The organism is Janthinobacterium algoris (assembly GCF_051380935.1).
Classification (GTDB): Bacteria; Pseudomonadota; Gammaproteobacteria; order Burkholderiales; family Burkholderiaceae_D; genus Janthinobacterium.
The window spans coordinates 222953-279988 of record NZ_JBNYXZ010000005.1 but is presented as its reverse complement, the minus strand read 5'-3'; the positions used below and the strand labels follow the sequence as shown (position 1 = coordinate 279988).

At 62.8% G+C, this 57036-nt stretch carries 52 protein-coding genes, 1 pseudogene and 1 riboswitch (2 of these 54 only partly in view); of the genes and pseudogenes, 34 read left to right on the top strand and 19 right to left on the bottom strand.

The window, feature by feature from the left end:
* Position 1, bottom strand: a 1-nt sliver of a protein-coding gene (locus tag ACQ4W7_RS10025) for an EamA family transporter (protein WP_436530159.1). 896 nt of this gene lie to the left of the window's left edge; a 1-nt sliver of its 897-nt coding sequence is all that appears in the window; its start codon straddles the left edge of the window (only 1 of its three bases is visible, at position 1); its stop codon lies off the left edge, out of view.
* A gap of 76 nt (positions 2-77) precedes the next feature.
* Between ACQ4W7_RS10025 and ACQ4W7_RS10020 the strand changes: the two genes are divergently transcribed.
* Entirely contained in the window at positions 78-566 is a 489-nt protein-coding gene (locus ACQ4W7_RS10020; protein WP_436530157.1) for an Lrp/AsnC family transcriptional regulator, read from the top strand.
* A 16-nt stretch (positions 567-582) separates the two neighbouring features.
* On the top strand, positions 583-1404 hold the full coding sequence (locus ACQ4W7_RS10015) for an APH(3')-I family aminoglycoside O-phosphotransferase (protein WP_436530155.1): 822 nt from the start codon (positions 583-585) through the stop codon (positions 1402-1404).
* A gap of 29 nt (positions 1405-1433) precedes the next feature.
* Here ACQ4W7_RS10015 and ACQ4W7_RS10010 read toward each other — a convergent pair whose 3' ends face one another.
* Positions 1434-1961 carry a hypothetical protein gene (locus tag ACQ4W7_RS10010; RefSeq protein ID WP_436530153.1) on the bottom strand — a complete coding sequence of 176 codons (528 nt, stop codon included), beginning with the start codon at positions 1959-1961 and terminating at the stop codon, positions 1434-1436.
* 127 nt (positions 1962-2088) lie between these two features.
* On the opposite strand from ACQ4W7_RS10010, the gene ACQ4W7_RS10005 reads away from it, so the two are divergent.
* Positions 2089-2472 (top strand): glutaredoxin domain-containing protein, encoded by a 384-nt coding sequence (locus tag ACQ4W7_RS10005; RefSeq protein ID WP_426070575.1) that lies wholly within the window; start codon positions 2089-2091, stop codon positions 2470-2472.
* A gap of 8 nt (positions 2473-2480) precedes the next feature.
* Here the strand turns inward: ACQ4W7_RS10005 and ACQ4W7_RS10000 are convergent, their stop codons facing one another.
* Positions 2481-2717, bottom strand: a complete 237-nt coding sequence (locus tag ACQ4W7_RS10000) for a DUF3820 family protein (protein WP_034749909.1) — start codon at positions 2715-2717, stop codon at positions 2481-2483.
* 144 nt (positions 2718-2861) lie between these two features.
* Here ACQ4W7_RS10000 and ACQ4W7_RS09995 point away from each other — a divergent pair.
* From ACQ4W7_RS09995 to tnpB, 14 genes and pseudogenes are all read left to right on the top strand, one after another.
* Positions 2862-3110, top strand: a pseudogene (locus ACQ4W7_RS09995) (MFS transporter); the annotation flags it as partial.
* A gap of 94 nt (positions 3111-3204) precedes the next feature.
* Complete coding sequence (locus ACQ4W7_RS09990) at positions 3205-4422, top strand: YeeE/YedE family protein (RefSeq protein WP_426070574.1); 1218 nt, start codon at positions 3205-3207, stop codon at positions 4420-4422.
* 81 nt (positions 4423-4503) lie between these two features.
* Complete coding sequence (locus ACQ4W7_RS09985) at positions 4504-5982, top strand: sodium:solute symporter (protein ID WP_436530151.1); 1479 nt, start codon at positions 4504-4506, stop codon at positions 5980-5982.
* Positions 5983-6057: 75 nt separating this feature from the next.
* Entirely contained in the window at positions 6058-7932 is a 1875-nt protein-coding gene (gene sppA / locus ACQ4W7_RS09980) for a signal peptide peptidase SppA (protein WP_436530149.1), read from the top strand.
* A 96-nt stretch (positions 7933-8028) separates the two neighbouring features.
* A complete protein-coding gene (locus tag ACQ4W7_RS09975; RefSeq protein WP_436530147.1) occupies positions 8029-8568 on the top strand; it encodes a GNAT family N-acetyltransferase in 540 nt (179 codons plus the stop codon).
* A gap of 438 nt (positions 8569-9006) precedes the next feature.
* Positions 9007-10377, top strand: a complete 1371-nt coding sequence (locus tag ACQ4W7_RS09970) for an efflux RND transporter periplasmic adaptor subunit (protein WP_436530145.1) — start codon at positions 9007-9009, stop codon at positions 10375-10377.
* Positions 10374-13493 (top strand): efflux RND transporter permease subunit, encoded by a 3120-nt coding sequence (locus tag ACQ4W7_RS09965; RefSeq protein ID WP_436530143.1) that lies wholly within the window; start codon positions 10374-10376, stop codon positions 13491-13493. The genes ACQ4W7_RS09970 and ACQ4W7_RS09965 overlap by 4 nt, the downstream gene beginning before the upstream one ends.
* On the top strand, positions 13490-16726 hold the full coding sequence (locus tag ACQ4W7_RS09960) for an efflux RND transporter permease subunit (RefSeq protein WP_436530141.1): 3237 nt from the start codon (positions 13490-13492) through the stop codon (positions 16724-16726). Before ACQ4W7_RS09965 ends, ACQ4W7_RS09960 begins: the two co-directional genes overlap by 4 nt.
* Positions 16723-18147: an efflux transporter outer membrane subunit gene (locus tag ACQ4W7_RS09955; protein WP_436530139.1), complete on the top strand. Its 1425-nt coding sequence runs from the start codon at positions 16723-16725 to the stop codon at positions 18145-18147. Before ACQ4W7_RS09960 ends, ACQ4W7_RS09955 begins: the two co-directional genes overlap by 4 nt.
* 100 nt (positions 18148-18247) lie before the next feature.
* Positions 18248-18673, top strand: a complete 426-nt coding sequence (locus tag ACQ4W7_RS09950) for a protein-glutamate O-methyltransferase CheR (RefSeq protein WP_436530137.1) — start codon at positions 18248-18250, stop codon at positions 18671-18673.
* The gene (locus ACQ4W7_RS09945; protein WP_436530135.1) at positions 18670-20796 is read left to right on the top strand and encodes a PAS domain-containing sensor histidine kinase; all 2127 of its coding nucleotides are present in this window, start codon (positions 18670-18672) and stop codon (positions 20794-20796) included. Before ACQ4W7_RS09950 ends, ACQ4W7_RS09945 begins: the two co-directional genes overlap by 4 nt.
* Positions 20797-20884: 88 nt before the next feature.
* Complete coding sequence (locus ACQ4W7_RS09940) at positions 20885-23041, top strand: S46 family peptidase (RefSeq protein ID WP_436530133.1); 2157 nt, start codon at positions 20885-20887, stop codon at positions 23039-23041.
* Positions 23042-23199: 158 nt separating this feature from the next.
* Positions 23200-23379: a hypothetical protein gene (locus ACQ4W7_RS09935; RefSeq protein WP_436530131.1), complete on the top strand. Its 180-nt coding sequence runs from the start codon at positions 23200-23202 to the stop codon at positions 23377-23379.
* Entirely contained in the window at positions 23376-23585 is a 210-nt protein-coding gene (tnpB, locus tag ACQ4W7_RS09930; RefSeq protein WP_426070562.1) for an IS66 family insertion sequence element accessory protein TnpB, read from the top strand. Before ACQ4W7_RS09935 ends, tnpB begins: the two co-directional genes overlap by 4 nt.
* Before the next feature lie 64 nt (positions 23586-23649).
* Here the strand turns inward: tnpB and ACQ4W7_RS09925 are convergent, their stop codons facing one another.
* Complete coding sequence (locus ACQ4W7_RS09925) at positions 23650-25089, bottom strand: MFS transporter (RefSeq protein WP_436530129.1); 1440 nt, start codon at positions 25087-25089, stop codon at positions 23650-23652.
* Between the two features lie 127 nt (positions 25090-25216).
* Between ACQ4W7_RS09925 and ACQ4W7_RS09920 the strand changes: the two genes are divergently transcribed.
* Positions 25217-26038: an AraC family transcriptional regulator gene (locus ACQ4W7_RS09920; RefSeq protein WP_426070871.1), complete on the top strand. Its 822-nt coding sequence runs from the start codon at positions 25217-25219 to the stop codon at positions 26036-26038.
* A gap of 363 nt (positions 26039-26401) precedes the next feature.
* Here the strand turns inward: ACQ4W7_RS09920 and ACQ4W7_RS09915 are convergent, their stop codons facing one another.
* Positions 26402-27037: a TetR/AcrR family transcriptional regulator gene (locus ACQ4W7_RS09915; RefSeq protein ID WP_436530127.1), complete on the bottom strand. Its 636-nt coding sequence runs from the start codon at positions 27035-27037 to the stop codon at positions 26402-26404.
* A 67-nt stretch (positions 27038-27104) separates the two neighbouring features.
* Between ACQ4W7_RS09915 and ACQ4W7_RS09910 the strand changes: the two genes are divergently transcribed.
* From ACQ4W7_RS09910 to ACQ4W7_RS09900, 3 genes are all read left to right on the top strand, one after another.
* Positions 27105-27623 (top strand): DUF2867 domain-containing protein, encoded by a 519-nt coding sequence (locus ACQ4W7_RS09910; RefSeq protein ID WP_436530125.1) that lies wholly within the window; start codon positions 27105-27107, stop codon positions 27621-27623.
* 95 nt (positions 27624-27718) lie between these two features.
* Positions 27719-28330 (top strand): nicotinamide riboside transporter PnuC, encoded by a 612-nt coding sequence (gene pnuC, locus ACQ4W7_RS09905; protein WP_426070558.1) that lies wholly within the window; start codon positions 27719-27721, stop codon positions 28328-28330.
* A complete protein-coding gene (locus ACQ4W7_RS09900; protein WP_436530123.1) occupies positions 28327-28878 on the top strand; it encodes an AAA family ATPase in 552 nt (183 codons plus the stop codon). Before pnuC ends, ACQ4W7_RS09900 begins: the two co-directional genes overlap by 4 nt.
* Here the strand turns inward: ACQ4W7_RS09900 and ACQ4W7_RS09895 are convergent.
* Complete coding sequence (locus ACQ4W7_RS09895; protein WP_426070557.1) at positions 28875-31019, bottom strand: TonB-dependent siderophore receptor; 2145 nt, start codon at positions 31017-31019, stop codon at positions 28875-28877. The genes ACQ4W7_RS09900 and ACQ4W7_RS09895 overlap by 4 nt on opposite strands.
* An 87-nt stretch (positions 31020-31106) precedes the next feature.
* Positions 31107-31204, bottom strand: a riboswitch (TPP riboswitch).
* A gap of 77 nt (positions 31205-31281) precedes the next feature.
* Positions 31282-32439 (bottom strand): iron-containing alcohol dehydrogenase, encoded by a 1158-nt coding sequence (locus ACQ4W7_RS09890; protein ID WP_426070556.1) that lies wholly within the window; start codon positions 32437-32439, stop codon positions 31282-31284.
* A 142-nt stretch (positions 32440-32581) separates the two neighbouring features.
* Here ACQ4W7_RS09890 and ACQ4W7_RS09885 point away from each other — a divergent pair, with 142 nt between their 5' ends.
* Both ACQ4W7_RS09885 and ACQ4W7_RS09880 read left to right on the top strand, forming a co-directional pair.
* Positions 32582-32887 (top strand): ferritin family protein, encoded by a 306-nt coding sequence (locus tag ACQ4W7_RS09885; RefSeq protein ID WP_332859178.1) that lies wholly within the window; start codon positions 32582-32584, stop codon positions 32885-32887.
* A 93-nt stretch (positions 32888-32980) separates the two neighbouring features.
* The gene (locus ACQ4W7_RS09880; RefSeq protein WP_426070555.1) at positions 32981-33460 is read left to right on the top strand and encodes an Imm26 family immunity protein; all 480 of its coding nucleotides are present in this window, start codon (positions 32981-32983) and stop codon (positions 33458-33460) included.
* A gap of 37 nt (positions 33461-33497) precedes the next feature.
* Here ACQ4W7_RS09880 and ACQ4W7_RS09875 read toward each other — a convergent pair whose 3' ends face one another.
* Together ACQ4W7_RS09875 and ompR are read right to left on the bottom strand one after the other, a co-directional pair.
* Positions 33498-34856, bottom strand: a complete 1359-nt coding sequence (locus ACQ4W7_RS09875) for a sensor histidine kinase family protein (protein WP_426070554.1) — start codon at positions 34854-34856, stop codon at positions 33498-33500.
* 13 nt (positions 34857-34869) lie between these two features.
* Positions 34870-35571 carry an osmolarity response regulator transcription factor OmpR gene (gene ompR, locus ACQ4W7_RS09870; RefSeq protein WP_223278807.1) on the bottom strand — a complete coding sequence of 234 codons (702 nt, stop codon included), beginning with the start codon at positions 35569-35571 and terminating at the stop codon, positions 34870-34872.
* Positions 35572-35892: 321 nt separating this feature from the next.
* Between ompR and ACQ4W7_RS09865 the strand changes: the two genes are divergently transcribed.
* Both ACQ4W7_RS09865 and ACQ4W7_RS09860 read left to right on the top strand, forming a co-directional pair.
* Positions 35893-36255 (top strand): hypothetical protein, encoded by a 363-nt coding sequence (locus ACQ4W7_RS09865; RefSeq protein ID WP_436530119.1) that lies wholly within the window; start codon positions 35893-35895, stop codon positions 36253-36255.
* A gap of 170 nt (positions 36256-36425) precedes the next feature.
* Positions 36426-38285, top strand: coding sequence for a flagellar assembly protein A (locus ACQ4W7_RS09860; RefSeq protein ID WP_436530117.1), 1860 nt, complete (start codon positions 36426-36428; stop codon positions 38283-38285).
* Here ACQ4W7_RS09860 and arfB read toward each other — a convergent pair whose 3' ends face one another.
* Positions 38286-38684 (bottom strand): alternative ribosome rescue aminoacyl-tRNA hydrolase ArfB, encoded by a 399-nt coding sequence (arfB, locus tag ACQ4W7_RS09855; protein WP_034749850.1) that lies wholly within the window; start codon positions 38682-38684, stop codon positions 38286-38288.
* Between the two features lie 195 nt (positions 38685-38879).
* Between arfB and ACQ4W7_RS09850 the strand changes: the two genes are divergently transcribed.
* Entirely contained in the window at positions 38880-39374 is a 495-nt protein-coding gene (locus ACQ4W7_RS09850) for a chemotaxis protein CheW (RefSeq protein ID WP_426070551.1), read from the top strand.
* A 37-nt stretch (positions 39375-39411) separates the two neighbouring features.
* Here ACQ4W7_RS09850 and ACQ4W7_RS09845 read toward each other — a convergent pair whose 3' ends face one another.
* The 7 genes from ACQ4W7_RS09845 to dapC form a co-directional block, all read right to left on the bottom strand.
* A complete protein-coding gene (locus ACQ4W7_RS09845; RefSeq protein ID WP_436530115.1) occupies positions 39412-41412 on the bottom strand; it encodes an ATP-binding cassette domain-containing protein in 2001 nt (666 codons plus the stop codon).
* A gap of 49 nt (positions 41413-41461) precedes the next feature.
* Complete coding sequence (gene prmB / locus ACQ4W7_RS09840) at positions 41462-42352, bottom strand: 50S ribosomal protein L3 N(5)-glutamine methyltransferase (protein ID WP_426070549.1); 891 nt, start codon at positions 42350-42352, stop codon at positions 41462-41464.
* A 56-nt stretch (positions 42353-42408) separates the two neighbouring features.
* On the bottom strand, positions 42409-43545 hold the full coding sequence (dapE, locus tag ACQ4W7_RS09835; RefSeq protein ID WP_426070548.1) for a succinyl-diaminopimelate desuccinylase: 1137 nt from the start codon (positions 43543-43545) through the stop codon (positions 42409-42411).
* A 46-nt stretch (positions 43546-43591) separates the two neighbouring features.
* Entirely contained in the window at positions 43592-43948 is a 357-nt protein-coding gene (locus ACQ4W7_RS09830; protein WP_436530112.1) for an ArsC family reductase, read from the bottom strand.
* Positions 43949-44080: 132 nt separating this feature from the next.
* A complete protein-coding gene (locus tag ACQ4W7_RS09825) occupies positions 44081-45628 on the bottom strand; it encodes an FAD-dependent oxidoreductase (RefSeq protein WP_436530110.1) in 1548 nt (515 codons plus the stop codon).
* A gap of 121 nt (positions 45629-45749) precedes the next feature.
* Complete coding sequence (gene dapD / locus ACQ4W7_RS09820) at positions 45750-46577, bottom strand: 2,3,4,5-tetrahydropyridine-2,6-dicarboxylate N-succinyltransferase (protein ID WP_426070545.1); 828 nt, start codon at positions 46575-46577, stop codon at positions 45750-45752.
* A gap of 46 nt (positions 46578-46623) precedes the next feature.
* Positions 46624-47853, bottom strand: coding sequence for a succinyldiaminopimelate transaminase (dapC, locus tag ACQ4W7_RS09815; RefSeq protein ID WP_436530108.1), 1230 nt, complete (start codon positions 47851-47853; stop codon positions 46624-46626).
* 233 nt (positions 47854-48086) lie between these two features.
* Between dapC and tsaB the strand changes: the two genes are divergently transcribed.
* From tsaB to ACQ4W7_RS09795, 4 genes are read left to right on the top strand one after another with little or no spacing between them, the layout of a single operon-like run.
* Complete coding sequence (gene tsaB / locus ACQ4W7_RS09810; RefSeq protein WP_436530106.1) at positions 48087-48812, top strand: tRNA (adenosine(37)-N6)-threonylcarbamoyltransferase complex dimerization subunit type 1 TsaB; 726 nt, start codon at positions 48087-48089, stop codon at positions 48810-48812.
* Complete coding sequence (gene rimI / locus ACQ4W7_RS09805; protein WP_426070542.1) at positions 48812-49318, top strand: ribosomal protein S18-alanine N-acetyltransferase; 507 nt, start codon at positions 48812-48814, stop codon at positions 49316-49318. Before tsaB ends, rimI begins: the two co-directional genes overlap by 1 nt.
* A complete protein-coding gene (locus ACQ4W7_RS09800; protein WP_436530103.1) occupies positions 49315-50199 on the top strand; it encodes a uracil-DNA glycosylase in 885 nt (294 codons plus the stop codon). Before rimI ends, ACQ4W7_RS09800 begins: the two co-directional genes overlap by 4 nt.
* Positions 50192-51127, top strand: a complete 936-nt coding sequence (locus tag ACQ4W7_RS09795) for a DUF1853 family protein (RefSeq protein WP_436530101.1) — start codon at positions 50192-50194, stop codon at positions 51125-51127. Before ACQ4W7_RS09800 ends, ACQ4W7_RS09795 begins: the two co-directional genes overlap by 8 nt.
* 13 nt (positions 51128-51140) lie before the next feature.
* Here ACQ4W7_RS09795 and lplT read toward each other — a convergent pair whose 3' ends face one another.
* Positions 51141-52403: a lysophospholipid transporter LplT gene (gene lplT / locus ACQ4W7_RS09790; protein ID WP_426070539.1), complete on the bottom strand. Its 1263-nt coding sequence runs from the start codon at positions 52401-52403 to the stop codon at positions 51141-51143.
* A gap of 279 nt (positions 52404-52682) precedes the next feature.
* Between lplT and alr the strand changes: the two genes are divergently transcribed.
* The 3 genes from alr (at position 52683) to ACQ4W7_RS09775 (ending at position 55689) form a co-directional block, all read left to right on the top strand.
* Complete coding sequence (alr, locus tag ACQ4W7_RS09785; protein ID WP_436530099.1) at positions 52683-53780, top strand: alanine racemase; 1098 nt, start codon at positions 52683-52685, stop codon at positions 53778-53780.
* Between the two features lie 80 nt (positions 53781-53860).
* Entirely contained in the window at positions 53861-55237 is a 1377-nt protein-coding gene (gene radA, locus ACQ4W7_RS09780; protein WP_101482026.1) for a DNA repair protein RadA, read from the top strand.
* Positions 55238-55368: 131 nt separating this feature from the next.
* Positions 55369-55689 carry a PilZ domain-containing protein gene (locus ACQ4W7_RS09775; protein WP_322428311.1) on the top strand — a complete coding sequence of 107 codons (321 nt, stop codon included), beginning with the start codon at positions 55369-55371 and terminating at the stop codon, positions 55687-55689.
* A 24-nt stretch (positions 55690-55713) separates the two neighbouring features.
* Here ACQ4W7_RS09775 and ACQ4W7_RS09770 read toward each other — a convergent pair whose 3' ends face one another.
* Positions 55714-55911, bottom strand: coding sequence for a hypothetical protein (locus ACQ4W7_RS09770; RefSeq protein WP_426070536.1), 198 nt, complete (start codon positions 55909-55911; stop codon positions 55714-55716).
* Between ACQ4W7_RS09770 and fliD the strand changes: the two genes are divergently transcribed.
* Positions 55910-57036 carry the 5' portion of a flagellar filament capping protein FliD gene (fliD, locus tag ACQ4W7_RS09765; protein ID WP_436530096.1) on the top strand. The gene runs 259 nt beyond the window's last position, so the window shows 1127 of its 1386 coding nt (coding positions 1-1127); it begins with the start codon at positions 55910-55912; its stop codon lies beyond the right edge, outside the window. The two genes, ACQ4W7_RS09770 and fliD, sit on opposite strands and share 2 nt — an antisense overlap.

Sequence of the window (57036 nt, the reverse complement as noted above, 5' to 3'; positions counted from 1 at the left end):
TGGCGAGTATGGCTTGATATCGTAAGCATGAAAGTTTATTGTGTCTGCTCTGATATTTGCACTGCATTTTGACCCCCATGACGCAACTTTCGCTCACGCCTTCCTTTACCCTCGATGCCTTCGACCTGGCGATCCTGGACATCTTGCAACGCGATAATACGACCTCGCAGCGCGAAATCGCCCAGGCCGTGCATTTGTCCGCACCCGCCGTGCAGCGACGCATCCGCCGCCTGCGCGAAAGCGGGGTGATCCGTCATGAAGTGGCCGTGCTCGACGCGAGCCGCCTGGGCCGCCCTTTGATCTTGACGGTGGAAGTACATTTGCACGATGAGCACCCGCTACGCACAGCCGGCATGCGCGCACGCATCATGGCCGAACCGGCCGTCCAGCAGTGCTACGGGATCACGGGCGAGGCCGACTATCTGCTGGTCATTACTGCCAGCAGCATGGCCGAATACGAGGCGTTGACGGAACGCCTGTTCGGCGGCGACGACAATATCCGGCGCTACCGCACCTCGGTGGCATTGACCTGCCTCAAGATGGGCTTGCACGTGCCCCTGGGATAGAGAAAAGGCCAGCCAGATGAGCATATCCAAAAGCAGGCAAGTCGCCATGATGGCAGTCATGCCCGCCAGCCTGCGCGCCGCCGTGGCTGCTTATCAATGGGCGCGCGACAGCATCGGTGAGTCGGGCGCTGCCGTCTACCGGCTGCATGGCAGGGACGGTGCGCCGGGCCTGTACCTGAAGCACGGCAGGGCTGTTGCCGCCGCCGATATCGCCGATGAAATGGCGCGGCTGCGCTGGCTGGCGCAGTACCTGCCCGTGCCGGCGGTGGTGCAGTTTGCCCGCATGGCTGACCCGGACCAGGCATGGCTGCTGATGACTGCGCTGCCTGGCACGACGGCGTCCGAGGTGCTGGCAGCGAACCCCGCGCTGGGTCCCGCCGTGGTCGATGCGCTGGCGGCCTTCCTGCGCCGCCTGCACGCGCTTCCCGTGAGCGCTTGCCCGTTCAACGCCGGCCATGCTGTTCGGCTGGCCCAGGCGCGCCAGCGCATCGATGCGGGCCTGGTTGATGCAGAGGATTTCGATGCCGGGCGGGAAGGCTGGACGGCAGGGCAGGTGTGGGCGGCGCTGCAGGATAGCCTGCCTCTGGTGCCCGACCTCCCGGTCACGCATGGCGATTTTTCGCTGGAGAATATCCTGATGCAGGAAGGCGCCGTCGTCGGCTGCATCGACGTGGGACGTGCCGGCGTTGCCGACCGCTACCAGGACCTGGCTATTGTCTGGCGTGCTCTCGGTGAGTTGGATGCCTCGCTACAGCAAAGGTTTGCGCAGCAATATGGGCTCCTTGATATCGATCAAGGCAAGCTGCAATTTCACTTGCTGCTGGACGAGCTGTTCTGAATGTCACCAGTCATCACGGCGCTGGCAGCCTACTGCTCCTCGCGCTCGGCATCGCGTTCCCTGCAGCTCAATGACGCGTAATGCCCCTTGGCCACCCTGGTCTTGATGGCCACGTCGCTCAGTGCATGCCGGATATCGACCGGGTCGGTCAAGGTGCAGCGCTGGGCGCGGGCGAAGGCTTGCAGTTTCTGCGTGTTGCCGCGCACCTTTACCGTTACGCCAACGCCGGAGCTGACGCAGCAGCCGATGTATTGCGTGATGTATTCTTCCTCGATGAGCACTAATTCATGTCCCATGAAGCTTGCGGGCTTTTTCAGCAGGTAGTAATCGGTGTAGTCGAAGCGCTGGTCGGGCTGCTTGCCGATAAAACCTTCGCGCATGTAGGCCTGGATCGCCTTGCCCGAGGTGCCCACTCTGTCCGTCGTGCCCTTTTTTAGGTGCAGCGCATGGAGCAAGCCCATTTCAAGCCCAGGATAGGCAACGGTGTAGGCGCTGGCGCAACTGGCGGCCAGCAGAAGAGCGCCGATCAGGCGGCGGGTGCGGCTCCAGTCAGACATGGGATTGATTCCTTGCATACATTTCATACTTGAAGAGGCGAAGAAGAGAAACGGCGCAGTGTAGCCCACGCCAGCCTGTGTGCGTGGCACAATGCGTGACCCGCATGCCACTCACCCGAGGACTTTCATGACCCGCGCCATCCTAGACGAAGCCCAAATACATCCCGCCGCCCGACCTTTGATCGGCAGCAAGCATACGGACATCGTGCGCGAGGTGCAGGCTGCCATCGCCGCGCACCAGGTGGTGGTGGTCGGCATGGCGCTCAATCCGTTTCCCCGCAAGGCGCGCAAGATACTCGACGTGCTGGGCACGCCTTATCAGTACTTGCAATACGGTAGCTATTTGAACCAGTGGCACCGCCGCAATGCCTTGAAAATGTGGACGGGCTGGCCGACTTTCCCCATGGTCTTTGTCAATGGCGTGCTTATCGGCGGCGCCAGCGAGTTGCAAAAACTGGTGGAAAATGGCGAGTTCAGCGGCATGCTGGCGAAGAAGGTGCGCCAGTTTTAAACGCTTCCTTACTCTCCCGGCCGCCACGGCGACTTGCGCGTGCGCAAGGGGTCGAGCAAGCTTCTTAGGTCGTTGTGGTCAAGCTCGTACATCAGCGCGATTAAACTGCCCAGTTCGCCCGAGGGAAAGCCTTCGCGCGCGAACCAGCCCAGGTAGTGGCCTGGCAAATCGGCCAGCAACCGTCCCTGATATTTCCCATATGGCATTTCGCGCGTGACCAGCAGCGCCAGTTTTTCTGAATTCATGTTGGTGACCCCATGTTGATCCGATCAGTGTAGCAGACCCTCGAATTATTGATTTTTGCGCAACTATCTTCTGCCGAGCGAGCTATTTTTCGGAATAAAGAAAATCCTCATACTGCATGCCAACATCTTTTACCGGAGTTTGTCATGTCCATTGCCTTGCTCGCGCTGCCTCTCAGTGCATTTGCCATCGGAACCACCGAGTTTGTCATTGTGGGGCTGTTGCCCACCATCGTCGCGGATCTGGGCGTGAACTTGCCGTCGGCCGGTTTGCTGGTCAGCCTGTATGCGCTGGGCGTCGCCGTTGGCGCGCCTGTCCTGACTGCCCTGACGGGCAAAGGTCCCCGCAAGACCCTGCTGCTGTCGTTGATGGTCTTGTTGACCCTGGGTAACTTGCCCTGGTCTACAAGTAAGTTGCTGGCAGAAAACACCAAAACGGGCGGGCGCAGGGTTTAAAATAGGGCTTACCTTCCTCTGGCCCCTACTCCCCATGTCCGATACAGCAACGTCACCCCTGCGCCTGCGCGCCGCTATCAATCCCAAACCGCTGGGCATTGCCCTGTTGCTCATTGTGCTCGGTGCCTGGTACCTGGCGCTGACCGTGGGCATCACCCAGGCCGCGCTGTACGTGGTGGGCGCCTTGCTCGGCATTACGCTATATCACGCGGCCTTCGGCTTTACGTCCGCCTGGCGCGTCTTCATTGCCGATGGCCGCGGCGACGGCTTGCGCGCGCAAATGCTGATGCTGGCCGTCGGCGTGGCGCTGTTTTTCCCCGCGCTGTCGGCCGGCACCCTGTTCGGCACGCCCGTCGCGGGCCTGGTTTCTCCCGCCGGCACCTCGGTGATCTTCGGCGCCTTCATTTTCGGCATCGGCATGCAGCTGGGCGGCGGTTGCGCCTCCGGCACCTTGTACACGGTCGGTGGCGGCAGCACGCGCATGCTCATCACCCTGGCCGCCTTCATCGTCGGCTCCGTGATCGGTACGGCGCACATGCCGTTCTGGACGGCGCTGCCGCAGCTCAAGCCCATTTCTCTCGTCACGACCCTGGGCCTGGCGCCCGCGCTGGCGCTGAACTGGATCGTCTTCGCGCTGATCGCCGGCATCACGGTATTCGTTGAAAAGCGCCGCCATGGCAAGCTCGTCGCCACGCCGCTGCGGCCAACACAGGCATCGCCCTGGCTGCATGGCCCATGGCCGCTGGTGGCGGGCGCCATCGCGCTCGTCGTGCTGAACTTCGCCACCCTGGCGTTGTCGGGCAAGCCATGGGGCGTGACGTCCGCGTTTGCCCTGTGGGGCGCCAAGGCCGCATCGGTGGTCGGCATCGATACGGCCAGCTGGGCTTACTGGTCCACCAAGGCCAATGCCGCCGCCCTGGCCGCGCCGCTGACGCAAGACAAGACCTCGGTGATGGATATCGGCATCGTGCTGGGCGCCATGCTGGCGGCGGCGCTGGCCGGCCGCTACGCGCCCGTGTGGCGCATCCCGCGTCGCTCGATCATCGCCGCCGTCGTCGGCGGCTTGCTGCTCGGCTATGGCGCGCGCCTGGCCTACGGCTGCAATATCGGCGCGTATTTCAGCGGCATCGTCTCGGGCAGCTTGCACGGCTGGCTGTGGCTGGTCTGCGCTTTCCTCGGCAACGTTGTCGGCACGCGCTTGCGTCCGTGGTTTGGCCTGGAAGTGGAGCGCGTGAAACCGAGCGGCTGCTGATGCCTGATTGACCTGGGGCATTGCTGTACGCTTTGTTGTATATTTCTGCCCCTGTTCATCTTTGCCGCCAGTGCAACGCCCATGTCCCCAGTCATCCTGTTTGCCGTCGTGCTCGCGTATTTTCTGATCCTGCTGGGCGTGGCATGGCGCACGTCGCGCCACGCCACCAACGACAGTTTCTTCATCGGCAACAAGGATAGCAATTGGATGCTGGTGGCCTTCGGCATGGTGGGCACCACGCTCACGGGCGTCACCTTCATCAGCGTGCCGGGCGCCGTGGGGAGCAACGGTTTCGGCTACATCCAGCTGATGATCGGCTATGTACTGGGCTATTTGGCCATCACGTTTATTTTGCTGCCGCTGTACTACCGGCTGCAGCTCACGTCGATTTACCGCTACCTGGAATTGCGCCTGGGGCGGCGTTCCTACCAGAGCGGGGCGGCGTTTTTCATCGTGTCGCGCCTGCTGGGCGCCACGGCGCGGCTGTATCTGGTGGTCAATATCCTGCAGGCGACGATACTCGACAGCTTCGGCGTGCCGTTCTGGCTGACGTCGTGCGTCGTGCTGCTGCTGATACTGCTCTACACGTATGAGGGCGGCGTGAAAACCATCGTCTGGACCGACACCCTGCAAACGGCCTGCATGCTGGCGGGGCTGGTGATTTGCAGCGTGTTTTTGCTGCGCGAGATGGACCTGTCCCTTATCGATAGCCTCGAGCGCATGCGCGCGCAAGGACTCACGCGCATCTTCACCGTCGACCCGGACAGCCCAGCGTATGTCTGGAAGCACATCGTGGCCGGCATGTTCATCACCATCGCCATGACGGGCATGGACCAGGAAATGATGCAAAAAAACATTTCCGTGCGGACCTTGCGCGACTCGCAAAAGAACATGCTCAGCCTGACCGTGGTACTGACTGGCGTGCTGCTGCTGTTCCTCTTCCTCGGCGGCTTGCTGCACCTGTATGCGCCGCTGGCGGGCGTGACGGCCACAGGAGATAAACTGTTCCCGGCCGTGGTGCTCGGGCATTTCCCCGCCGTGGTGCAGCTGATTTTCTTCATCGCCCTCATCTCCGCCCTGTTTCCCAGTGTGGACGGGGCGCTGACGGCGCTCACGTCCACCTTCTGCATCGACATCCTGGGCCTGCAGCGCAGGCAGGATTTGAGTGTCGCCACGCAGATGCGCTGGCGCCGCCGCGTCCACCTCGGGTTTTCCGCACTGTTCTTGATCCTGATCATGGCCTTCAAGTGGATCGATAGTCCCAGCATGATCGTCGTGATCCTGAAGCTGGCCAGCTATACCTATGGTCCGCTGCTGGGCCTGTTCGCCTTCGGCCTGCTGAGCCGGCGCGGCGTGCGCGACCGCTGGGTGCCGCTGGTGGCCGTGGCCGGGCCATTGCTGTGCGCGCTGATCGAAGGGGAGCAGGCGCGGCTGTTCGAGCATTACCGCCTCGGCCTGGAATTGCTGATTCTGAATGGCGCCCTGGTGCTGGGCGGCCTGTTTCTCATTTCCACGCCGGCAGGGCAGGGTGGCCAAGGCACGCGATACTTGTCAAAATAAGACGAATCCCAAGACGATCGCGGCCATTTTCAGCTATATTGATTTCCTTTAGGTACATAACCCCACGGAGCATCAATGTCACTCAACCCCTTCCCGCCGCTGCGCCGCGGCTTTGGCGCATTCTGGCGCGCGCTGGACGCCACCCGCCGCGCGGTCATCAATCTGATTTTCCTGCTGATCGTCATCGCCATCCTGATCGCCATCTTTGGCGGCGGCGCCAAGCCCCTGGCGGAAAAGACCACGCTGGTGCTTGACTTGCAAGGTCCGCTGGTCGAGGAAACCCCGGGCGGTGTGCGCGAGGCGGTGCTGGCCAATGTCAGCGGCGAAGTCAAGAAAAGCGTGCAGCTGCGCGACGTGCTGGCGGTGCTTGACACGGCGTCCAAGGACAAGAACATCGGTTCCATGGTGATCCTGCTCGACGAGTTGCAGGGCGGCGGCCTGGCGTCACTGCGCGAAGTGGCGGCTGGCGTGGAACGCTTCCGCGCCACCGGCAAGAAAGTCACGGCCTGGGGTTCGAGTTACAACCAGCGCCAGTACCTGGTGGCGGTCAAGGCCGACGAGGTATACCTGCATCCGATGGGCGGCGTCATGCTGGAAGGCTTTGGCCGCTACCGCAATTACTACCGCGACGCGCTCGACAAGGTGGGTGTGACGGTCAACCTGCTGAAAGTGGGCACGTATAAAAGCGCGGCCGAGCCTTTCATCGCCAACGGCCCGTCCGAAGCGGCGGCCGAAGCGGACCGCTACCTGAACAACGGCCTGTGGACTACCTACACGACGGACGTGGAAAAGGCGCGCAAGCTGCCGGCCGGCGCCATCATGCAATCGATCGATGCGTTGCCCGCGCTGATGACGGCAGCCGGCGGTGACCTGGGCAAGCTGTCGCTGGACGCCAAGCTGGTCGACGGCCTGAAAACGCGCGATGAACTGCGCCAGTTCATGATGGCGCGCGGCGCCAAGAACACGGAAGGCACAAACTTCCGCCAGGTGAACTACACGGATTACCTGGCGCGTTTGCGCCCAGTGCACGTCGGCGACGCCGTCGGCGTGGTCATCGCCTCCGGTGAAATCGGCGACGGCATCGCGCCACCGGGCGCCATCGGCGGCCTGTCCACCTCGCGCCTGATCCGCCAGGCACGCGAAGACAAATCGATCAAGGCCATCGTGCTGCGCGTCGATTCGCCGGGCGGTAGCGCCTTCGGCTCGGAATTGATCCGCCGCGAACTGGAACTGACGCGCGCCGCCGGCAAACCGGTGGTCGTCTCGATGGGCAACGTGGCCGCTTCGGGCGGTTACTGGATCAGCACCTCGTCCGATGAAGTGATCGCCGACGCGGCCACCATCACCGGTTCCATCGGCGTGTTCGCGATTTTGCCGACGGCCGACAAGGTGGTGGAAAAGCTGGGCATCCATACGGCCGGTTCGCCCACCACCTGGCTGGCCGACGCGGGCAACCCGTTGCGCCCGCTCGATCCCCGCTTCGCGCAAGTGATCCAGGGTTCGATCAACCACGTGTATGGCGACTTCCTGAACCTGGCCGCCAAGGCGCGCAAGACCACGCCGGAAAAGATCGATGAAGTGGCGCAGGGCCGCGTCTGGACAGGCTTGCAGGCGAAAGAACGCAACCTGGTCGACCGCATCGGCAGCTATGGCGATGCGCTGGCGTCGGCGGCCAAGCGCGCCAATCTGGGCAGCGACTACCGCGTGACCTACCTGGAGCAGGAAACGTCGAACGTGGACCGCCTGATCGGCATGTTCGGCTCCAAAGCCATGGCCTCGCTGGGGCTGGGCGAGCACGTGAAGCTGGGCCTGGCCAGCACGGGCTTGCCGGCTGACGCGGCGCTGGGCATGGCGCAGGACCTGAGCTGGCTGTCCGGCATCACGCGCGAGCGCAAACCGTTCATGGCCCTCACGCACTGCTTGTGCGAGGTGCCTTTAGGCGGTAATTAAGGCCAGACGCGAGACAATGATTTGCCCCCCAAGCCGGCTTCGCCCGGCTTGTTTCATATGCAGGGCAGCGATGAAGAGCAAGGCATGGCAAACGACATGAGTACACAAACTGACACGGCGATCAGCATTCGCCCTTGCGTGCAGGGCGATGAACAGGCGCTGGCGCTGGTGGGACAATCGACCTTCCTGGAGGCGTTTGCCGGCATCCTCGATGGCGCCGACGTCATCGCCCACTGCCAGCGCCAGCACGATGTGCAACTGTACCGCGACTGGCTGGCGCTGCCGGCCATGCGGCTGTGGCTGGCCGAGGCCACGCCCGGTGGCGCGCCCATCGGCTACCTGGTGCTCAGTCCCGCCAGCCTGCCGGTGGCCAACCCGAGGCCGAATGACCTGGAAATCAAGCGCATCTACCTGCTGCACCGCTTCCAGGGCCAGCGTGTGGGCCAGCGCCTGATGCCGGCGGCCGTGGAGCGGGCGCGCGCCAGCGGCGCAGGGCGCGTGCTGCTGGGCGTGTACGCGGAAAACCACGACGCGCTGGCGTTTTATGCGCGCTGCGGCTTTGCGCAGCTGGGCAGGCGCACTTTCCGCGTGGGCCGCACCGATTACCAGGATGTCATCCTTGGCATGACGCTGTAAATCCAGGTAAAGAATCGCGGCCGTCTGTCGCTGCCTGAGCACCCGCGTGGCGCCAGGTCAAGGCGGATGGCGGGAGATTTGTAGCGAGTTTGTATCTGCATGCGAGTCGCCCGTGCAGCGCTGGCGCCGTGGCACGACGCCCCGCAAGCCTGATTTTTCCACCATTCCCCCACAGTGGCGGCATGCCAGCAGGCGTGCGTGTCCAGGCCCCGCGCGGCAAGCCATGGATAATTGTTTCAAGTAGAAATGAAACAGAAACATGACTATGCTAGAGTCGTTTCACGCTAGGGAGCGATGTTTTTTCAGCTGACTTTCAGCTCTTGACTCCCCCGGCTTTGTACCGAAACAACCCCGAAAAACGGTCGTCCGGCCTGAGTGTGTTCCACCTCGGCCGGCGCCACAGACTCGCCGTGCCAGCGGCCTATACAAGGATAAGCGATGGATTCGCAGACAACACCCAACACCGCGCGGCGCAGCCGCCGTTCGAAAATCGTCGGCACGGTCATCGCGCTGGCCGTGATGGCTGCACTGGGGGGCGCTGCCTGGTACCTGACCCACTCCGGCACCGCCGCCCAGGGCGGCTCCGGCATGGCCGGACCCGGCGGTCCGGGCGGCCCCGGTGGACGCCGCGGCGGCCCCTCGACCACCGTGGGCGTGGCCACGGCCGTGAAGTCCGACTTGCCCGTGGTGCTCGATGCGCTGGGCACCGTGACGGCGGCGTCCACCGTGACGGTGCGCCCGCAAGTGTCGGGCATTTTGAAAGAGTTGAAATTCAAGGAAGGCGGCATGGTCAAGGCGGGCCAGGTGGTGGCGCAGATCGACCCGGCGCAGTTCGAGATGGCGCTGATGCAGGCCACGGGCCAGCGCCAGCGCGATGAAGCGCAGCTGGAAAACGCGCGCCTGACCCTGAAGCGCTATCAAACCCTGCTGGGCCAGGATTCCATCGCGCGCCAGGACGTCGATACGCAGGCCGCCCTGGTCAAACAGCTGGAAGGCACGGTCATGACGGACCGCGCCGCCGAAGGCACGGCCAGGCTGAACCTCGGTTATACCAAGGTGGTGTCGCCGATCAGCGGCCGTGCGGGCCTGAAGGTGGTCGATATCGGCAACCTGGTGAGCACCAGCGACGCGGGCGGCGTGGTGGTGGTGACGCAGCTGTCGCCCATCGACGTAGCGTTTTCCGTGCCACAGGATAAAGTGCAGACCATCCAGGAACGCCTGAATGGCGGCTCTGCCCTGGCGGCCCTGGCGCTGGACCGCACGCGCACGCATACCCTGGACAAGGGCAGCCTGAGCGCGCTCGATAACCAGGTCGACGTGCAGACGGGCACCGTGCGCGCCAAGGCCCGCTACACGAATGACAAGATGGCCCTGTTCCCCAGCCAGTTCGTCAACGTGCGCCTGGAACTGGGCAATATCACGGGCGCCGTGCTGGTACCCGTGACGGCTCTGCGTCACAGCAATAATGGCGACTTCGTGTATGTGCTGAAAGCCGACAAAACCGTCACCGTGCGCATGGTCACGCGCGGTCAGGCGACTACCGACATGGTGGAAATCCGCGCCGGCCTGGAAGCGGGAGAGCAAGTCATCACGGAAGGCGCCGACCGCCTGAAGGAAGGCGCTAAAGTCACCCTGGCGGGCGACAAGCCGGTCGGTGCGGGCGGTGCACCTGGCGCAAGCGGCGAACGCCGCCACCGCCGCCAGCAGGCTGACGGCGCTGCCAGCGCATCAGCAGCGGCAGCCGCTTCCGCATCCGCATCCGCACCGGCCAACGTTCCAGCGGCACCAGCGAAGGGCGCAGCACAATGAGTCCATCGACGCCCTTCATCAAGCGCCCCGTCGCCACGGCGCTGCTGATGCTGGCCATCGTGCTGGCGGGGCTGGTCGGCTTCAAGTTCCTGCCGCTGGCCGCCTTGCCGCAGGTGGACTTCCCCACCATCCAGGTGCAGACCTTATACCCGGGCGCCAGTCCCGAAGTCATGGGGCAGACCGTGACGGCCCCGCTGGAGCGCCAGTTCGGGCAGATGTCGGGCTTGCAGCGCATGAGTTCCACCAGCGCCGCCGGCGTCTCACTCATCACCCTGCAATTCACCCTGGGCCAGACCCTGGACGTGGCTGAGCAGGAAGTGCAGGCGGCCATCAACGCGGGCGGCTCCCTGCTGCCGACCGACTTGCCAGCGCCGCCCGTGTACGCCAAGATCAACCCGGCCGACGCGCCCGTGCTGACACTGGCCATCACCTCGGACACCATGCCGCTGACGCAGGTGCAAAACATCGTCAACACCCGCCTGGCGCTGAAAATCAGCCAGGTCAACGGCGTGGGCCTGGTGTCGCTGTCGGGCGGCCAGCGTCCCGCCGTGCGCATCCAGGGCGACACCAAATTGCTGGCCTCATATGGCCTGGGCCTCGACAGCCTGCGCACGGCCATCGCGGCGGCCAACGTCAACAGTGCCAAGGGCAGTTTCGACGGCCCCACGCGCTCGTTTACCATCAACGCCAACGATCAATTGGTGACGGCGGAAGACTATAAGCGCCTGATCATCACCTATAAAAACGGCGCGCCCGTGCGCCTGCTTGACGTGGCCAACGTCGTCGACAGCGCGGAAAATACGCGCCTGGGTGCCTGGTCGGGCAAGCAGCCGGCCATCATTCTGAACGTGCAGCGCCAGCCCGGCGCCAACGTCATCAAGACGGTCGACGCTATCAAGGCCCTGCTGCCCGACCTGCAAGCGAGCCTGCCGGCGGCCATGAAACTCGACGTGTTGAGCGATCGCACGACAGGCATCCGCGCCTCGGTCGAGCACGTGGAAATGGAACTGCTGCTGTCCGTGCTGCTGGTGGTGCTGGTGATCTTCGCCTTTTTGCATAGTCTGCGCGCCACGGTGATTGCCAGCCTGTCCGTGCCGATTTCGCTGATCGGCGCCTGCGGCGCCATGTATCTGCTCGGCTACAGCCTGAACAACCTGTCCCTGATGGCGCTGACGATTGCCACCGGTTTTGTCGTCGATGACGCCATCGTCATGATCGAAAACATCGCCCGCTACATCGAAGAGGGCGAAACGCCGATGGCGGCCGCGCTGAAAGGCGCGTCGCAGATCGGCTTTACCATCATCTCGCTGACGGTGTCATTGATTGCCGTGCTGATTCCGTTGCTGTTCATGGGCGACGTGGTGGGCCGATTGTTCCGCGAATTTGCCATGACCCTGGCCATCACGATATTGATTTCCGGCGTGGTCTCGCTGACCCTGGTGCCGATGATGTCGGCGCGCTGGCTGAAAAGCCACGCCGATGAAAAAGTCAGCGCCACGGGCCAGCGCATCCAGGCCTTTCTCGACCGCGTCATCGTGCAGTACGACCATGCGCTGGTGTGGGTGCTAAAACGCCAGGGCTTGACCCTGCTGGTGGCTTTGGCCACTTTGCTGCTGACGGTGATTTTGTACATCACCATCCCGAAAGGCCTGTTCCCCACGCAGGACACGGGGCAGCTGAAGGCGCGCATCGAAACCTCGCAAGCCGTCTCGTACGAACGCATGGCCACCTTGCAGCAGGCTGCTGCCAGCGCGCTGCTGGAAGATCCCGCTGTCGATACCCTAAGTTCCCTGGTGGGCGTGGATGCGGCCAACAACACCATGCTGCACACGGGCAGCATGCTGATCAACCTGAAGCGTTCGCGCAGCGGCAGCCAGGACGACATCATGGAGCGCCTGCGCAACCGCGTGGCCAAGGTCGCCGGCGTAACCCTGTATTTGCAGCCGACGCAGGATCTCACCATCGATGCGGAATCGGGGCCGACGCAGTACCGCGTGTCGCTCGAAGGGGCCGACACGGCCACCGTCACCGAGTGGGCCGGCAAGCTGGCGGCGCGCATGCGCGAAAAATCGCAGCTGCGCAACGTCGTCACGGATGCGGGCGCCACGGGCGCCGCCGTCGTGGTGGCCATCGACCGCGATAGCGCTGCGCGCATGTCCGTCACCACGGCCACCGTCGACGACGCGCTGTACAACGCTTTCGGCCAGCGCATCATCTCGACCATTTTCACGGAAACCAACCAGTACCGCGTGATTCTCGAAGCGCAGCCCGGCATCGTCACCACGCCGGCCGACCTGTCGGAACTGCAGGTGCGCACGGGTTCCGGCAAGTCGACGCCGCTGTCCGCCTTTGCCAGCATCAGCGAAAAACAGGCGCCGCTGCAAATCACGCACGTGGCGCAGTACCCGGCCACGACACTCGGCTTTGATACCACGCAGGGCGTGGCGCTGGGCAGCGCCGTCGACGCCATCCGGCAGGCGGCAAAAGACATCGCCTTGCCGCCATCGCTGACATTGACTTTCCTGGGCGCGGCCGGTGCGTATGAAAATTCCTTGTCGAATCAGCTGTGGCTGATCCTGGCCGCCGTCGTCTGCGTCTATATCGTGCTGGGCGTGCTGTATGAAAGCTATATCCACCCGCTGACGATTTTGTCGACCCTTCCATCGGCCGGCGTGGGTGCCTTGCTGGCGCTGATGATTTCCGGGCAGGACCTGGGCGTGATCGGCATCATCGGCATCATCCTCTTGATCGGCATCGTCAAGAAGAACGCCATCATGATGATCGACTTTGCCATCGAGGCCGAGCGCGACGAGGGCAAGAGCCCGCAGGAAGCCATCCACCAGGCCGCATTGCTGCGTTTCCGCCCTATCCTGATGACGACCCTGGCGGCGCTGTTCGCGGCTGTGCCGCTGATGCTGGGCTGGGGCGAGGGCGCCGAGTTGCGCCGTCCGCTGGGCCTGGCCATCTTCGGCGGCCTGATCGTCAGCCAGGTGCTGACCCTGTTTACCACGCCCGTCATCTACCTGGGCTTTGACCGCCTGGGCCAGCGCTTCGCGTCTAAAACGCGGGGCGTGAGCCTGGACAAGCCGGCCGATAACGCGGGGAGCGCCGCGTGAACCTGTCCGAACCATTCGTCAAGCGGCCCATCGCCACCGTGCTGCTGACCATCGGCATCGCGCTGGCGGGCGTCGGCGCTTTCTTCGTGCTGCCCGTCTCGCCGCTGCCGCAAGTCGATTATCCGACCATTTCCGTCAGTGCCAGCCTGCCCGGCGCCAGCCCCGCGACCATGGCCACCTCGGTGGCCACGCCGCTGGAGCGGCGCCTGGGCGTGATTTCCGGCGTGAACGAGATGACGTCGTCGTCCAGCACGGGCTCGGCGCGCATCAATTTGCAGTTTGATTTGAACCGCAAGATCGATTCGGCCGCGCGCGAAGTGCAGGCGGCTATTGCCGCCTCGCGCGTGGACTTGCCGGCCACCCTGCGCAGCAATCCGACCTACCGCAAGGCCAATCCGTCCGACGCGCCCGTGATCATCCTGGCGCTGACGTCAAAGACGCGCACGCCGGGCCAGATCTACGATGCCGTGTCGAACCTGGTGCAGCAGAAAGTGGCGCAAGTCAAAGGCGTGGGCGACGTGGAACTGGGCGGCGGTTCGTTGCCGGCCGTGCGTGTGGAATTGCTGCCTTACCAGCTCAATCACTATGCCGTGTCGATGGAAGATGTGCGCGCGGCCATCCAGGCCACGAACGCCAACCGGCCCAAGGGGGCGATCTCCGGCGACGCGCGCAGCCTGCAAATCTATTCGGGCGCCAGCACCGCCTCGGGCGGGCGCAGCGCGGCCGACTACCGCGGCCTGGTGGTGGCCTGGCGCGATGGCGCCGCCATCCGCCTCGACGACGTGGCCGAAGTGGTCGACGGCGTGGAAAACAACAATACCCTGGGCCTGTTCAACGGTGACCCGGCCGTCATCGTGCTGATCACGCGCCAACCCGGCGCCAACGTCATCGCCACGGTGGACGGCGTGCGCGCACTGCTGCCGCAATTGCAGGCGCAGCTGCCCGGCGACATCAAGCTGCAAGTGGCGTCCGACAGCACCAATTCCATCCGCTCATCCTTGCACGAGATCGAATTCACCCTGATCCTCTCCATCGTGCTGGTGGTGCTGGTGGTCAGCGCCTTTTTGCGCAGCGTGCGCGCCACCATCATCCCGGCCGTGGCCACCATCGTCTCCTTGCTGGGCACTTTCGGCGTGATGTACATGCTGGGGTTCAGCCTGAATAATCTGTCCCTGATGGCGCTGACTGTGGCCACCGGCTTTGTCGTCGATGATGCCATCGTGGTGCTGGAAAACACGCAACGCCACATCGAGGCGGGCATGGAACGTTTCAAGGCGGCCTTGCTGGGCGCGCGCGAAGTGGGTTTTACCGTGCTGTCGATCAGCCTGTCGCTGGTGGCCGTCTTCATCCCGCTGCTGTTCATGGGCGGCCAGGTGGGGCGCTTGTTCCGCGAATTTGCCGTCACGCTGTCGGCCGCCGTGATGATTTCGCTGGTGATTTCATTGACCACCACGCCGATGATGTGCGCCTGGCTGCTGAAAAGCGGCGAGCAGCACAAGCCGCCCGGCTTTGTCGCGCGCTGGTTCGAACGGGGCTTCGAGCGCATGCTGAAAGCGTATGAACACTGCCTGGACTGGGCCTTGTCCAGCGCCGCGCTGGTGATGACCATCCTGGTATTCGTCGTCGGCCTGAACGTGTATCTGTTTGCGGCCGCGCCCAAGGGCTTTTTCCCGCAGCAGGACACGGGCCAGATCAACGGCGGCATGCGCGCCGACCAGAGCATCTCCTTCCAGGCCATGCAGGGCAAGCTGCGCCAGCTGGTCAACATCATCAAGGACGATCCTGCCGTCGCCACCGTCGTCGGGTTCACCGGCGGGGGCAGGGCGGGGGGCGGCTTCATGTTCATCGATCTGAAACCGGCCTCGCAGCGCACCGACAAGGGCCAAGCCGTGATCGCGCGCTTGCGCCCGCAACTGGCGAAGGTGACGGGTATTTCCCTGTTCCTCAACCCCGTGCAGGATTTGCGCATGGGCGGGCGTTCCAGCAATTCGACCTACCAGTACACCCTGATCAGCGACAACCAGGCGGACCTGAAGAAATGGGCGGCGAAACTGGCCGACCAGATGAAGCTGCAGCCCGCCCTGATCGACGTCGACACGGACCAGGCGGAAAATGGCGTGGAAACCTTTGTCAGCATCGACAAGGACCGCGCCACCCAGCTGGGCGTGCAGGTGCGCGACATCGACAATGCGCTGTACAACAGCTTCGGCCAGCGCCAGGTGGCGACCATCTATGATGAGCTGAACCAGTACCACGTCATCATGGAAGTAGCGCCGCGCTATGCGCAAAGTCCGGAAGCGCTGCGCTCCGTGTATGTGCCGGCGTCGAATGCGGCCGGCGTCAGCACGACCACCTCTGCCGTCACCTCGGCGACGACTGCCACCACCTCGAACACGACGGCGGCGCGCGATCCGTCCAGCGGTACGGCCTTGAGTACGACCCTGGCGACGATGGTGCCGCTGTCGTCGTTCAGCAGCTTTGCCGAAAGCTCGACGGCGACGTCCATCAACCACCAGGGAGGTGAGCTGGCCACCACCGTCTCGTTCAACCTGGCCGACGGCTCTCCGCTCAGCGATGGGCAGGCCGCCGTGGCCCAGGCGGAATCGGAAATCGGTATGCCGGTGAATGTGCGCGGCAGCTTCCAGGGTTCGGCCAAGAGTGCGCAGGACAGCAACAAGGAGCAGCCGCTGTTGATCCTGGCGGCTATCGTGGTGATTTACATCGTGCTGGGCATCCTGTATGAAAGCCTGATCCACCCGATCACCGTGCTGTCAACCTTGCCGTCGGCGGGGGTGGGCGCCGTGCTGGCATTGCTGCTGTTCCGCATGGAGTTTTCCATCATTGCCCTGATCGGCGTGTTCCTGTTGATCGGTATCGTCAAGAAAAATGCTATATTGATCATCGACTTCGCGCTGGAGGCCGAGCGTTCGCGCGGACTGACAGCGGTGGAGGCGGTGCGCGAGGCATGTTTGCTGCGTTTCCGCCCCATTCTGATGACCACACTGGCGGCGGCGCTTGGCGCCTTGCCGCTGGCGATCGGTTTCGGCGAGGGGTCAGAGCTACGCCAGCCCTTGGGGGTCGCCATCATCGGCGGCCTGATTGCCAGCCAGTTACTCACATTGCTGACCACCCCGGTGGTCTATATCCTGCTCGACAAGTTGCGCACGCGCAGCGCCGACGAGCAGCAATTGAGCCGCATTCCTGGGCCAGATAACCCGAGCACACAATCATGAAGCAAGTAAAACCTATCCCGTCCGCCGTACCCGCACGCCACCTGCTGGCATTGGCAGCGGCCGCAGTTCTTCTGGCTGGCTGCGCCGTCAGCCCCGCGTATGAAGTGCCCGTCGCCGCCGCGCCGCAAGCGTTCAAGGAGGCGGCCGGCTGGCAACCGGCCGTGCCAGCCGATACCCTGGAGCGTGGCCCCTGGTGGACCCTGTTCGGCGACGCGCAGCTGAACCAGCTGGCCGAAGGCATTGAGGTATCGAACCAGAACGTGGCGGCTGCCATTGCCTCGTACGAGCAGGCGCGCGCGCTGGTGCGCGAACAACGCGCCTCGCTGTTCCCCAGTGTGAACCTGACGGGCAGCGGTGCCCGTTCCGGTGGCGGTGGCGAGCAGCAGACGAACAATAACTTCAAGGCGGCCATCGGCGCGTCGTGGGAACCGGATATCTGGGGCCGCCTGCGCGCCGGCGTATCGGGCGCGGATGCCAGCGCGGCCGCCAGCGCGGCCGACCTGGCTGCCGCGCGCCTGTCGGCGCAGGGCGAACTGGCGACGAATTACTTTTCGCTGCGCCAGAGCGATGCGCAGATCGCGCTGCTGAACGCCACCATTGCTGGCTACAAGCGCGTGCTCGACATCACCAGCAACCGCTTCAATTCCGGCATCGCCGCCAAGTCCGACCTGCTGCAGGCGCAGACGCAGCTGGCGAATGCGCAGATCGACCTGTCGAGCCAGACGCGTGCGCGCGCCCAGCTGGAACACGCGATCGCCATCCTGCTGGGTAAGGCGCCGTCCGACTTCAGCCTGGCCGTGGCGCCGTGGACCCTGACCGTGCCCGAGGTGCCGCTGGGCGTGCCGTCGACCCTGCTGCAGCGCCGCCCCGATATCGCCGCCGCCGAGCGCAGGGTGGCCGTGGCCAACGAGCAGATCGGCATCGCCCGTTCCGCCTACTATCCGAGCCTGAACCTGACGGGTTCCTACGGGTCCGGCGCCAGCCGTGTGGGCGACCTGTTCAATGCATCGTCGAGCCTGTGGTCGCTGGGCGTGTCGGCCGCGCAAACCTTGTTCAACGCGGGCGCCACCACGGCCAGCGTGGACGCGGCCAAGGCCGGCCACGAAGCGGCCGTGGCGCGCTACCGTCAGACGGTGCTGGCCGCCTTTGGCGCCGTGGAAGACCAGTTGTCGGCCACGCGCGCGCTGGCCGAGCAGCTGGCCTTGCGCCAGCAGGCGTCGTCCGCCGCCGACCAGGTCGAGCAGCAGATGCTGAACCGCTACAACGCGGGCCAGGTCGGCTATACGGATGTGGTGACGGCGCAGGTGACGGCCCTGTCGGCGCGCCGTTCGCTGGTGCAGGCGCAGGCGGACCGCCAGACGACGGCCGTGGCCCTGATTCAGTCGCTGGGCGGCGGCTGGCATGTGCCGCCGGCGCAGTAGACGGCAGGTTGGCGCAGGGTGAAAAACCTGCGCCAAATTCGCATTTTCACGCGTGGCTTGAGTGCTAGAATGCAAGATTATCAATTGCCGGCCTGACCTCTTGATTTACCTCAAAACCAAGCTGCAGCAGCGTTTGACTCCCCTGTTTCATTACGCCTTGAACCGCGATGGCGTATTGCTGTTGGGGAGCGCCGACACGCCTGGACATTCTTCCGAGCCGTGCGCACCGCTGACGGCGTCCGTCTGGCTGTACCAGCGCCCCGGCAACCGGGCGTCCCAGCTTGCCGACGTGCCGCCAGCGGCCACCCCGGGCCGCCCGCCGAAGCTCAAGGTGCTGGAACTGGGGCGGCAGCTGATCCAGGCACGCCATGACATCCAGACCTCGCGCGACGAAGTCAAACCGGCTAAGGGGGAATGGCAAGTGAGCAATGAGGAGTGGCAATCGGCGAGGATACTGGAAGCCCGGCGGCGTCAGATCCAGTCCGGCGCCGTAGCAGACGGGACAGCAGGAAAGAGAGCCTCATGAACGGACCATTCGACGACGGTAGCATGCCGGCCAGATTGCAAGCGCAGGCCGAGCAATTGGCGCAGCAGCGCCAGCCGATACCGCCACCGCAGTCGAATGAAGACGTGATGCGTCAGACGCATGAGCTGCAGATCAAGCAGATCGAGCTGGAAATGCAGAGTGCAGCCCCGGGCGAACTGGAACAGATGAGGACTGAATTTGAAAGCCGCCGCGACCTATATGCGCAGCTGTATGAACAGGCGCCCGTCAGCTATTTTTCAGTGGCGCGCGAGAGCGTCATCACGCGTGTCAACGTGGCTGCCTGCGGCTTGTTGCAACGTGACAAGAGCCAGCTGCTGGGACGGCGTTTCGAACAATTCGTTGCGCCCCAGGCGCAGGGTGCTTTCCGCCGTTTCCTCGACGCTGTCTTCAGCAGCGGTGCGCGTCAGGTACTCGAGGTGCAACTGTTCGAAGGCGTAGCGGGCCGCACGGGTCGCATGGTGCGCATCGAAGCCAATGTCGACGCAGCCAGCGCCACGGCGCGCATGTTGGTGATGGACCTGGGCGACGAGCATGCGCGCGAATCGGCCTTGCAGCGCGCCTTCGTCATCCTCGACAGTATCCGCGAAGGCGTGCTGGTGACAGACAGCGGCAACCGCATCATTTCCGTCAACCCCGCCTTTACCACCATCACCGGCTACCAGGCGGAGGAAGCCATCGGGCGCGATCCGTCCTTCCTCGGCGGCGGCACGCATTTGCCGCATTTCTATGAAGCCATGTGGCGCAGCCTGCATCAGAATGGCAGCTGGTATGGCGAACTGGTGAACCGGCGCAAGAGTGGCGAGCGCTTCGTCGAGTCGCTGTCGATCACGCCCATGCGCAACCAGGACGGTGCCATCAGCCATTTTGTCGGCGTGTTTTCCGATATCACCGAGCGCAAGCTGGCCGAGGTGGACTTGCGTGAACTGCATCGTGAGCTGGACCAGCGCGTCATCGACCGCACGGCCGAATTGCTGCGAGCCAACCAGCATCTGCAGCTGGAAGTGCACCAGCGCGAGCGGGCGCAGGAAGCCTTGCGCGATGCCGAGCGTTTCTTCCACGCCACCATCGATTCGCTGACGGACCGGGTGCTGGTGCTGGACCGGTCCGGCTGCGTCGTGCATGCCAACCAGGCATGCCTGGCCTTCGTGGGGCGAACGTCACGGCCGCTGCAGTACCTGGAATTTTGCGAGACCGACCCACGCTGGCAGCGCAGCGCCGGACGCGAGCTCGCTGCCGGCATCCGTTCCGTCATTGCCGGCACTGCCGACACGTTTGCGCTAGAGTATGAATTTGCCACGCGCGCCGGCCCGCGCTGGTCGCAGGCCAGGATCAGCCGTTTCCTTGGCGAAGAGCCGCTGCGTGTGGTGGTGGCGCACACGGACATTACCGAACGCAAGCTGATGGATGGCGCCCTGCGCCAGTCGCACGCGCAGTTGCGCCAGCTGGCGCTGCATCTGGAAACGGCCAAGGAAGACGAGCGCAAGCGCATCTCGCGCGATATCCACGATGAGCTGGGGCAAAACCTGCTGGCGCTGCGCATCGATATTTCCATGCTCAGCGCGCGCACCGAGGGTACCCATCCGCGCCTGCACCGCCGGGTCGGCGCTGTGCTCAGCAATGTCGACACCACCATCAAGAGCGTGCGCGGCATCATGAACGAGCTGCGCCCGATGGCGCTGGACCTGGGCTTGCAGGCCGCCATCGAATGGCAGGTGGGCGATTTCCGCAAGCGCAGCGGCGTCGCTTGCCGCTTGCTGATACGCGACGAGGCCTTGTTTGCCGCCATCGGCAGCCAGGTCGAGATCGTGCTGTTCCGCATCGTGCAGGAGGCGCTTAGCAACGTCATGCGGCACGCCCAGGCCAGCCAGGTCGAGATCGAGCTCAGTTCGGATGCCTGCGCCGTGTACGTGGCCATCAGCGACAATGGCATCGGCATCACGCCACAGCAGCAGCGCAAAAAACAGTGCTTTGGCCTGATCGGCATTGCCGAGCGGGTGACGGCGCTGGGCGGGCACTTCGAGGTGGGCATGCCGGCGTCGGGCACCGGTTGCCGCCTGTCCCTGCAGATTCCCTTGCCGGGGGCGGGGCGGCCTGCCGCCTGATACAGAAATTGCAATGGGTTAATTTTTGCCGACTCATGCCCCGCCGGACAGGCTATACTTTCGCCTGCTATTTATGGAGGGGCATATCTTGTTCAAAACAATCGTTTTACCCGTCGCCTTACTGGGCGCGTTCGCCGGCGCACACGCCGACGAAGGGCAGTGGCAACCACACCAACTGCCACAGCTGAAAGCCGAACTGAAACGGGTCGGCATCGACATTCCTGCAGAAAAACTGGCCGACCTGAGCAAGCACCCGATGAGCGCCATCGTGTCGCTGGGTGGCTGCTCGGCCGCTTTTGTTTCCGACGCGGGCCTGGTGGTGACGAACCACCACTGCGCGTATGGCGCCGTGCAGCGCAATTCCACGCCGGAACACAATTACATCACCAACGGCTTCCTGGCCAAGACGCGCGCTAGCGAGCTGCCGGGCGGTCCGAACAGCCTGGTGTATGTGACGGACAAGGTGGAGAACGTCAGCGAGCGCGTACTGAAAGGCTTGACGGCCGACATGAGTGGCCGCGCGCGCCACGAAGCCGTGGAAAAGCGCGTCAAGGACCTGATCGCCGAATGCGAAACGGACAAGATGTACCGCTGCTCCGTGCCCGCCTTCCACCGCGGCCTCGAGTACTACCGCATCCGCCAGATGATGATACGCGACGTGCGCCTGGTGTACGCGCCATCGGACAAGATCGGCAACTTCGGCGGCGACATCGACAACTACGAATGGCCGCGCCACACGGGCGACTACGCGTTCCTGCGCGCCTACGTGGGCAAGGATGGCCGTCCGGCCGACCCGTCGCCCGACAACGTGCCGTACAAATCGAAGGACTTCCTGGTGGTCTCGGCCGAAGGATTGAAAGCCGGTGACGGCATCTTGCTGGCGGGCTACCCCGGCCGCACCAGCCGTTACAAGCTGCCGGCGGAAATCCGCTTTGCGCGCGATGCGGCCTTCCCCCTGAAAGTATCCGAACTGCAAGCTGACCTGGCCGTGATGGCCGCTGCCACCGATGGCGACGCCGCCGCTGCCGTGCGCTATGCGAGCGTGGTGAAAAGCATCAACAACGTGCTGAAGAAAACCCAGGGCTTGCTCGACGGTTTCGCCCGCAAGGACATCGCCGCCATCAAGGACGTGCAGGATGCCGAGTTCCGCGCCTGGTATGCGAAGCAGCCGAACGTCTCGACCACGCTGCTGGCCGAACTGGACGCGGCGATTGCCAGCGACATGGCCTTGAGCGAAGAAGAGTTCGCCTGGTCAGTGGCCACCAATAGCGACTTGCTGAAAAGCGCGCGCACCATCTACCGCCTGTCGCTGGAGCGCCAGAAAGCGGACGCCGAGCGCGAATCGGGCTTCCAGCAGCGCGACCTGGCCTTCATCAAGGCCCGTCTGGCCCGTCTGGAGCAGTCGTATGTCAACAAGGTCGATCAGGCGCGTTTTGCAGCGGGCCTGAAGCGTTACGCGCAGCTGGCGGCGAAGAGCCATCCGCAAGGCCTGGACGCGCTGCTGCCGGCGCCAAGCGCCGTAGCGGCCCTGTACCAGCAGACGCAACTGGCTGACACGGGCAAGCGCCTGGCCTGGCTGGAAAAGGACCAAGCTGCTGTTGCGGGGTCCGACGACGCCTTCATGCAACTGGCCATCAAGCTGCAAGTGGTCGAGGCAGCGCTGGAAGAGCGCCGCAAGGAAATCGACGGCAACCTGGAACGCGTGATTCCGCAATACATGCAAGCCGTGATTGCCTGGAAGAAATCGCAAGGCAAGCCGGTCTATCCTGACGCTAATTCGACCCTGCGCGTCACGTACGGCACCGTCTCTCCCTACTCGCCGCGCGACGGCATCACCAAGGGACCGTTCACGACCGTGGAAGGCATCGTCGAGAAAGTCACGGGCAAAGCCCCGTTCGAAGCACCGCAAGCGCTGCTCGACGCCGTCAAGGAAAAACGCTACGGCCAGTTCCGCGACCCGGTGCTGGGCACGGTCCCCGTCAACTTCCTCACCAGCGCGGACACCACGGGCGGCAATTCCGGTTCGGCCGTGATGAACAAGCGTGGCGAGTTGATCGGTCTGAACTTCGATTCGACGTATGAATCGATCACCAAAGACTGGTACTTCGACACGGCCATCACGCGCGCCATCCACCTCGACATCCGCTACATGCTGTGGGTGATGAAGGAAGTGGACCACGCCGATAAGCTGCTGCAGGAAATGACGGTCAAGTATCCGAAGGCTGTGAAAGCTGCGACGAAGTAAGCATTCATTTGCGCTAGCGCAATGCCGCATCCGCCTGTTTGGAGATGCGGCTTTTTTGTGGCTGGGGGAAATGAACTTTTCATTTTTCCAATGCGTCACTTAACGATTTCTGACGTGGCAGTTATCGGCGCCGCACCGACGAATTCAAGCGTGCGCTGGTGGCACAATCGCTGCTGCCGGTGACAGTGGTGAGGCCGGCATTGGCGAAGCATCCGCCCCAGCCGGTTCGTGTGCCTGGCGGCGTGATCGCCCTGACTGTCGGCAAGGTCCAGCTGCGGATCGAGAGCGCCGCCGATACGACGGTGCTGGCCTTGGTGCTGCAGCGGCTGCTGCCATGATCGGCCTGCCTGCCCACACGCGCATCCGGATCGCTGCCGGCGTCACCGACATGCGCTGCCGCTTCAACGGCCACGTGTCTGTGTTCCGTGGCCGGCGCGGTGACATCATCAAACTGCTGTGGTGGACCGGCGCCGGTCTATGCTTGTTGAACCAGCGGCTGGCGCGGGGCCGCTTCATCTGGCCGCAGGCTTTCTCCAAGGATTGATGCTGAATGAGCGAGCTGCACTGGCTCTCACGCAATGCCGCATCTGGAGCCAAGGAATTCCGCGCTACTCTTTTGATGCGGGCGCGTGCTTCAGCATGAGCGACGCGACTGCCGAGACAACGCTGACGATGCCTGCCATCAAGAATGCGAACCGGTAACCCGCAAGTTCGGCCGCCTGGGGTAGTTGCCCGGTGGCCAATTGCGCCGCCATGACTGAATGGGCGACTGCACCTAGTACTGCTATGCCCACTGCTCCACCTAGTTGGCGTGCAGTGTTCTGTAGTCCTGCTGCAAGACCCGAGTCTTTCCGCGGAACTCCTGCAAGAACTGCTTGCGTGGCACTCATCATTACCAACCCGTTGCCAGCGCCGACCAGCAATGTAGGTAGTAGAAATTCGCTGACCTGCAATGGATGAACAGGCAACCAATTGAGCCAGATCAGGCCTGCTGCCGACACGAGGCTGCCAATACAGGGCAAATTTTTAACGCCAGCGTCCCGCAAATAGCGTGATGCGATCGATGCGATAGCCAGTGCCGAAGCCATTGGTAGTAAAGCCAGTCCGGTGTCGAGCGGACTGCGCCCGTCGATCCGCTGCAGAGCCTGCGATAGAAAGAACATCGACACGGTGAGAACTGCGCCGAGGCTCAACACCATAGCCATTCCGACCGTTACGTTTCGCAGCCGAAATATTTCGACATTGATCAGGGGCTGAGCCGAACGGCGTTCAGCTGCGATGAAGGCCATGAACATGATCAGCGCGGTAGCCAACGCACTGAGCACGGTACTGGATGTCCAACCTGCATGTACCGATTGTGAGATCGCATAGAGAAACGAGGCCAACGCCAGCGTGACAGTGGACGCGCCTAGAACATCGAGCTTCGCCCTGGCGTCGGCCATGAGCTGAGGGCGCAGACAGCCGGCAACAACCGCGGCCAAGACGATACCGACAGGTATGTTGACGAACATCACCCAGCGCCAGGAGGCTAGGCTCGTCAGCAAGCCGCCAATGACCACACCAAAGGCCGAGCCCATCGCGGCGCAGGCCGCCCACAGGCCGATCGCTCGTTCCTGACCCGAACCCTTGGGATGGGCGGCGACGATGACTGCCAGCGGTGAGGTCGCCAGTACCGACGCGCCCAAACCCTGCACTGCGCGCGAGGCCAGCAGCATGGTCCCGGAAGTCGCAAAGCCACCTACCAGGCTGGCTCCAGTGAACAGCGTCAAACCCCACAGCAGAAGGCGCCGGCGCCCATAGATGTCGCTGGCGCGTGCAGCGAGCAACATGCAGCCACCTAGCACCAGCAGGTAGATGTCGACTACCCACTGCAATTGGACAGATGACAGACCCAGGTCATCGCGCATCGCCGGTAGCGCGACGTTCACGATGGCACCGTCCACCACGACCATGAAGGCACACACGCAGGCGACGAAGGTAGCAATCCAAGTCGATACGCCGCTGCGCAGGAGTTGTGGCGGCATCGCCGGTACGGAAGATATAGACATTTATTGACCTCTCAGCACGATGACGGCGGCGACTGCCGCCAAAAAGTTTGGTAGGGGCTAAGTATGCCGAGCAATATGAAAAGTCATATAACGGTAAATGGACTTAAAATGGTGATAAATGGCCAAAATGAATCCTGAGCATGCGCAAGCGGAAGACGACTTCAGTGAGTGGTCTGATGGTCCTCGTCTGATCGCGTTGTTGGGGAATGACGCTCAGGGCAGCGAGTACCGCCTCGGAACACGCGAGTACGGTTTGCATCACCATCATCGAGGGCAGGTGTTCTGCGTAGAAGCCGGGCTAATCCATGTGCGAACAGCTCAAGGATCTTGGTTGCTACCGCCGAACCGCGCCGGCTGGATGCCGCCAGAGGTACCGCATCAAGTACGTGTCAGCGGTGCTCTTGCCGGCTGGAGCTTGTTCATCACCCCGGAATCCAGTGAGTGCTTGCCGAACCAGCCTTGCGTGATCGGCATCACTGAGGTGTTGCGCGCCTTGGTGCGCCGAGCCGCCGAATGGGACAAGTCCGATCAGCTGGCGTCAGACCAAGAGCACGTCGTTACCGTCATCCTTGACGAAATCCGTCGTGCGCCGCATGAGTCGCTGCACTTGCCAATGCCGACAACTGCCCGGCTGGAGCGTATCGCTCGGGCGATCTTGGACGATCCAGGTTCGATTCGAACGTTGGAAGCTTGGGCAGATTGGGGCGCGATGTCGGCTCGAACGCTGCGCCGTCAGATGCTGGCTGAAACAGGCCTGAGCTTTGCCCAATGGCGCCAGCAGGCACAACTCACGCACGCCCTGGAAATGCTTGCGCGTGGAGAGTCGGTTACGCATGTTGCCGACACGCTGGGCTATGCCTCACCGAGCAACTTCATCGCCATGTTTCGCCGTTCCTTCGGCGACTCCCCAGCACGATACTTTGCAGCGCGTTCTGTTGGTGGCAGCTGAAACATTGTCATCAATCGGATGCGACGGCGGCCATGTCTTGAGACGCCGCGAGCAGCGGCTTCGTGACGCTGTCCTCTACGACTGATGGGAGTCATCGAGGCGATGTCATCCAATGGAATGACATCGCTGCCGCCCGATCTCCGATGATGGTGAACCCGCTTGCTTCCTAGGGAAACTCGCTGCGGCGAGCCTCAGCGAACGTCAGCCAAACCCAGCGGTGTGATGCCATCCTCTGGCAATCAACGCCAAGCTCAAGACGGTGCAGGCTTTACGTTTAGGACTGAATCTTGAGTTGAGGGGCACTTCTGGCCTGCAGCGAAAGCGGATCTTGGTATGTATCCCGATACCGAGTTCTGTCTGATTTTATTGTTCTTGTCCCGCTTTATCCCTGGCCTGCATCAATGCCTGCACCGGCAATTGAAAAAAGCGCGGCACCATGGCTGGCGACAGGTCGTCGCCGCTCCCCGCCATGGCCAGGCGCCCGCTCAGCAGCAGCATCACGTAGCCGTGGCCCAGCGACCAGCCGGCGCTGGCGGCGGCCTTGTCCCAGCGGGGAGCGAGGCCCGCTTCGCGCACGGCCGCGCCGGCCGTTTGCAGCACATACTGAAAGCACGCTTGCGCCGCTTCTTGCAGGGCCGGGAACTGGCGCACGTCCTGGTGCTCGAACATCAGCCGGTAGTGGGCCGGCGCGGCCAGGGCGAATTCGATGTATTGCTGGCCGAGCAGCTGAAAACGCTGCTCGGCGGGCAGGCTGCCCGGCGGCGGCAGTTCAGTTTCCCATTTGGCGATCAGGCTGGCGAAGCCGGCCGCCGCCACGTCGGCCAGCAAGGCTTCCTTGCTGGGGAAGTGGCGGTACACGGCGGCGACCGACACGCCCACCGTGCGCGCCAGTTCGCGCAGCGACAGGGCGGCGTCGTGCTGCTGCGCCAGTTGCGCGATGGCGGTGGCGACCAGGGTGTCGCGCAAGTTGCCGTGATGATAGGTGCTGCTTGTCGTCATTCTATGTTATCGCTGTTCACATTGTCGTGTATGATGGCCATGTTATCACTGAAAACATCGAGAGCACATGCAAGAGATGAACATCGCCGTCCGCGCCGTGGCCTTGCCGCCGGGCGCCAGCATCGCCCCCTTGTACCAGGGCAGCAACCTGGCCGATGCGTATGCCGTCGACTTGCCGAACGCGCGCGCGCGTGAGCTGGACATGGAAAGCCTGGCGCGCCAGCTGCTGGGTAGCCAGCCGCGCTGGGCGCAATGGCTGATGGTGGTGCGCGACGCCATCGTGGCGTGCTTTGGCATCAAGACGGCCAAACAAATGGAAGGCAAGCCGGGCAAGCGCATCGGCATCTTTCGCATCTACGCCGTCAGCGACGATGAAATCATCGTGGGCGAGGACGACAGCCACCTGGATTTCCGCCTGTCCGTGCTGCGCCACCGCGACGCGGGGCGACATGGCAGTGTCACCGTGGCCAGCGTCGTGCATTGCCACAATCGGGTGGGACGCGCTTACATCCTGCTGATCCGGCCCTTCCACAAGCTGATCGTGCAGCGTTCGCTGGCGCGCGCCGTCAAGCGCGGCTTTGCCTGAGGGGGCGGAACAGGGAAGGGCGGTGACGCTGCGGGCAATCTTGCTTATTCATGGCCGGTATTGCATACTGCACCACCAGCCTCATCACGATTCCCATGAACGATACGCTTCTCCTGCTGGGTTTTGCCACCACGCCGCTTGAACTGATTTCCTTTGTCCTGGCACTGACAACCGTTGCGCTGAATATCCGCCAGAATCACTGGGCGTGGCTGTTCGCCATCATTTCCTCGGCCGCCTACGGTTTCGTCTTTTTCGAATCGCGCCTGTATGGCGACATGGCCTTGCAACTGCTGTTCATCAGCGTTTCGTTCTGGGGTTGGTACCAGTGGCTGCATCCGGCCAGCGGCGGCAAGACCCTGCCCGTCACGCGCCTCGATGGCCGTGGCTGGCTGGCCTGCGCCGCGGGCTGGCTGGTCGGTTTCCTGCTCATTGCCTGGCTGCTGACGACGACGGACACGGACGTGCCGCATGCGGATGGTTTCCTCACGGCAGGCAGCCTGGTCGGCCAGTTTTTGTTGTCGCGCAAGAAGCTGGAAAACTGGATCGTCTGGATCATCGTCGATATCCTGTATGTGTGGCTGTACCTGCACAAGGACCTGACCCTGACGGCCATCCTATACGCGGTGTTTGTCGTCATGGCCAGCATCGGCTTGCTGGCTTGGAGAAAGTCGGCACCGGCCGCGCCCGATGCCATGGTGCTCAAGTGACGGCGCCTTGCGTGCGCGTGGCGATACTGGGCGCGGAATCGTCGGGCAAGTCGACCCTGGCGGCCGCCTTGGCCGAGCGCTACGGCACCGTCTGGGTGCCGGAATACTTGCGCGAGTTCGTCGAGACGCAGGGCAGGGTGCCCGTCGCAGCCGACCAGTATGGCATTGCGCTGACACAAGTCGAACGTGAAACGGCCGCTGCCGCGCAAGCGCGTCACTTCCTATTCTGTGACACGACGCCCTTGATGACGGTGGTCTACAGCCGCCATTACTTTCACGGTGCCGATGCGCAACTGGCGGCGCTGGCCGATGCCACGCAGTACGACGTGACGTTGGTGACGGCACCCGACAGCCCGTGGGTGGCCGATGGCTTGCAGCGCGAGTCGGAAGCCGTGCGCCAGCTGATCTACCGCTACTTGCTCGACGAGCTGGACGCGCGCGGCATCGTCTACCAGGTGTTGCACGACAGCCTGGAAGCGCGCCTGGAACAGGCGGCGCCTTTGCTGCAGCAGGCGCTCGCTGCGGCGCCTGTCATTTCCTTCAATTAAAAGTCGAACTGCGCCGACACCTTGAACGTGCGGCTGGCGCCAGGGTACAGATAGCCGTCCGATTCCGGCGTCACGTCGCGCCAGTAGAACTTGTCGGCCACGTTGTTGACGGCGGCGCGCAGCACGGCGCGCGTGCCGGCGATGCGCGTGGCGTAGGCGGCGCCCAGGTTGAACACGTTGTACGACGGCACGAAAGTGGTGTTGTTGTACTCAAACGCTTTCTTGCCCGCATATTCCCAGCTACCGTTGACGCTCAAGCCCGCCACCTGTTGTACGGCATAGTCCGCATGCACGGCCGCCTTGAAGGCGGGCACGTTCGGCACGCGCTTGCCATCGAGGTTTGCATTGCCCGTGTTTGATTGCTGGCTGTTCAGGGCCGTGAGCGAGACGCCCAGGTTCAGGTCGCGGGTCGCCTTGCCTTGCGCGGACAATTCCAGGCCACGGTGCTGCGCCTGGCCTTCACGCACGAAGTAGCCGGCAGCGTTCTGGAATTCCAGGCCCTTGCGGATCTGGAACAGGCTGGCCGCCAGCATGAAGTCCTGCGTCACATCCATCTTCACGCCGAATTCGATCTGCTTCGAGCGGCTCGGTGTCAGCTCTTCGTTGGCATTCATCGCCTTGCGGTCGGCCGTGCCGCCATGTTCCATGCCCTGCGAATAGGCCGCATACATGGACACATTGTCGAGCGGGGTGTAGACCAGCGATACGTTGGGCAGCAGGAAGTCGTGCTTGGCGCGGATTTCCTTGTCGGCCTTCAACACATACTGGTAGCCGTCGACATTGATATGGCGCAAGCCGCCATGCAGCTTCCAGTTTTGGGCCAGGCTGACGATATCCTGCACGAAGACGGAGTTTTCCGTATCCTTGCGCACCAGGCGCACGGGGCCTTGTACGCCCGTCGACATCTCGACTATTTGCGGGCGGTAGATGTTGCTCACGCCAGCCCAGTCGTACACGTACAGGCCGGCGCGGTCCTTGCGGCGGAAGGTCGAGACGCCGGCCGTGAATTCGTGGCGCAGGGCACCGGTGGCAAACTTGCCCTGGATCATGGCTTGTGCGCTCAGCGGCTTTTTCGTCTCGCCCAGGCTGCGGTAGTCATACACGTCGTAGTCGCCATTGCCGCAAAATCCCGGGTACAGCTCTTGCGCGCTGCAGCCATACGGGAAGGCCGTGTAGTCGTCGCGCTTGAACGAGTGCTGGTTGGCCGACACGGTGGCGTGCCAGTCGTCATTGAAGGCGTACTGGAAGCGCAGGCCGATATTGCTGGTGACGGTTTCCACGGGGCGCGTCCACGGCTGCAAGTTGAGCATGGCGTCGGCGCTGATGCCGGTCGGCAAGGTGGTGTTATTCAGTAGCTGGAAGCCGGGCGCCGTCGCCTGTGCCTTGTCCTGGTAGTCGGCATCGATTTGCAGCAGCGCTTGCGGCGATATTTGCCAGTCGAAGGCGCCGGAAATGAAACGACGGTTGCCATCCGCACCCTTGATGTAGGAACGCAGGCGCTCGGCAGCCACGTTGACCCTGTAGCCGAAGCGCGTGTCTTCCAGGCGGCCGCCCAGGTCGACGGCGCCGTACAGGGTGCCCCGTTCGCGCGTTTCCACGGTGACCGTGCGCAGCGGCGCGGCGGTGGGGCGCTTGACGATGAAATCGATCACGCCGCCCGGTGCGGCCACGCCCGCCTGCAAGCCGGCCAAGCCCTTCAGCACTTCGATGCGCTCCTTGTTTTCCAGCGGAATTTGCGTGTCGCCGGGAATGGCCACGCCATCCTTGCGGTAGCTGGAATTGTTGTCGAGCTTGAAGCCGCGGATGGAAAATTGCTCCGCATAGCCGACGGCGTTGTAGGCGTCGTTGATGCTGGTGTCGAGCTTGACGGCATCGCTGAGATTGCGGATTTGCAAGTCCTGCATGTCTTTTTGCGAAATGACGGTGACGGACGCCGGCGTCTGCAGCAGCGGGGCGTCGGAAAAACCGCCCACGGAGGCGCGCTTGGCGGCTGGCGCCTTGCTGGCCGTGACGACAACTTCGGTCATGCTTGGCGTATCGGCCGACACTTCGGCGGTGTCATTCGCGGCCAGGGCAGGCGTGGCAAACGCGTGCAGGATGGCCAGGGTCAGAACAGAAATAGATAAATTCGGTGTGGACATAGATTGCTCGTGGTTCAAGCCGTCTCCGGGAAAAGAGCACGGCAGGCTGCTTGTTCGGCTGGCGCCAACGCAGGAGCTATCAAAGGAGGGAGGTACTTTGCGCTTTCCTTCGCTGGCATTATCCAGATCAGGTACGAAGGGTATCTCTCACCCGGATGACTGCTCCAGGACCCCTAGCGAAATGACAGCTTAGCATGAAGCACGGCCAGCTGTCCCGCTGGCTGACCGTTTTACAACAGTGTGGCAGATTCTATAAACTAAGCTACAGGCTCAGTTCCAGCACCTTGCGGCTGACGGCGGGCGTGATGTCGCGCTGTTCGCCCAGCGCCGTCATGCCGTGCGCTTCCAGGGCGGACACGACGGCATCCACGCTGGCATGGTTCAAGCCGTAGTCGGCCAAACGCGTCTTGACGCCCATGTGGCGGAAGAAAAATTCCGTGCGCGCGATGGCCGCCTCGATGCGGCCATCTTCGTCGCCGCCATCGAGGCCCCAGACGCGGGCCGCATATTGCAGCAGCTTGGCGCGCTTGGCCTGCTTGCGCACGCGCAGCATGCTGGGCAGGATGATGGCCAGGGTTTGCGCGTGATCCAGTTCATACAGGGCCGTCAATTCGTGGCCGATGGCGTGCGTGGACCAGTCCTGCGGCACGCCCACGCCGATCAGGCCGTTCAAGGCCAGGGTGGCGCTCCACATCACGTTGGCGCGCACGTCGTAGTCGTCCGGGTGCGACAGGGCTTTCGGGCCTTCCTCAATCAGCGTCAGCAGAATGCCTTCGGCGAAGCGGTCTTGCACCGAGGCATTCACCGGGTAGGTCAGATACTGCTCCATGACATGCGCAAACGCATCGACGACGCCATTGCCCACCTGGCGCAGCGGCAAGGTAAATGTTTTCGACGGGTCCAGCACGGAGAACTTCGGATATACCTTGCGGCTCATGAACGAGCGCTTTTCCTGCGTGGCCTTGCGCGTGATCACGGCCGAGCCATTCATTTCGGAACCCGTGGCCGGTAACGTCAAGACCGTGCCGAAGGGCAGGGCGGCCTCGACGATCTTGCCGCCTTTGGCCAGGATGTCCCACGCCTCGCCCTCGTGCAGGGCGGCGGCGGCGATGAACTTCGTGCCATCGACCACGGAGCCGCCGCCGACGGCCAGCAGGAAATCGATGCGCTCGCTTTTCACGAGGGCCACGGCCTGCATCAGGGTTTCATAGCTGGGATTGGGTTCGATGCCGGCAAATTCGAGCACCGTATGGCCAGCCAGCGCCGCCCTGACTTCATCGTAGACGCCGTTCTGCTTGATGCTGCCGCCGCCATAGGTCATCAGGACCCGCGCCTGCGGCGGGATCAGGCCGGCGATGGCGGCGATCTGGCCCTGGCCGAAGAGGATTTGCGTCGGATTGTAAAAGTCGAAATTGAACATGGGGCTCCTGCCGCTGAGGTTTAGGCTGTTGCTGAGCCATGATTATGGCCGAATGGGTGGAAACGTGTCGTGGACGCTTGAGCTTTTTGCCCGCACGGTGGAGAATGCAGCCGATGTCACCACCACGCGAAAAGGAATGCGCATGACCACCGTCCCACTGGAAGAATCAGGCTTGCCGGCCACGGCACTCGACATGCACCGCGCCATCGGCGCAACCATCGCTGCACTGCAGGCGCTGGACTTGAACAGCCAGCGTTTCGAAGCATGCACGGACCCGGAACTGCGCCGCGTGCTCGCGCATGCAGGCGACACCAGCCGCAAGGAAGCGGCCATGCTGCTCGAATGGATGCGCCGCCGCGACGCGCGCCTGGACACGGCCATGAAAGAAGCGCTGTTCAAGGCGGGGCCGATTGTTGCCCAGTATCACTATGACGAGAAAATAGTGTAACTATTGGTTTGTTGCTGTGGCGTACCATGCGCCACTTTCGCCTTGCATCGCGTAGACTGTGCCCCGAACACGATTTTGGGGGAGTTTGCAACGATGAGATCATTACCATACCGAGAAGGCAGCTGGTTTGCCGTGCCCCTGCCGGGCGGCGGCTATGCCGTCGGCGTGGTGGCGCGCAGGGCGCCTGCCGGGCGCATCATGCTGGCATATATGTTCGGCCCGAAGCGCGATACTTTGCCGAGCCTCGAAGAACTGGAAGGCTTGCGGCCGGAACAGGCCGTGCGCCGACTGCGTACGGGCGACATGGCCTTGCTCAACGAGCGCTGGCCTCTGCTGGGCGACAGCGGCCACTGGGAGCGCGATGCCTGGCCCATGCCGGCCTTTATCCGCCGCAATGAATCCTTGCAACGCGCCTGGCGCGCCAGCTATGCGGATGCCGACCCTGCCAAGCTGAACCGTGAGGAATCGATTCCCTTCGATACGCCGGGCATGGAAAGCGATTCGCTGTACGGCTACGGGGCGACGGAATTGTTGATGAATAAATTGCTGGCGCCGGAGCGGGCGTCCGCCTGAAAGCAGGGCACGGCATGGCCGTGCCGTGCCCCTTCGCTTACACCGCTGGCAAGCTGATCTGAAACGCCAGGCCGCCGCCTTCGCGGTTACGCACTTGTAAGTCAGCGCCATGGCGCAGCAGCACGCGGTCGACGATGGCCAGGCCCAGCCCGGCGCCATTTGCTTGCCCGCGCGCCGTGTCGAGGCGGGTGAACGGTTTCAGCAGTTGCTCGATCTTTTCCGCCGGCACGCCGGTGCCATGGTCTTGCACCTCGATAATCACCTTTTTCATGCCGTGGCTGGTGCGCACCTGGCAGGCGATATCGATTTCCGTTACGTCGCTGCCCGGCGTCTTGCCATAGCGGCGCGCATTCTCGATCAGGTTGTTCAGCACGCGGCGCAAGTCGGTGGGATTGCCCATCGCATGCGCGCCTTCGGCGATGCTGGCATTGATCTTCAGGTCCGGCAGGCGCATCGCCTCGCGCGTCATGTCGCTGAGCAAGCCGCTCAGGTCGACATCGGTAAAGCTCGACGCTTCCGTCGGCTTGGCATAGTCGAGGAACTGGCCGATGATGGCGTCCATTTGCCCGATATCGGACTGGATGCCTACACGCGCCTCGTCCGACAGGTTCGCCATTTCCACTTCCAGCAGCATGCGCGCCAGCGGCGTGCGCAAGTCGTGCGAAATGCCGGCCAAAATCACGGCGCGGTCCGATTCCACCTGCTTCAAATCATCGACCATCTGGTTGAAGCTGCGGTTCGCCTCGATGATTTCGATCGGGCCTTTTTCCGGCAGCAGCGCCGGCTGCTTGCCCTTGGCGATGTCGCGCGCTGCCGCCGTCAAACGCGACAGCGGTAAATTGATCAGGCTGGAAATGATGGCTGCGCCCAGCAGCGATAGCAGGGATACCAGGCTGGCCCAGCCCAGCCACTGAAAGCCCGTCAGGCCGCGCAGGCGCTCGCGGTCCAGCATCAGCCAGTATTCATCGTCATCGATCTTGAAGCTGACCCAGAAACCGGCCACGCCGTTGACGCGCGCGGAAAAGCGCGTGTCCTTGCCCAGCTTGGCTTTCACCTGCGCCTCGATCTCGGGCATCAGGTAATTGTCGGGCGGCGGCTCGATGCGGTCGTCCTCTTCCAGCGAGAAGATGCGGATGCCTTCATTGCTGACGAGGTCGAACAGCAGCTCGCGCCGCAGCTCGGGTGCCGAGTGCGTCAGTGCCGCATGCGTGATGGTGACGACGGAAATGATCTGGGCGGAAATCTGCTGCGCCTGCGGCTCGCGCTGGATGACGGAAATCATGCCGATCCAGGTGATCATGCTGACCGTGGTCAAGGTGCCGAGCAGCAAAAAGGTGCGCCAGAAGAGGCCGCTTTTCAGCCGCGCCAGGCTGATATCGGGAACAAGCTTCATCATGCCTTGCCTGCGATCAGCGCGGCTGTCCGTCCGGGATGAAGACGTAGCCCAGGCCCCACACGGTCTGGATGAACAGCGGGCTCGACGGATCGGGTTCGATCAGCTTGCGCAGGCGCGAGATTTGCACGTCCAGGCTGCGGTCGAATACTTCGTATTCGCGGCCACGCGCCAGTTCCATCAGTTTCTCGCGCGACAGCGGCTGGCGCGCATGGCGGGCAAACACTTTCAACACGGAAAACTCACCTGTTGTCAGGGGCACCGTTTCGCCATTCTTTTTCAGGGTGCGCGTGCCCAGGTCCAGCACGAAGTCGCCGAATTCGAAGGTTTGCGGCGTTTCCGACGGCGCGCCCGGAATTTCATCGGGACCCTTGCGGCGCAGCACGGCGCCGATGCGGGCCACCAATTCGCGCGGATTGAACGGTTTCGGCAGGTAGTCGTCGGCGCCCATTTCCAGGCCCACGATGCGGTCCACGTCTTCGCCCTTGGCCGTCAGCATGATGATCGGTGTCTGGTCACCCGCGCCGCGCAGGCGGCGGCAGATCGACAGGCCGTCTTCGCCGGGCAGCATCAAATCGAGCACCAGCAAGTCGTAGCGTTCGCGCAGCCACAGTTTGTTCATGGCCGTCGCGCTCTCTGCCGTGAAGACATTGAAACCCTGTTCAGTCAGGTAGCGGCGCAGCAGGTCGCGCAGGCGCACATCGTCATCGACCACCATGATTTTTGCCTGGTGGCCGTGGATCGATTGCGTTGGCGTCGTGCTGCCGGAAGTGGAGGTTGTGGTCATTTGGGGTGTCGTGTTATCTTATATTAGTTGCTATAGTAACGCCTCGCGCGGCGTCGGCAAGGGGCTGTGGCGACCCATTACAAAGTGTTACAAACTTTACCCAATTACTCTTACTGCACCGTGTAAAGCATCATACACTGGGGCCACAGTGGAAATCAGCTTTAAGTTTATACGGCATCGCGGAAGAGGAACTCAATGAATATCTTTACAAAAAAAATTCAAGCCGCTCCCAGCGCAGCTATTAACGCTTGTATGGCTGCACGTACGGCCGCACGTACGACTGTGCTGTCCGCATTTATCGTTTGTTCCGTGTTTGCCGCCAGCCTGGCGTCAGCGCAAAACCAGCCGCCACCACGCCGTGACGACCAGCAGCAAGTGCAGGCCCAGCGCTATGAACAGGTACAGCGCAGCAATAGCAATAGCAATGATACGCGACTGCGCGAACAGCGTGATGCGCGCAGTTTCGACACGCGCGCCGAAGAGCAGCGCCGCGCCAACGAGGGCGCCGAGGCCTCGCGCCGCACGGGCCGCATGACGCCCGACGAGCGCCGCGACCTGCGCCGCCAGATCAACGAAGTGGGTCAGGATATTTACTCGAATCCCCCGCGCCGCTAGGCATTCCACACCCCATCCGACAGGGCCATCTCGCAAGACATGGCCCTGTTTACATCTGGCAACCCGCTTTTTTGCTCATTTATGCTCAGTCAGGCACGCCGCCACGCCCCGTGATATTGTGCTAGTGAACTGAGGCAATTCTCTGAATGTGTTGCTGGGGGAGGCAAGTGGTGAGCGACGACGACACGCCCGTTCCTGATGCGGCCCCCGCAGGTAGCTTGCCGCACGGCCTGGTCCAGCGCGGTGAAGGCGTGTGGCTGGACCTGTCGCTGGCGCCGGCCCAGTTGCGCGCCGCCGTCGACCAGCTATTCCAGTCGGGGCAGCTCCTGGCCGGCCTCGATTACGCTTTGTTCCTGCTGACCCTGTTCCATGCCCCCGCGCCCCGCGCCGCGCCCAAGGGCGATGCCTTGCTGCGCATCGCCGCCCGCGTGGCGCCATTCCCGCCCCAGCGCCGCGCGCTGTATAAACAAGTCAAGATCCGCGGCGACAGCGCCGAGTTTTACTTTGAAGCCTTGTCGCCTGGCGCGGATGGCCAGGTGCCGGCCCGCCGCGAGTTTGACGAGCTGGTGGCCGACTTGTGGTGCAAGGGCGTGCGCTATGGAATCGATGGCGCGGCCGTGCGGTCCATTCTCGGTAGCGGCAAGGCCGAGCGCATCACGGTGGCGCGCGCACTGCCGCCGCAGCCGGGGCGCGACGCCCAGCTGGTTGAAGTGTCGCATGGCATCCACCGCGACGACGCGCCGCGCGAACGCTCCGACGGCCGCCTCGATTTGCTCAGTTTCAAGAACCGTTTTCCGCAAGTGAAAAAACACGCGCGCCTGCTGCGGCTGCTGCCCGGTGCGCCCGGCTTGCCCGGCTACGATCTGGCCGGCACACTGCTGCCGCCGCCCGCGCCGCTGGAACTGGACCCGGTGGCGGTGGCAGGCGCCGGCACGGCGGTCGAGCGCTTCAACGATGGCGATTACGTCGTGGCCACCCAGGATGGCTATGTGAATGTCGATGAACACGGCAAGATTTCCATCGAAAACAAGATCGTCAGCCGCGAAGGCGTCAGCAGCCGTACCACGGGCAACCTGAAGCTGCGCGCCGCGTATGAGGAATATGGCGAAGTGCAGGAGCAGCGCCAGCTCGACGGCAGCGACATCACCATCCATGGCGACGTGTATGGCCATCTGCACTCGCATGGCGGCTTGATATGGCTACAGCGCAACCTGGTGGGGGGGACGGCCTTCAACGAGCATGGCGACGTGCGCGTCGAGGGTGTGGCTTCCGGTTCCGTGCTGCAGGCGCTGAGCGGTGAAATACATTTGAAGCGCGCCGAAAGCTGCGTTATCGCCGGCACGCGCGTGGTGATCGACCATGCCAGCAATTGCGAGATCATCGCCGACGAGGCCGTCATCGAGCTGGCCGAAGGCTGCGCCGTGGCGGCACGCACCATTCGCATCGGCAGCGCCGGTCCGCGAAAGCAAGTGGAGATGCTGCTGTTCCCGCTGGTACCCGATTTGAGCGCGCTGGAGCAGAGAATTGCGGAAAGCATGGAGAAGGCGGCGCAGTACCAGCAGGCGCAGCACAAGCGCCAGCAGGAAATGGATGCCATTGCGCAATTGCCCGAGGTGCGCAATTATCTGACGCTGGCGGGCCAGCTGCGGCGCGGCGAATTGCAGCTGCAGCCGGCGCAGCAGCTGCAGTACGACAAGTTGGCCGCGCGCATCGCCCCCGTGCTGAAGGAAGTGGCGCGCCTGCGCGTGGAGGTGAAACAGTCGGAAATCCTGCAGGCGCAAATGCTGGCACTGGTGGCCCAGGTGCGCCAGCAGCGGCAAGCGACGGCCGGCCAGTCGCGCTGCAGCCTGGGCCTGGTCGACGGCGAAACGGCGGTGCGCACGATGGTCGTGCCACCCGGACCGGCCAAGGTCTACGACCGGCCGCCGAAAGAGATCAAGGCGCTGTTGCGCAGCGCCACGCCAGCCACGCAGCCCGTGTTTGCGGACAGCAGTGGCAGCCTGGACTGGGTCTACCAGCCACCACCTTGATCAGTCGGTGACCTTGCCGCGAGACTGTTTGAGGACGCTGTGCGTGCTCTTGCTGTCGAGGCGGCGCCGCTGCGAGCTGCGCGTGGGCTTGGTGGCGCGCCGTACGGCGGGCAGGAAGGTTACGCTGTCGATGATTTCCTGCAAGCGGCGCAAGGCTTCTTCCTTGTTCTGTTCCTGGCTGCGCGATTGCTGCGCCTTGAGCACCAGCACGCCATCCTTGCTGATGCGGCTGTCGCGCAAGGCCAGCAGCCGTTCCTTGTACGCTTCCGGCAACGACGAGGCGGCGATGGGAAAGCGCAAATGGATGGCGCTGGAGACCTTGTTGACGTTCTGCCCGCCGGGGCCCTGGGCGCGGATGGCGGAGAATTCAACTTCAGCGGGATTGACGAGGTGTTGCATGGCCTGCCTGTGGGGAAACGATGCCCGTATTGTAAGGGAAGATGGCTGCGCCGGCGCAAGGCCGAGGCCGCATCCATTGATGTCTCCCTGGAAAGTTGATGTTTCTCAACGCCGCCTGCGGCGATGCTGGTTAGCATGGGGCCAACGTTGCGCCACTGCGCATCCTGGCAGCGCTTACCGGATGAAAGGAACATCATGCAGCCCACGACGACGCCTGGCGCCGCAGCAACGGCGGAACATAGCACATACTTGACGCAGTATTTAAGCTTCCGGCTGGGCGGCCTGGAATATGGCCTCGATTACCGCTGTGTGCGGGAATTGCGCCCGCTGAAGGAACTCGACCGCTTTTCCTCGGAAGGGGAAGTGCTGCACAGCGTGGCTATCTCGCGTGGCGTGATCATCCCCATCGTCGACATGCGCGCCGCGTTCGGCAGCGCCCGGGGCGCGCCCGACCCGTCCACCGACGTGATCATCCTGCAGCTGAGCAATGGCGTGATGGGCATGGTGGTCGATGGCGTCACCGATATCGTCAGCCTGGCGCCCACCGACATCGCCGCCGTGCCCGGCCTGGGCGAGGCAGAAGCCGATTATCTGCTGGGCCTGGGCACGCTGGCGGGGCGCCGGCTGATCCTCGTCGATATCGACCGCCTGATGGCGATCCGCAGCCCCAGCCCCATGCAGGCGGCTTAAAAAAAAGACGACCCGGAAGTCGTCTTTGTGTTTTGCGTTAGCCGAGTTTCTCTAACTGATCCTGCAAATCGAGCCATTCCGCTTCCAGTTGCGCCAGGTCCTTGGTGAAGAAGGTCTGGTCAGCCAGCAATTGCTTCAGCTTGGCCTTGTTGGCCGCGTCGTAAATGGTCGGTTCGCCCAGCTTGGCTTCCGTTTCCGCCTTTTGCGCATTGCGCTTGGCAATCTGCTCTTCCTGGCGCTTGATCTTGTTTTCGATCGGCTTGCGCAAGGCGGCCGCCTTCTGGCGGTCTTCCGCTTCCTGGCGCTTGTCGCGCACGGGCGCGGCAGGGGCGGTGGGGGCTATCGGCGAAGGGACGGAAGAAGTCACGGGGAAGTCCGTCTTGTTGGCCTTGCCGGCTGCCGGCAGCACATCCGTGCCTTTGCCCAGCTTGGTCTTGAACAGCCAATCCTTGTAGTCGTCCAGGTCGCCGTCGAACGGTTGCAGCTTGCCGTCGGCAACGATGATGAATTCATCGGTGGTGGCGCGCAGCAAATGGCGATCATGGGACACGACGACCAGCGTGCCTTCGAACTGGGCCAGCGCTTCCGTCAGCGCTTCGCGCGTTTCCAGATCCAGATGGTTGGTCGGTTCATCGAGCAGCAGCAAGTTCGGACGCTGCCAGACAATCAGTGCCAGTGCCAAACGGGCTTTTTCGCCGCCCGAGAATGGTGCGATCGAGGCGGTGACCATGTTGCCGGGGAAGTTGAAACCGCCCAGGAAGTTGCGCAGTTCCTGCTCGCGCACGGTCGGGGCGATCTTGGCCAGATGCCACAGCGGCGATTCGTCATGGCGCAGCATTTCCACCTGGTGCTGGGCGAAGTAGCCGATGTTGAGGCCCTTGCCCATGGTGGCGTCGCCGCTCAAAGGCATCAATTCGCCGGCGATGGTCTTGATCAGGGTCGACTTGCCGGCGCCGTTCTGGCCCAGCAAGCCGATGCGCTGGCCGATCTGCAGCGAAAACTTGATGCCGTTGACGATGGTCTTGTGGGTGATTTCGCCCGTGGCTTCGTTTTCGATCTTGTAGCCAGCATCGACGTCTTCCATCACCATCAGTGGATTCGGCGCGCTCAAAGGCTCGCGGAATTCGAACGAGAATTCGGCGGCGGCGCGCAAGGGCGCCAGTTCTTCCATCTTCGCCAGTGCCTTCATGCGGCTTTGCGCCTGACGGGCTTTCGACGCTTGCGCCTTGAAGCGGTTGACGAACGATTCCAGATGGGCACGCTTGCGTTGTTGCTTTTCCAGCGCGCCGGCAGCCAGGATCATCTGCGCCGCGCGTTGGCGCTCGAAGCTCGAGTAGTTGCCCGAGTAGCGCTTCAGCTTGCGCTCGTCGATATGCACGACGACGTTGACTACTTCATCGAGGAAGTCGCGGTCATGGGAAATGATCAGCAAGGTGCCAGCGTAGCGTTTCAGCCAGTCTTCCAGCCAGATGATGGCGTCCAGATCCAAGTGATTGGTCGGCTCATCGAGCAGCAGCAGGTCGGACGGGCACATCAGCGCTTGCGCCAGGTTCAAACGCATGCGCCAGCCGCCGGAGAAGCTGGCCACCGGTTGCTGCATCTGGTCCAGGGTGAAGCCCAGGCCCAGCAGCAATTGCTCGCCGCGCGACTGCACCGTGTAGGCGTCGGCATCGGCCAGCGCGCTGTACATGTTGCCGATGGCGATGCCGTTTTCCGTGCTTTCCGGTTGCGACTCGAGATGCGCCAGCTCAGCTTCCAGTTTGCGCAAGGTGGCGTCGCCGTCGATGGCGTAGTCGAGCGCGGCACGGTCCAGCGGCGGCGTTTCCTGCGCCACGTAAGCCACGCGCCACTTGGCCGGGAAATCGATCTCACCCTGGTCAGGGTGCAATTCGCCACGCATCATGGCGAACAGGCTCGATTTGCCCGCGCCATTGGCGCCGATCAGGCCGATTTTGTCGCCCGGGTTGAGCGTGACATCGACTTGTTCGAGCAACGGTTTGATGCCGCGCATCAGGCTTACTTGTAGGAAACGTATCATTTTTTTCTTTGTGTTGTAAATTAAGGCGCTGCGCCGCTTACGCCAGCGCTTATGCCAGCTTCAGCTGCTCGGCCGTCAGCAGGAATACCATGTCGTCGCCGGCGCTCGTCGTCAGCCAGGTCAGGCCCAGTTCGCCGAAAGCCGCTTCCGCGTATGCGCGTTCGTTGCCGATTTCAATCATCAGGATGCCATCGTCCGTCAGGCGTTCGGCCGCGCCGGCGATGATCTTGCGCACCAGGTCCATGCCGTCGCTGCCGCCGTCGAGGGCGATTTGCGGTTCGGCCAGGTATTCCTGGGGCAGGGCGCCCATCGACGCGGAATTCACGTACGGCGGGTTGCTGATGATCAAGTCGTATTTCTTGACCGGCACCTTGGTGTACAAGTCCGATTCGATCAAGTTGACGCGGTCCTGCAATTTATAGGTGTCGACGTTGCGCTTGGCCACGGCCAGCGCGTCGGCGGATATGTCCACCGCGTCCACTGTGGCGTTCGGGAAAGCGTCGGCCATCATGATAGCCAGGCAGCCCGAACCGGTGCACAGTTCCAGGATGTTTTCCACGGCTTCCGGTTCCGCCACCCATGGCGAAAAGTATTCAGGGATCAGCTCGGCGATGAAGGAGCGGGGCACGATCACGCGCTCGTCCACATAGAAATTGTACGTGCCCAGCCAGCCTTCCTTGGTGATGTAGGCGGCCGGCACGCGGTCGATGCTGCGGCGGTCGATGACCGTCATCACGCTGGCCACTTCCGACGGCAGCAATTTGGCGTCGAGGAAAGGTTCGAGCTTGTCGAGCGGCAACTTCAAGGTGTGCAGGATCAGATAGGCCGCTTCGTCGAACGCTTCGGCGCTGCCGTGGCCGAAAAACAGCTTGGCGGTATTAAAACGGGTAACGGCGTAGCGCAGCAGGTCGCGTGGCGTGGAAAACGGGTTCGGGGTCATGGCATTCTCGAAAAGACGGTGTTCTGGCCCGCCGTGACGGGCCTCGGTATTCTGGTTCAGACGGGCAGCAAATGCTCCAGCGTGCGCCGGTAAATATTCTTCAGGGGATCGATGTGGCGCAGTTCGATGTGTTCGTCGATCTTGTGAATACTGGCATTGGGCGGCCCGAATTCTATCACTTGGGGGCAGATCTGCGCGATAAACCGGCCATCCGAGGTGCCGCCCGTGGTCGACAACTGCGTCGTGAGGCCCGTTTCTTCCAGGATGGCGGCGGACAGCGCATCGGAGAGGGTGCCGCGTGGCGTGAGGAAGGGCAGGCCGCTCAGGGTCCACTGCAAATCATATTGCAAGTCATGCCTGTCGAGGATGGCGTGCACGCGCTCCCGCAGGTTTTCCGCCGTGCTGGCCGTGGAAAAGCGGAAATTGAAATCGATCACCATGTCGCCCGGAATGACGTTGTTGGCGCCCGTGCCCGCGTTGATGTTGGACATTTGCCACGACGTCGGCAGGTAATACTCGTTGCCGGCATCCCATTTTTCCTCGACCAGGTCGGCCAGCGCCTGCGCCGCTTCGTGAATCGGGTTTGTCGCCAGGTGCGGGTAGGCGATATGGCCTTGCACGCCCTTGATCGTCAATCGGCCCGACAGCGAACCGCGGCGCCCGTTCTTGATCATGTCGCCCAGTTGCGCGCTCGAGGTCGGCTCGCCCACCAGGCAATAATCGATCTGCTCGCCCCGCGCCTTCAATTTGTCGCAGACGATGACGGTGCCGTCCGTGGCCGGGCCTTCCTCGTCGCTGGTAATCAGGAAGGCGATCGAGCCTGAGTGCTCGGGCGTAGCGGCGATGAATTCCTCGCAAGCCACCACCATGGCGGCGATCGAGGTCTTCATGTCGGCCGCGCCACGGCCGTACAGCTTGCCGTCGCGCTGGGTGGGGATGAACGGCTGCGAGCGCCATTGCTCGACGGGACCGGTGGGCACCACGTCCGTATGGCCGGCAAAGACGAATACGGGCGACGTGGTGCCGCGCCGCGCCCACAGGTTGGTGACGTCGTTCGACTGTATCGTCTCGCAGACAAAGCCCAGGGGCGTCAGGATGTCGATCAGGTGCTGCTGGCAGCCCTTGTCGTCGGGCGTGACCGAGGACAAGGCGATCAGTTTTTCGGTCAGGGCGAGGGTTTTGGCGGTGGTCATGGGTAAGGTCGTGCCGGTATCATCGTTCCGGTGGTCAACTAGAGGGTTACAGCGAGAAAAGGGTCTGGTACTGCGCATCCGAAAACGCCACGCTGAACTTTCCATCCTTGTCCAGCACGGGGCGCTTGATGATGGAGGGATTTTCCAGCATCAGTTCCACGGCGCTGGCCGCATCGGTAATCGATGCTTTGCGCTCGTCGGACAGGGCGCGCCAGGTCGTGCCTTTCTTGTTGACCAGTACATCCCATGGCAGCTGCTGCAGCCACGCTTCCACGGTGGCGCGTTCCAGGCCCTGTTTCTTGAAGTCGTGGAAGGTGAAATCGCGTTGCTGCGCGGCCAGCCAGGTGCGGGCCTTTTTGACGGTATCGCAATTGGGGATACCGTAGAGTGTAATCGTCGTCATGGGTAGGGCTAAGGGGAATGAATGCGGTTCGCTTGATCGCGGCGCTTGCGCCAGAGCAAAATGCGATGTTAGCCGCCATTATACAGTTGATGCGCAGCCGATGCGGCGCTGCAACACGACCCCGTGATTTCCTTAAACGGGCCGTGGCGCGGCCTTGCCCATCTCTGCCGGACCAAAATGCAGGCCCAGGCGCAGAGCCAGGGCGCGCAGGGCGCCGCTTTCCTGCAGGTGCAGGGCCAGCGCGATATGGCCGTCGGGGCGCACGAGGTAGGCCGCGTCGCGGCCCAGGCCGGCCAGCTTGGCGGCCACGTTGTAAGTGTAGCAATGCACGGGCAGCTTCAGCACGCGCGCCTCGTTGAGCAGTTCGGGCGCCGGTTCGCCATAGATGTGCAATTGCCAATCCATGCCGCGCAAGGCCGTGAAATTGTCTTGCGTGCCGTCCGAGAACCACGGCAGGCGGTCGCCGCCGCGCAGGTATTGCGCGTGACCGGCGGAGAGGGCGCTGTCTTCATAGCTGATCTGGATTTGCGACACGGTCTGGAACAGCAAACGGCGCGCCCGCCCGAACCCTGACAGGAAGGGCAGCGCATGCGGCACCAGCCAGCGCCGCAGGAATTGCCCGGCGATTCCCTGCGCGACGATGGCCTGGAAGGCGCGGTCGGTGGTGGCGACGAGCTTGCGGGCAAACACGATGCGCTCGCTTTCATAGGTGTCGAGCAGGGCGTCGTTGCTCTGGCCGTGCAGCTTCTGCGCCAGTTTCCAGGCCAGGTTGACGGCGTCGCCCAGACCCGTGTTCATGCCCTGGCCGCCCACGGGGCTGTGCAGGTGGGCCGCATCGCCGAGGATGAAGCAGCGCCGTGCGCGAAACTGCGCCGCCACCCGGTGATGCACTTTATACGTGGAAAACCAGTTCACGTGGTCAACTTGAATGCCCAGCAAGGCTTGCACCTGTTCGCGCACATCGTCGAACACAGGCGCAGGCACGCCGTCGGGGCGGTCGGGCAGGATGCCGATCAGGCGTTGTATGCCGCTGGTGCGCACGGGCAGCATCAGTGCAAACGAATTCGCGCCCAGGTGGGCGTGCAAATCCATATTGTTGCCGGCCACTTGCGCATCGGCCACGTAGTACAGGTGGTCGTAGGTGCCGCCGGAGAACTCGAAACCGGCGATGTCGCGGACCTTGCTGCGGGCGCCGTCGCAGCCGCAGATATAGTCAAACGTGCAATATTGGCGTTCGCCCTCTTTGAACAAGATGGCTTGTACTTCGCTATCGTCCTGCGTCCACAGATCCAGCGCGACATTCCATTCCACGTGCACGCCGGCTGCTGCCAGCTTGCTGATAAGAAAGCGTTCATGCTCGTCCTGCGGCAGGCTCAGCACGAAAGGGTAGGGGCTCAGGCCTTCGCCGATCTCGCCCAGCGCCAGTTTCACCAGTTCCTCACCCCCTTCGTGGATGTGCACGGCATTGATCTTGATGCCCAGGTGCACCAGTTCGTCGGCAAAGCCCAGCTGCTGGTAAAACTCCAAGGTGCGCGCATGCACGGCCATGGCCCGCGAGGCCTGCCCGGGGCCACTGTTCCTATCGATGATGCGGCAATCGACGCCATGGCGCGCCAGGCGCAAGGCAAGCATGAGGCCGGTAGGACCGGCGCCGACGATCAATACGGGAGGAGTATGCATGCCATCCAGTATAGGACAGGATGGGAGAGGGCAGCGGGACGATTGAAGTTGCTGGCCGGAAATGAAAATGTCCCGCCGGGGCGGGACATTCAGGTCTTACTGATGCTTCACGGTGCAGTGATCAAATGCCGCGCAGGAGTTCGTTAATGCCCGTTTTTGCGCGGGTTTTTGCATCCACGCGCTTGACGATGACGGCGCAGTACAGCGAGTACTTGCCGTCTTCCGATGGCAGGTTGCCCGAGACCACGACGGAACCGGCTGGCACGCGGCCATACGTCACTTCGCCCGTGGCGCGGTCGTAGATTTTGGTCGACTGGCCGATGTACACGCCCATCGAGATGACCGAGTTTTCTTCGACGATCACGCCTTCGACGATTTCCGAACGGGCGCCGATGAAGCAATTGTCTTCGATGATGGTCGGGTTCGCTTGCATTGGTTCCAGCACGCCGCCGATGCCGACGCCGCCGGACAGGTGGACGTTCTTGCCGATCTGGGCGCAGGAGCCGACGGTGGCCCAGGTGTCGACCATGGCGCCTTCATCGACATAGGCGCCGATGTTGACGTAGGACGGCATCAGCACGACGTTTTTGGCGATGAAGCTGCCGCGGCGGGCAACGGCTGGCGGCACTACGCGGAAACCGCCTTTGGCGAAGTCTTCCGGCGTGTAGTCGGCGAACTTGGTCGGCACCTTGTCGTAGAACTGCATCGTGCCGTCCGACGGCATGACGACGTTGTTTTCCAGGCGGAACGACAGCAGCACGGCTTTCTTGACCCACTGGTTGACAACCCAGTCGCCCGTGGTCTTTTCCGCCACGCGGATGCTGCCGTTGTCCAGGCCATTGATGACGTGGGACACGGCGTCGCGCAGTTCGGCAGTGCCGTTGCCTGGATTGATCTCGGCGCGGTTTTCCCAGGCCAGGTCGATGATGTTTTGCAGTTGTTGGCTCATGATGATGTCTTGTTTATGTAGGGGTTAATGCGGAGTTAATGGGGAGTTAATGCGGAGTTGCGGATGCGGAAAGCTGCTGGCAGAATTTTACTATGCGCAACGCCGCTTCCAGCCCTTCGGCCGTTTCGGCCACCAGCGCCATGCGGATGCGGTTGCGGCCCGGATTGATGCCGTGTGCGTCGCGCGCCAGGTAACTGCCAGGCAATACCGTCACATTATATTCGGCGTACAGGCGTTGCGCGAATTGCGTGTCGGACAGGCCCGTGCGGCTGACGTCGGCCCACAGGTAGAAGCCGGCGTCCGGCAATTGCACGTCCATCACCGATTGCAGCAGCGGCGTGATGGCGTCGAACTTGGCGCGGTACTTGGTGCGATTTTCCTCGACATGGGTTTCGTCGTTCCAGGCCGCGACGGAGGCCGCCTGCACGGCAGGGCTCATGGCACCGCCGTGGTAGGTTCGGTAGAGCAGGAATTTTTTCAGTACTTCCGCGTCGCCGGCGACGAAGCCCGAGCGCATGCCCGGCACATTCGAGCGCTTCGACAGGCTGGAAAACACCACCAGACGCGCATACGGGCGTTCGATGGTGGACAGACCCAGCATGTGCGCCGCTTGCAGCGCGCCCAGCGGGGGCGTGTTGCCGTGGTAAATCTCGGAATAACACTCGTCGGCGGCGATGACGAAATCGTAGCGCTCGGACAGCGCGAACAGGTGTTCCCAGTCGGTCAAGGTCAGCACGGCGCCCGTCGGGTTGCCTGGCGAACACAGGAACAGCAGCTTGACCTTTTCCCACACGGAGGCGGGCACGCTGTCGTAGTCGCAGCCGAAATTGCGCGCCGGGTCGGAATTGACGAAATACGGTTCGGCGCCGGCCAGGTAGGCCGCGCCTTCATAGATCTGGTAAAACGGGTTCGGGCTGATCACCAGCGAACCGGCCGATGGATCGATCACCGTTTGCGCCAGCGCAAACAGCGCTTCGCGCGAACCGTTCACGGGCAGGATTTGCGTGGCAGGATTGAGCTTGGGGATGGCGTAGCGGCGCTCCAGCCAGCCGGCGATGGCGCTGCGCAAGGCTTCCGAACCGATGGTGGTCGGATAGCTGGCCAGGCCGTGGATATTGTCGACCAATGCCCGCTCGATGAACGCTGGCGTCGGATGCTTGGGTTCGCCCATGCCCAGGCTGATGGGCGCATACTCGGGATTGACCGTCACGCCGGCAAACAGCTGGCGCAGCTTTTCAAATGGATATGGTTGCAGTTTAGCAAGAAGTGGATTCACGGAACGGACCAGGGCAAGAGTGGAAAGACGATGTGGCTAATTATTTACTGATTTACTGAATAATTGCTTGGCGCGGCAGACTTGATGCCGGTCAAATAATAAGCTGCGTCTTTCATTATAGCCGTCCTCGCGGGCCCGCTGTGCAAGCCGCATCGGCTTGATCGCTGCCCGGCTGGTCCAGGCATGCCGCAGCGGGGAGTGCCGCGCCATGGCGCGGCAAGGTAAAATACGTCATGTCTATCTTACTTCCCACCCTGCTTGCTATTGAAACCTCGTCCGAACTCGCCTCCTGCGCCTTGTTGCGCGGCGATGTCGTCCTGTCCCGTTCGTCGTCCGGCGTGCGTACCCATTCCCAGTCTATCTTGCCGATGGTGCAGGAATTGCTGGCCGAAGCGGGCGTGACCTTGGCCGACGTGGACGCCATCGCCTACGGCTCCGGTCCCGGCTCGTTTACAGGCGTGCGCACGGCTTGCGGCATCGCGCAAGGCTTGGCCTACGGCGCCAATTTGCCCGTCGTGCCCGTCGTCACCCTCGACGCGATGGCGCTGGCATGCCATCAGCAGCATGGCGCGCAGCGCATCGTGACCGTGCTCGACGCCCGTATGGGCGAAGTGTACTGGGCGCAATACGATTACCAGGATGGCTTGCAAGCCGTGTTGCCACCGGCCTTGAGCGCGCCGGCCGGCGTGGCGCCGCAAGGCGACGTGGTTGGCTGTGGCAATGGCTTTACGGCCTATGCCGAGGCCGTAGCCGCGCTGCCGTGCGCCGCCACGGCCGACGTCGCCATCATGCCGCACGCCGTGCAGGTGGCGCAATTGGCGCGCATCGCCTTTGCCGCCGGCCAGTTTGTGACGGCGGCCGAGGCGCAGCCTTTGTATTTGCGTAACAAGATCGCTTACACGAGCGCGGAGCGGCACGAGATGCAACAGGCCAAGGCCGCTGCGGAGTCGGCACAGTGATGCATGCCGGCAAAGGTACGGATAAGTGCAAGGACAGCGTGGCAGACTGGGACTTGTTGCGCCTTGATTATCAGCCGATGCGGGAGTTGGACTTGGCCGAAGTGCTGGCGCTGGAGCAGCGCGTGTATCCGCATCCCTGGACGCATGGCAACTTTGTCGATTCGCTCAAGAGCGGCTACCCGGCCTGGGTGCTGCGCGATGTGGACGGCACCCTGCTCGGCTATTTTCTGCTGATGCTGGTCGTCGATGAAGCGCACTTGCTCAATGTGGCCGTCGAGGGCGCCATCCAGGGCCAGGGCCTGGGCCGTTTCCTGCTGAACCAGTCCTGCGCCTGCGCGCGCCAGCTGGGCATGGAATCGATGCTGCTGGAAGTGCGCCCGTCGAATGTGCGCGCGCTCGATATTTACCAGCGCTATGGATTTGAACAGATCGGCCGGCGCAAGGGATACTATCCGGCCAGCAACTCGCAACGTGAGGACGCCATCGTGATGCGTTATACCCTATGAGCCGCAGCGCCGTTTTCCTCGATGAAATGGGCGTCGGTCCCCTGTGGCGTTTGCGCCAGCGGGCTGTGCCCGAGGCCGTTGACGTCGTCGAGGCTGTCGTGGAGGTGAACGTCGCCGTGGCGGAGCCTGCGGCGGAACCCGTGGCCGAAGCCGCTGAAGCAGTGGTCCACATGGTCGCTGCGGTGGTTGCCGAGGTGGTTGCCGAGGCGCCCGTAGCCGTTGCCGCTACGCCTGCCGCTGCCGCGCCTGACGACACGGCCTGGTTCGACGACGCGCCCCCAGCGCCACCGGCAAAGCAGCTGAGCGATGCCGATATCGCCACCCTCGATTGGGATGGCTTGACGGCCGCCGTGGCCAAGTGTGCGCGCTGCGACTTGTGCAAGACGCGCAAGGGTATCGTCATGGGCCGTGGCGACCGCCAGGGCGCTTGGCTGATGCTGGCCAGCAGCCCATCGCGCCTGGAAGAGCGCGAAGGGCGCGCCTTGCCGGGCGAGCAGGGCAAATTGCTCGACAATATGCTCAAAGCCATCGACCTCGACGCGAGCAGCGACGTGTACATCACGCATTTGCTGAAATGCCGCCCGCTCGACGAGGCGGGCCAGGAACGCTTGCCCGCCGAATTAGAGTCCGCCGCCTGCCGTCCGTACTTCGAGCGCGAACTGGCCCTGCTGCAGCCGCGCACCATCGTCACCCTGGGTTCGATGGCCGCAGCCGGCATCCATCCCGGTGAAAAACCCGTGCGCGGCACAGTGCGTAAGCTGGGCAATGCCTCGCTTGTCGCCACTTTCCACCCGGAGCAACTGCTGCAGGACGAGACGGGCAAGGCCAAGGCGCGCGCCTGGGCCGACCTGTGCCTGGCGAAAAGCGCGCACGGTGATTGAAACTTTCCAGGCCAGCTTCGAGCGCCGCTGGGGACATTTGACGCACCCCCGCGTGCGTGCGCTGGCCTGGCTGCTCGATTCGCCCGATTTGCTCGACCCGGCCAGCGCCCACTGGGGTGGGCGCATCGCCAGCCTCACGCCCGTCACGCCTGCCGTGGCGGGGTGGTTGGAGGCGCTGCAAGAGGATCCATCGCCGCTCGATGCGGCGTTGGGGCTGAAATTTTATTCCCGCCTGGGCCTGTACGCTGAAAAGCTGCTGGCCTTTTATTTTGAGCAGCACGGCATGCTGGCTGCGCATGGCTTGCAAGTGCAAGTCAACCGCAACGACACGGTGGGCGAGTTCGATTTCCTGTTGCGTGATGGGTCGGAGGGGGAATATTTGCTGCACTGGGAGTTTGCCACCAAGTTTTATCTGCTCGAAGGGGCGCCCGATCCCGGCGTGTTCAACCACTTGATCGGCCCGAATCTGGCCGACACCTTGGGATTGAAGATGCGCAAGATTCTCGACAAGCAACTGGCTTTGTCTCGCCATCCGGCCGCGCAAAGCCTGCTGGTGCACCCCGTGCGCGCGGCGCAGGCGCTGGTCAAGGGCTGGCTGTTTTATGCGGCAGGCGCGCTGCCCGCCATGGACGGTATTTCCCAAGAGCATGCATGCGGATTCTGGTGCACGCCAACGCAATTGCCGCAGCAGCGCTATGTCGTGCTGCCGCGCTTGCAATGGCTGGCGCCGTTCAAGGGCCGCGAGGTGGAAGTGCTGGACCTCGATGCCTTGCGCGCGCAGTTGTTTGATCTGGCGCAACCGGTAATGGTGGCTGCGGTGGACCATATCGACGGCTGGGAAGTGGAACGCACGCGCGGTTTTGTCGTGCCCCATGACTGGACGGAGCAGGCCGCCGCGCGGCGGCTGGCCGGCACGCTACCTGCGTAATCCGGCACCACCGTTAATGCTTTTGCTCGCCGATCAGGGACAGATTGTCGTGTTCGGCCTGGTTCAGCTTGTGCCTGCGCATGATCATGTACATGGTGCCGGCGACGAACAGACCGAACAGGGTGATGATGATATTGAGCGGCAGGTGCAAACGGATCATGATGGAATACACGGCCAGCATGGTGAGAATCGACAGGTTTTCATTGAAGTTCTGCACGGCGATGGAATGGCCCGCGCTCATCAGGACGTGGCCGCGATGTTGCAGCAGGGCATTCATGGGCACGACGAAAAAGCCGGACAGGGCGCCGATCAGTATCAGCAGCGGGTAGGCGATCCACACGGAGTGAACTTGTGTCATCATCATGACGATCACGCCCATGGCGATGCCCAGCGGAATGACGGTCAGCGACTTGCGCAGCGGAATGAAGCGTGCCGACAGCACGGCGCCGGCGGCCACGCCGATGGCAACCACGCCCACCAGGCTGGTCGCTTTGTCAAACGGCATGTTCAACGACTGCTTGGCCCATTCCAGCACGATCAGTTGCAAGGTGGCGCCAGCTCCCCAGAACAGGGTCGTTACGGCCAGGGTGATCTGGCCCAGCTTGTCTTTCCACAGGATGGAATAGCAATTGGCAAAATCGGAAATCAGTTTGATAGGATTGCGTTCCTGGTGCGGATACACGCAGCCCGTGTCGGGAATCTTCAGGTTGGCCAAGGTTGCCAGCACATAAATGCCGACTACCACGCACAAGGCCGCTTCCGTTTTGTTGGCGATGCCCGTGTCGATCAGGGGGATGTCGATGGATAGCAGCATGTCGGACACGTGGCCACTGACGAGTGCGCCGCCCATGACGGTGCCCAGGATGATGGAGGTGACAGTCAAGCCTTCGATCCATCCATTTGCCGCCACGAGTTTTTCCGGCGGCAGCAGTTCCGTCAAGATGCCGTACTTGGCGGGTGAATACACGGCCGCGCCAAAACCCACGACGGCGTAGGCCAGCAAGGGGTGTACATGGAAGAAGACGAGGGCGCAGCCGAAGATCTTGACCATGTTGGCGATAAACATGACCTTGCCTTTCGGCAATGCGTCCGCGAAGGCGCCGACAAAAGCGGCCAACAGTACGTAAAACAGCACGAACGACAATTTGAGCAGCGGCGTGATCCAAGCCGGGGATTTCATGGACACCAATAGATCGACGGCGACAAAAAAGAGGGCGTTATCTGCCAGCGAGGAAAAGAACTGCGCTGCCATGATGGTATAAAAACCACGATTCATTCTGGAATGCCTGAAATCATATCTGGCTTGCTTTATACCACGAAAAAACGGCAAACCCCAAGTTTGGGCAGGGTCGCTTTGCATAGTCTTGGCTAAGCCGCAGCTCTAAGTAAAACTTAATTTTTCTGCCGTAGAAAAATACATCACATGTGAGCATTTTATACATGCTGTCGTGGGCGACTAGCGCGACGACCGCACCCGTCCGCTTTGCAGGCTTGCTGCCCCGCATCGTGCCCATCCGGTAAAATACGGCATTCCCACCCGCCGTGAACAACGCATATGCCCAGGCCCCTCATCGCCACCATCCATCTCGATGCCATGCAACAGAATCTGGCGCGCGCGCGTGCCGGCGCCCGCGGCGCGAAGGTATGGGCCGTCGTCAAGGCAAATGCCTATGGCCATGGCCTGGAACGGGCCATGCGGGGCTTTGCCGAAGCCGACGGCCTGGCGTTGGTCGAGGTCGACTACGCCGTGCGCTTGCGCGAACTGGGCTGGACCAAGCCCATCTTGCTGCTGGAAGGTTTTTTTGACGCCAGCGATTTACTTGTCATGGCGCAATATGGCTTGAATGGCAGCGTGCATTGCGAAGAACAGATTGCCATGCTGGCAGCGGCGCGCCTGCCGCACGCCATCGACGTACACCTAAAAATGAATACGGGCATGAACCGCCTGGGCTTTACGCCGCAAGCCGTGGCCGCCGCGTATGCGCGCTTGCGCGCCATGCCGCACATCGGCATCATCACCCTGATGACGCATTTCGCGAATGCGGACGAGGCGGGGCCCACGCGCTTGCCTTTGGCCCAGCAGATGCTGCGCTTCGAAGCCGGCGCGGCCAGCATCGGCACGCGCTTGCCGCGCAGCCTGTGCAATTCGGCCGGCCTGCTGCTGCACCAGCTCGACAGCGACTGGGTACGCCCCGGCATCATGCTGTACGGCGGCACGCCCAGCGGCGCTCCCGGCGGCACCTCCGCGCAAGCGTTCGGCTTGCTGCCCAGCATGACCTTGCGCAGCAGCATCATCGGTATCCAGGATATCGCCGCCGGTGAAGTCGTGGGCTATGGCAGCCGCTACGCAGCGGCCGGCAATATCAAGGTAGGCGTGGTGGCTTGCGGCTATGCGGATGGCTATCCGCGCCAAGCGCCCGAAGGCACGCCCATGCTGGTCGACGGCGTGCGCACGGGCCTCATCGGCAGGGTCTCGATGGACATGCTGATGGTGGACTTGACGCATGTGCCGGGCGCACGGGTCGGCAGCAGCGTGACCTTGTGGGGCCAGGGCATGCCGATCGACGAGGTGGCCCTGGCCGCGGGCACCATCGGCTACGAGCTGATGTGCGCACTGGCGCCGCGCGTGCCCGTGTTCGACGCGCCACAGTGACGCCGGCCCGCCGTTTGTATATACTGTGAATTCACTGTACATACAAACAGCAGTTTCACCTTACCCGGGCACAGTACACCATGGCAAAAGTCAAGACCATCTACACCTGCAGCGATTGCGGCGCCATCAGTAATAAATGGATGGGGCAATGCACCTCGTGCAACCAGTGGAACACCATGGTGGAAACCCTGCCCGAGACGGGCGGCAACAACCGCTATTCGAACCCGCAGCACATGTCGCTGGCACAGACGGCGCCCGTGCTGTCGCTCGACGATATCGACGCCATCGACGTGCCCCGCTTCGGCACGGGCATCGAGGAATTCGACCGCGTGCTGGGCGGCGGCATGGTGGCCGGCGGCGTGGTGCTGATCGGCGGCGATCCCGGCATCGGCAAGTCGACCCTGCTGCTGCAGGCGCTGGCCAATATGTCGCACCACAAGCGCGTGCTGTATGTGAGTGGCGAGGAATCGGGCGCGCAAATCGCCCTGCGCGCCAAGCGCCTGGTGATCGATGCCAAGGAACTGAAATTGCAGGCGGAGATCCAGCTGGAAAAGATCTTGTCTACCTTGAACGACCTGAAACCGGAAGTGGTGGTCATCGACTCCATCCAGACTGTGTATTCGGACGCGCTCAGCTCGGCGCCCGGTTCCGTAGCGCAAGTGCGCGAATGCGCGGCGCAGCTGACGCGGGCGGCCAAGCAGACGGGCGTGACCATTATTTTGGTGGGCCACGTGACCAAAGAGGGCGCGCTGGCCGGCCCCCGCGTGCTCGAACACATCGTCGACACGGTGCTGTATTTCGAGGGCGATGCCCATTCCAGCTTCCGCCTGGTGCGCGCCATCAAGAACCGTTTCGGCGCCGTCAATGAACTGGGCGTGTTTGCCATGACGGAAAAGGGCTTGAAGGGTGTGTCGAATCCGTCCGCATTATTCCTGTCGCAGCACGACAATCAAGTGCCCGGCTCATGCGTGATGGTGACGCAGGAAGGCACGCGTCCGCTGCTGGTGGAAATCCAGGCTTTGGTCGATACCAGCCACTTGCCGAATGCGCGCCGGCTGTCCGTCGGCCTGGAACAGAACCGTCTGGCCATGCTGCTGGCCGTGGCGCACCGCCACGCTGGCATCGCCGCGTTCGACCAGGACGTGTTCATCAATGCCGTCGGCGGCGTGAAGATCACGGAGCCGGCGGCCGATCTGGCCGTGTTGCTGGCGATTAACTCATCGATGCGCAACAAACCCTTGCCTCGGGGACTCGTGGTGTTTGGCGAAGTGGGGCTGGCTGGCGAGATCCGTCCCGCGCCAAGGGGCCAGGAGCGCTTGCGCGAAGCGGCCAAACTGGGCTTTACCCTGGCCGTGGTGCCCAAGTCCAACCTGCCCAAGCAAGCGATCGAAGGCCTCAAGGTCATCGGTGTCGAGCGCATCGACGAGGCGTTTAACAAGTTGCGCGACTTGGAGTAAAAGTTGGTATGGCTTAAATGCCAAGCTTGAGACAAGTCAAACAAAAATTCCGTTTGGAACTATAATATTTGTCCGATGGATTCACCGCGTGAATCCGCATCGACAATGCATAGATAGAGAAGCGGAATACAGTGTCAGTTGAGCAAAGGCAGGGCGCACGCAAGATTTTGCGTGCCAAAGCAATGTTGGTAATGGATGGCGCGGGTCCCGTGGCCGCGCGTACCCTCGATGTGGGGCCGGGCGGCATGGCGGCCGTCATCGCCGAGCCGGTGCCGACAGGCAAGCAGGGCAAGGTCCTGTTCGAGTTGTTTTACGATGGCTCGGCGCACATCATCGAGGCGCGCGTGTCCGTCTCGCACTGCATTTTCAGCAGTGCAGGTTTCAAGGTGGGACTCACTTTCCTGCAGCTGGACATGGCTGTCAGCAGTGCCATCTCGAAATTCATGCGCTGAGGCAAGCCCGGCGAGGGGCATGCGCTAGAATGGTGCATATGGGTTTGCAGTCAGGAAAAACTTGTTCTGTTCGCTGTTTTGATATTCCGGTAATACTGCATAATTATCAACCAGAAGAGGGACCTTGCCGCGCCATGCGCGCCTGCCGTCCATTTCCAGCGCAGCGCGGTCATGACCTGAACCGTGTGCCATGACCTTACACCCGACGGGAATGCCGACCATGTTTAATTCGACCATCAATAGCAGGGCTTACACCAACAACACGCAGCAAACCACGCAGGGCAATATCTCGGCCGATGTGTATGCGAAGGTGGAGCGCCAGATGCAGTCGCAGAACACGGGTGTCGTCAAGCTCAATGCCAACCTGGCGCGCGACCAGGCCAAATTCTCGGGCCTGGGCCAGTTGCAATCGGCGCTGGCGAAATTCCAGACCGTGGCCAAGAACATGGCCGGCAGTGGCCTGGCTACAGCGGCCACGTCCAGCACCAAGGATGTCCTGAGCGCCACCACCACCGACAAGGCTGTCAGCGGCAGCCATGAATTGAACGTCAAGCAGCTGGCGCAAGGGCAGACCTTGCTCAGCGCAGCGCAGAAATCCTCGAGCACGGCGATTGGCACGGGGGCGCCGGCGCTGGTCAAGATCGAAGTGGGCGCGACTGACGGCAAGCAATTTACGCCCGGCAGCGGCAAGATCATTTCGCTGACCATCGACAGCAGCAACAATAGCCTCGACGGCATTGCCGCCGCGCTGAAGCAGCAGGGCATCGACGCCAGCGTGGTCAAGGGGCCTGATGGCTATTCGCTGGCCCTGAACGGCAAGAGCGGCGCCGACAGCAGCATGCGCATCAGCGTGTCCGGCGACGCGGCCGTCAGCAACCTGCTGAGCTATGCGCCCGGTTCCGGCAAGGGCCTGCAGCAAACGGCCGCCGCACAGGATGCGCTGCTCACCGTCGACGGCAAGGACATCAAGAGCACCACGAATACCTTGACGACGGCCGTCGAGGGCGCCACCATCGAATTGAAGAAAAAAGGCACGACCGACCTCGTCATCGCCAAGGACAGCAGCCAGATCGCCAGCAACGTGGCCAGCTTCGTCACGGCCTACAATGAGCTCAACAGCAAGCTGCAAAGCCTGCAGCAGGGCGATTTGAAGTCCGACACAGCCCTGGGCCAGGTGCGCTCGCAGATGGAACAAGTGCTGCGCACGGCCAGCACGGGCGTGCCCGCTTCCATACTGGGCAGCGCCGGCGTCACCCTGGGCAAGAGCGGCGAGCTGGTGCTTGACGATAAAAAGCTCAAGGCGGCCATCGCGGCCGATCCGGACGCCGTCAGCAAGCTGTTTACGAA

Bases quoted from the DNA above. Each gene is read 5' to 3' on its own strand.
- ACQ4W7_RS10020 (WP_436530157.1), top strand. From the start codon at position 78: ATGACGCAACTTTCGCTCACGCCTTCCTTTACCCTCGATGCCTTCGAC.
- ACQ4W7_RS10015 (WP_436530155.1), top strand. From the start codon at position 583: ATGAGCATATCCAAAAGCAGGCAAGTCGCCATGATGGCAGTCATGCCC.
- ACQ4W7_RS10010 (WP_436530153.1), bottom strand. From the start codon at position 1,961: ATGTCTGACTGGAGCCGCACCCGCCGCCTGATCGGCGCTCTTCTGCTG.
- ACQ4W7_RS10005 (WP_426070575.1), top strand. From the start codon at position 2,089: ATGACCCGCGCCATCCTAGACGAAGCCCAAATACATCCCGCCGCCCGA.
- ACQ4W7_RS10000 (WP_034749909.1), bottom strand. From the start codon at position 2,717: ATGAATTCAGAAAAACTGGCGCTGCTGGTCACGCGCGAAATGCCATAT.
- ACQ4W7_RS09990 (WP_426070574.1), top strand. From the start codon at position 3,205: ATGTCCGATACAGCAACGTCACCCCTGCGCCTGCGCGCCGCTATCAAT.
- ACQ4W7_RS09985 (WP_436530151.1), top strand. From the start codon at position 4,504: ATGTCCCCAGTCATCCTGTTTGCCGTCGTGCTCGCGTATTTTCTGATC.
- sppA (WP_436530149.1), top strand. From the start codon at position 6,058: ATGTCACTCAACCCCTTCCCGCCGCTGCGCCGCGGCTTTGGCGCATTC.
- ACQ4W7_RS09975 (WP_436530147.1), top strand. From the start codon at position 8,029: ATGAGTACACAAACTGACACGGCGATCAGCATTCGCCCTTGCGTGCAG.
- ACQ4W7_RS09970 (WP_436530145.1), top strand. From the start codon at position 9,007: ATGGATTCGCAGACAACACCCAACACCGCGCGGCGCAGCCGCCGTTCG.
- ACQ4W7_RS09965 (WP_436530143.1), top strand. From the start codon at position 10,374: ATGAGTCCATCGACGCCCTTCATCAAGCGCCCCGTCGCCACGGCGCTG.
- ACQ4W7_RS09955 (WP_436530139.1), top strand. From the start codon at position 16,723: ATGAAGCAAGTAAAACCTATCCCGTCCGCCGTACCCGCACGCCACCTG.
- ACQ4W7_RS09945 (WP_436530135.1), top strand. From the start codon at position 18,670: ATGAACGGACCATTCGACGACGGTAGCATGCCGGCCAGATTGCAAGCG.
- tnpB (WP_426070562.1), top strand. From the start codon at position 23,376: ATGATCGGCCTGCCTGCCCACACGCGCATCCGGATCGCTGCCGGCGTC.
- ACQ4W7_RS09925 (WP_436530129.1), bottom strand. From the start codon at position 25,089: ATGTCTATATCTTCCGTACCGGCGATGCCGCCACAACTCCTGCGCAGC.
- ACQ4W7_RS09920 (WP_426070871.1), top strand. From the start codon at position 25,217: ATGAATCCTGAGCATGCGCAAGCGGAAGACGACTTCAGTGAGTGGTCT.
- ACQ4W7_RS09915 (WP_436530127.1), bottom strand. From the start codon at position 27,037: ATGACGACAAGCAGCACCTATCATCACGGCAACTTGCGCGACACCCTG.
- ACQ4W7_RS09910 (WP_436530125.1), top strand. From the start codon at position 27,105: ATGCAAGAGATGAACATCGCCGTCCGCGCCGTGGCCTTGCCGCCGGGC.
- pnuC (WP_426070558.1), top strand. From the start codon at position 27,719: ATGAACGATACGCTTCTCCTGCTGGGTTTTGCCACCACGCCGCTTGAA.
- ACQ4W7_RS09895 (WP_426070557.1), bottom strand. From the start codon at position 31,019: ATGTCCACACCGAATTTATCTATTTCTGTTCTGACCCTGGCCATCCTG.
- ACQ4W7_RS09890 (WP_426070556.1), bottom strand. From the start codon at position 32,439: ATGTTCAATTTCGACTTTTACAATCCGACGCAAATCCTCTTCGGCCAG.
- ACQ4W7_RS09885 (WP_332859178.1), top strand. From the start codon at position 32,582: ATGACCACCGTCCCACTGGAAGAATCAGGCTTGCCGGCCACGGCACTC.
- ACQ4W7_RS09880 (WP_426070555.1), top strand. From the start codon at position 32,981: ATGAGATCATTACCATACCGAGAAGGCAGCTGGTTTGCCGTGCCCCTG.
- ACQ4W7_RS09875 (WP_426070554.1), bottom strand. From the start codon at position 34,856: ATGATGAAGCTTGTTCCCGATATCAGCCTGGCGCGGCTGAAAAGCGGC.
- ompR (WP_223278807.1), bottom strand. From the start codon at position 35,571: ATGGTGGTCGATGACGATGTGCGCCTGCGCGACCTGCTGCGCCGCTAC.
- ACQ4W7_RS09865 (WP_436530119.1), top strand. From the start codon at position 35,893: ATGGCTGCACGTACGGCCGCACGTACGACTGTGCTGTCCGCATTTATC.
- arfB (WP_034749850.1), bottom strand. From the start codon at position 38,684: ATGCAACACCTCGTCAATCCCGCTGAAGTTGAATTCTCCGCCATCCGC.
- ACQ4W7_RS09850 (WP_426070551.1), top strand. From the start codon at position 38,880: ATGCAGCCCACGACGACGCCTGGCGCCGCAGCAACGGCGGAACATAGC.
- ACQ4W7_RS09845 (WP_436530115.1), bottom strand. From the start codon at position 41,412: ATGATACGTTTCCTACAAGTAAGCCTGATGCGCGGCATCAAACCGTTG.
- prmB (WP_426070549.1), bottom strand. From the start codon at position 42,352: ATGACCCCGAACCCGTTTTCCACGCCACGCGACCTGCTGCGCTACGCC.
- dapE (WP_426070548.1), bottom strand. From the start codon at position 43,545: ATGACCACCGCCAAAACCCTCGCCCTGACCGAAAAACTGATCGCCTTG.
- ACQ4W7_RS09830 (WP_436530112.1), bottom strand. From the start codon at position 43,948: ATGACGACGATTACACTCTACGGTATCCCCAATTGCGATACCGTCAAA.
- ACQ4W7_RS09825 (WP_436530110.1), bottom strand. From the start codon at position 45,628: ATGCATACTCCTCCCGTATTGATCGTCGGCGCCGGTCCTACCGGCCTC.
- dapD (WP_426070545.1), bottom strand. From the start codon at position 46,577: ATGAGCCAACAACTGCAAAACATCATCGACCTGGCCTGGGAAAACCGC.
- tsaB (WP_436530106.1), top strand. From the start codon at position 48,087: ATGTCTATCTTACTTCCCACCCTGCTTGCTATTGAAACCTCGTCCGAA.
- rimI (WP_426070542.1), top strand. From the start codon at position 48,812: ATGCATGCCGGCAAAGGTACGGATAAGTGCAAGGACAGCGTGGCAGAC.
- ACQ4W7_RS09800 (WP_436530103.1), top strand. From the start codon at position 49,315: ATGAGCCGCAGCGCCGTTTTCCTCGATGAAATGGGCGTCGGTCCCCTG.
- lplT (WP_426070539.1), bottom strand. From the start codon at position 52,403: ATGAATCGTGGTTTTTATACCATCATGGCAGCGCAGTTCTTTTCCTCG.
- alr (WP_436530099.1), top strand. From the start codon at position 52,683: ATGCCCAGGCCCCTCATCGCCACCATCCATCTCGATGCCATGCAACAG.
- radA (WP_101482026.1), top strand. From the start codon at position 53,861: ATGGCAAAAGTCAAGACCATCTACACCTGCAGCGATTGCGGCGCCATC.
- ACQ4W7_RS09770 (WP_426070536.1), bottom strand. From the start codon at position 55,911: ATGGTCGGCATTCCCGTCGGGTGTAAGGTCATGGCACACGGTTCAGGT.